The sequence below is a fragment of the Pseudomonas sp. NPDC089530 genome (assembly GCF_050280705.1).
Classification (GTDB): Bacteria; Pseudomonadota; Gammaproteobacteria; order Pseudomonadales; family Pseudomonadaceae; genus Aquipseudomonas.
In genome coordinates this window covers 1-56,091 of record NZ_JBNNVU010000034.1, presented here as the reverse complement: position 1 = coordinate 56,091, position 56,091 = coordinate 1, and the positions used below count along the sequence as shown (strand labels likewise).

At 64.6% G+C, this 56,091-nt stretch carries 56 protein-coding genes (1 of these 56 only partly in view); 18 read left to right on the top strand and 38 right to left on the bottom strand.

What is annotated here, in order from left to right; all coding sequences use genetic code 11:
• The 3 genes from ACQKQA_RS15165 to ACQKQA_RS15155 all read right to left on the bottom strand — a co-directional run.
• Positions 1-1,492, bottom strand: partial view of a cation acetate symporter gene (locus tag ACQKQA_RS15165; RefSeq protein ID WP_427558843.1) — the 5' portion only. The gene continues 167 nt to the left of window position 1, outside the view; 1,492 of the gene's 1,659 nt are visible here — the first part of the coding sequence; it begins with the start codon at positions 1,490-1,492; its stop codon lies beyond the left edge, outside the window.
• Positions 1,489-1,800: a DUF485 domain-containing protein gene (locus ACQKQA_RS15160; protein ID WP_427558840.1), complete on the bottom strand. Its 312-nt coding sequence runs from the start codon at positions 1,798-1,800 to the stop codon at positions 1,489-1,491. The genes ACQKQA_RS15165 and ACQKQA_RS15160 overlap by 4 nt, the downstream gene beginning before the upstream one ends.
• A 191-nt stretch (positions 1,801-1,991) precedes the next feature.
• Positions 1,992-2,843, bottom strand: a complete 852-nt coding sequence (locus tag ACQKQA_RS15155) for a glycine betaine ABC transporter substrate-binding protein (protein WP_427558837.1) — start codon at positions 2,841-2,843, stop codon at positions 1,992-1,994.
• A 297-nt stretch (positions 2,844-3,140) separates the two neighbouring features.
• Here ACQKQA_RS15155 and ACQKQA_RS15150 point away from each other — a divergent pair, with 297 nt between their 5' ends.
• Positions 3,141-4,739: a beta (1-6) glucans synthase gene (locus ACQKQA_RS15150; RefSeq protein ID WP_427558834.1), complete on the top strand. Its 1,599-nt coding sequence runs from the start codon at positions 3,141-3,143 to the stop codon at positions 4,737-4,739.
• A gap of 80 nt (positions 4,740-4,819) precedes the next feature.
• Here ACQKQA_RS15150 and ACQKQA_RS15145 read toward each other — a convergent pair whose 3' ends face one another.
• A complete protein-coding gene (locus ACQKQA_RS15145; RefSeq protein WP_427558831.1) occupies positions 4,820-5,194 on the bottom strand; it encodes a hypothetical protein in 375 nt (124 codons plus the stop codon).
• Between the two features lie 244 nt (positions 5,195-5,438).
• Between ACQKQA_RS15145 and ACQKQA_RS15140 the strand changes: the two genes are divergently transcribed.
• From ACQKQA_RS15140 to ACQKQA_RS15130, 3 genes are all read left to right on the top strand, one after another.
• The gene (locus tag ACQKQA_RS15140) at positions 5,439-6,737 is read left to right on the top strand and encodes a serine/threonine protein kinase (protein WP_427558828.1); all 1,299 of its coding nucleotides are present in this window, start codon (positions 5,439-5,441) and stop codon (positions 6,735-6,737) included.
• Complete coding sequence (locus ACQKQA_RS15135; RefSeq protein ID WP_427558825.1) at positions 6,730-7,518, top strand: MlaA family lipoprotein; 789 nt, start codon at positions 6,730-6,732, stop codon at positions 7,516-7,518. Before ACQKQA_RS15140 ends, ACQKQA_RS15135 begins: the two co-directional genes overlap by 8 nt.
• Positions 7,519-7,683: 165 nt before the next feature.
• On the top strand, positions 7,684-9,717 hold the full coding sequence (locus tag ACQKQA_RS15130; protein WP_427558822.1) for an FUSC family protein: 2,034 nt from the start codon (positions 7,684-7,686) through the stop codon (positions 9,715-9,717).
• A gap of 60 nt (positions 9,718-9,777) precedes the next feature.
• Here the strand turns inward: ACQKQA_RS15130 and ACQKQA_RS15125 are convergent, their stop codons facing one another.
• The 10 genes from ACQKQA_RS15125 to ACQKQA_RS15080 all read right to left on the bottom strand — a co-directional run bounded on the left by ACQKQA_RS15125 (position 9,778) and on the right by ACQKQA_RS15080 (position 20,347).
• Positions 9,778-10,383, bottom strand: coding sequence for a LysE family translocator (locus tag ACQKQA_RS15125; protein WP_007931467.1), 606 nt, complete (start codon positions 10,381-10,383; stop codon positions 9,778-9,780).
• Positions 10,384-10,474: 91 nt separating this feature from the next.
• Positions 10,475-11,104 carry a LysE family translocator gene (locus ACQKQA_RS15120; RefSeq protein ID WP_427558818.1) on the bottom strand — a complete coding sequence of 210 codons (630 nt, stop codon included), beginning with the start codon at positions 11,102-11,104 and terminating at the stop codon, positions 10,475-10,477.
• A gap of 81 nt (positions 11,105-11,185) precedes the next feature.
• Positions 11,186-11,788: a formyltransferase family protein gene (locus ACQKQA_RS15115; protein ID WP_427558815.1), complete on the bottom strand. Its 603-nt coding sequence runs from the start codon at positions 11,786-11,788 to the stop codon at positions 11,186-11,188.
• Between the two features lie 61 nt (positions 11,789-11,849).
• The gene (locus ACQKQA_RS15110) at positions 11,850-13,172 is read right to left on the bottom strand and encodes an aspartate aminotransferase family protein (RefSeq protein WP_427558812.1); all 1,323 of its coding nucleotides are present in this window, start codon (positions 13,170-13,172) and stop codon (positions 11,850-11,852) included.
• 27 nt (positions 13,173-13,199) lie between these two features.
• Positions 13,200-13,343 (bottom strand): hypothetical protein, encoded by a 144-nt coding sequence (locus ACQKQA_RS15105; protein ID WP_427558809.1) that lies wholly within the window; start codon positions 13,341-13,343, stop codon positions 13,200-13,202.
• A 34-nt stretch (positions 13,344-13,377) separates the two neighbouring features.
• Entirely contained in the window at positions 13,378-15,219 is a 1,842-nt protein-coding gene (locus ACQKQA_RS15100) for a carbamoyltransferase family protein (protein WP_427558806.1), read from the bottom strand.
• Between the two features lie 65 nt (positions 15,220-15,284).
• Positions 15,285-15,911 carry a LysE family translocator gene (locus tag ACQKQA_RS15095; RefSeq protein WP_427558803.1) on the bottom strand — a complete coding sequence of 209 codons (627 nt, stop codon included), beginning with the start codon at positions 15,909-15,911 and terminating at the stop codon, positions 15,285-15,287.
• A gap of 14 nt (positions 15,912-15,925) precedes the next feature.
• Complete coding sequence (locus ACQKQA_RS15090) at positions 15,926-16,969, bottom strand: inosamine-phosphate amidinotransferase 1 (RefSeq protein WP_427558801.1); 1,044 nt, start codon at positions 16,967-16,969, stop codon at positions 15,926-15,928.
• A 16-nt stretch (positions 16,970-16,985) separates the two neighbouring features.
• A complete protein-coding gene (locus ACQKQA_RS15085) occupies positions 16,986-19,160 on the bottom strand; it encodes an iron-containing redox enzyme family protein (RefSeq protein ID WP_427558798.1) in 2,175 nt (724 codons plus the stop codon).
• Between the two features lie 185 nt (positions 19,161-19,345).
• Positions 19,346-20,347, bottom strand: a complete 1,002-nt coding sequence (locus ACQKQA_RS15080; protein WP_427558796.1) for an SGNH/GDSL hydrolase family protein — start codon at positions 20,345-20,347, stop codon at positions 19,346-19,348.
• Between the two features lie 276 nt (positions 20,348-20,623).
• On the opposite strand from ACQKQA_RS15080, the gene ACQKQA_RS15075 reads away from it, so the two are divergent.
• Positions 20,624-22,039: a PLP-dependent aminotransferase family protein gene (locus tag ACQKQA_RS15075; RefSeq protein ID WP_427558792.1), complete on the top strand. Its 1,416-nt coding sequence runs from the start codon at positions 20,624-20,626 to the stop codon at positions 22,037-22,039.
• A gap of 35 nt (positions 22,040-22,074) precedes the next feature.
• Here ACQKQA_RS15075 and ACQKQA_RS15070 read toward each other — a convergent pair whose 3' ends face one another.
• Positions 22,075-23,001, bottom strand: coding sequence for a DUF808 domain-containing protein (locus ACQKQA_RS15070; RefSeq protein ID WP_427558789.1), 927 nt, complete (start codon positions 22,999-23,001; stop codon positions 22,075-22,077).
• 138 nt (positions 23,002-23,139) lie between these two features.
• On the opposite strand from ACQKQA_RS15070, the gene ACQKQA_RS15065 reads away from it, so the two are divergent.
• The gene (locus ACQKQA_RS15065) at positions 23,140-23,745 is read left to right on the top strand and encodes a TetR/AcrR family transcriptional regulator (protein ID WP_427558786.1); all 606 of its coding nucleotides are present in this window, start codon (positions 23,140-23,142) and stop codon (positions 23,743-23,745) included.
• Positions 23,746-23,830: 85 nt separating this feature from the next.
• Here ACQKQA_RS15065 and ACQKQA_RS15060 read toward each other — a convergent pair whose 3' ends face one another.
• Both ACQKQA_RS15060 and ACQKQA_RS15055 read right to left on the bottom strand, forming a co-directional pair.
• Entirely contained in the window at positions 23,831-24,901 is a 1,071-nt protein-coding gene (locus tag ACQKQA_RS15060) for an alpha/beta hydrolase-fold protein (protein ID WP_427558783.1), read from the bottom strand.
• Between the two features lie 98 nt (positions 24,902-24,999).
• Positions 25,000-25,440, bottom strand: coding sequence for a GlcG/HbpS family heme-binding protein (locus ACQKQA_RS15055; RefSeq protein WP_427558780.1), 441 nt, complete (start codon positions 25,438-25,440; stop codon positions 25,000-25,002).
• Between the two features lie 264 nt (positions 25,441-25,704).
• Here ACQKQA_RS15055 and gcl point away from each other — a divergent pair, with 264 nt between their 5' ends.
• From gcl to ACQKQA_RS15015, 8 genes are all read left to right on the top strand, one after another.
• Positions 25,705-27,480 (top strand): glyoxylate carboligase, encoded by a 1,776-nt coding sequence (gcl, locus tag ACQKQA_RS15050; RefSeq protein WP_427558777.1) that lies wholly within the window; start codon positions 25,705-25,707, stop codon positions 27,478-27,480.
• Positions 27,481-27,596: 116 nt separating this feature from the next.
• Positions 27,597-28,379: a hydroxypyruvate isomerase gene (hyi, locus tag ACQKQA_RS15045; RefSeq protein ID WP_427558774.1), complete on the top strand. Its 783-nt coding sequence runs from the start codon at positions 27,597-27,599 to the stop codon at positions 28,377-28,379.
• Positions 28,380-28,518: 139 nt separating this feature from the next.
• The gene (locus ACQKQA_RS15040) at positions 28,519-29,409 is read left to right on the top strand and encodes a 2-hydroxy-3-oxopropionate reductase (protein WP_427558771.1); all 891 of its coding nucleotides are present in this window, start codon (positions 28,519-28,521) and stop codon (positions 29,407-29,409) included.
• 133 nt (positions 29,410-29,542) lie between these two features.
• A complete protein-coding gene (locus ACQKQA_RS15035; protein WP_427558768.1) occupies positions 29,543-30,823 on the top strand; it encodes a glycerate kinase type-2 family protein in 1,281 nt (426 codons plus the stop codon).
• The gene (gene pyk, locus ACQKQA_RS15030) at positions 30,813-32,228 is read left to right on the top strand and encodes a pyruvate kinase (protein WP_427558766.1); all 1,416 of its coding nucleotides are present in this window, start codon (positions 30,813-30,815) and stop codon (positions 32,226-32,228) included. Before ACQKQA_RS15035 ends, pyk begins: the two co-directional genes overlap by 11 nt.
• A gap of 45 nt (positions 32,229-32,273) precedes the next feature.
• Complete coding sequence (locus tag ACQKQA_RS15025) at positions 32,274-33,206, top strand: urea transporter (protein ID WP_427558764.1); 933 nt, start codon at positions 32,274-32,276, stop codon at positions 33,204-33,206.
• 33 nt (positions 33,207-33,239) lie between these two features.
• Positions 33,240-34,085: an ion transporter gene (locus tag ACQKQA_RS15020; RefSeq protein ID WP_427558848.1), complete on the top strand. Its 846-nt coding sequence runs from the start codon at positions 33,240-33,242 to the stop codon at positions 34,083-34,085.
• 109 nt (positions 34,086-34,194) lie between these two features.
• Positions 34,195-35,193 carry a sulfate ABC transporter substrate-binding protein gene (locus ACQKQA_RS15015; protein ID WP_427558761.1) on the top strand — a complete coding sequence of 333 codons (999 nt, stop codon included), beginning with the start codon at positions 34,195-34,197 and terminating at the stop codon, positions 35,191-35,193.
• Between the two features lie 50 nt (positions 35,194-35,243).
• On the opposite strand, the gene ACQKQA_RS15010 is transcribed toward ACQKQA_RS15015, so the two are convergent.
• On the bottom strand, positions 35,244-35,693 hold the full coding sequence (locus ACQKQA_RS15010) for a RidA family protein (RefSeq protein ID WP_427558758.1): 450 nt from the start codon (positions 35,691-35,693) through the stop codon (positions 35,244-35,246).
• A gap of 106 nt (positions 35,694-35,799) precedes the next feature.
• Positions 35,800-36,429, bottom strand: coding sequence for a DUF5666 domain-containing protein (locus ACQKQA_RS15005; RefSeq protein WP_427558755.1), 630 nt, complete (start codon positions 36,427-36,429; stop codon positions 35,800-35,802).
• Positions 36,430-36,694: 265 nt separating this feature from the next.
• On the opposite strand from ACQKQA_RS15005, the gene ACQKQA_RS15000 reads away from it, so the two are divergent.
• Both ACQKQA_RS15000 and ACQKQA_RS14995 read left to right on the top strand, forming a co-directional pair.
• Positions 36,695-37,900: an MFS transporter gene (locus ACQKQA_RS15000; protein ID WP_427558752.1), complete on the top strand. Its 1,206-nt coding sequence runs from the start codon at positions 36,695-36,697 to the stop codon at positions 37,898-37,900.
• A gap of 51 nt (positions 37,901-37,951) precedes the next feature.
• Positions 37,952-38,851, top strand: a complete 900-nt coding sequence (locus ACQKQA_RS14995; protein ID WP_427558749.1) for a LysR family transcriptional regulator — start codon at positions 37,952-37,954, stop codon at positions 38,849-38,851.
• 7 nt (positions 38,852-38,858) lie between these two features.
• Here the strand turns inward: ACQKQA_RS14995 and ACQKQA_RS14990 are convergent, their stop codons facing one another.
• From ACQKQA_RS14990 to ccmA, 11 genes are all read right to left on the bottom strand, one after another.
• On the bottom strand, positions 38,859-40,001 hold the full coding sequence (locus ACQKQA_RS14990) for a hypothetical protein (RefSeq protein ID WP_427558746.1): 1,143 nt from the start codon (positions 39,999-40,001) through the stop codon (positions 38,859-38,861).
• A gap of 100 nt (positions 40,002-40,101) precedes the next feature.
• Complete coding sequence (locus ACQKQA_RS14985) at positions 40,102-40,506, bottom strand: hypothetical protein (protein WP_427558743.1); 405 nt, start codon at positions 40,504-40,506, stop codon at positions 40,102-40,104.
• 12 nt (positions 40,507-40,518) lie between these two features.
• The gene (gene ccmI / locus ACQKQA_RS14980; protein ID WP_427558740.1) at positions 40,519-41,721 is read right to left on the bottom strand and encodes a c-type cytochrome biogenesis protein CcmI; all 1,203 of its coding nucleotides are present in this window, start codon (positions 41,719-41,721) and stop codon (positions 40,519-40,521) included.
• Positions 41,718-42,188: a cytochrome c-type biogenesis protein gene (locus tag ACQKQA_RS14975; RefSeq protein WP_427558737.1), complete on the bottom strand. Its 471-nt coding sequence runs from the start codon at positions 42,186-42,188 to the stop codon at positions 41,718-41,720. Before ACQKQA_RS14975 ends, ccmI begins: the two co-directional genes overlap by 4 nt.
• Positions 42,185-42,721 (bottom strand): DsbE family thiol:disulfide interchange protein, encoded by a 537-nt coding sequence (locus ACQKQA_RS14970; RefSeq protein WP_427558734.1) that lies wholly within the window; start codon positions 42,719-42,721, stop codon positions 42,185-42,187. The genes ACQKQA_RS14975 and ACQKQA_RS14970 overlap by 4 nt, the downstream gene beginning before the upstream one ends.
• Positions 42,718-44,706: a heme lyase CcmF/NrfE family subunit gene (locus tag ACQKQA_RS14965; protein ID WP_427558731.1), complete on the bottom strand. Its 1,989-nt coding sequence runs from the start codon at positions 44,704-44,706 to the stop codon at positions 42,718-42,720. Before ACQKQA_RS14965 ends, ACQKQA_RS14970 begins: the two co-directional genes overlap by 4 nt.
• 3 nt (positions 44,707-44,709) lie before the next feature.
• Positions 44,710-45,165, bottom strand: coding sequence for a cytochrome c maturation protein CcmE (gene ccmE / locus ACQKQA_RS14960; RefSeq protein WP_427558728.1), 456 nt, complete (start codon positions 45,163-45,165; stop codon positions 44,710-44,712).
• Positions 45,162-45,338, bottom strand: coding sequence for a heme exporter protein CcmD (gene ccmD, locus ACQKQA_RS14955; protein ID WP_427558725.1), 177 nt, complete (start codon positions 45,336-45,338; stop codon positions 45,162-45,164). The genes ccmE and ccmD overlap by 4 nt, the downstream gene beginning before the upstream one ends.
• Entirely contained in the window at positions 45,335-46,090 is a 756-nt protein-coding gene (locus tag ACQKQA_RS14950; protein WP_427558722.1) for a heme ABC transporter permease, read from the bottom strand. Before ACQKQA_RS14950 ends, ccmD begins: the two co-directional genes overlap by 4 nt.
• Positions 46,091-46,166: 76 nt before the next feature.
• Entirely contained in the window at positions 46,167-46,835 is a 669-nt protein-coding gene (ccmB, locus tag ACQKQA_RS14945) for a heme exporter protein CcmB (RefSeq protein ID WP_427558720.1), read from the bottom strand.
• Positions 46,832-47,467: a cytochrome c biogenesis heme-transporting ATPase CcmA gene (gene ccmA, locus ACQKQA_RS14940; protein WP_427558717.1), complete on the bottom strand. Its 636-nt coding sequence runs from the start codon at positions 47,465-47,467 to the stop codon at positions 46,832-46,834. The genes ccmB and ccmA overlap by 4 nt, the downstream gene beginning before the upstream one ends.
• Before the next feature lie 197 nt (positions 47,468-47,664).
• Here ccmA and ACQKQA_RS14935 point away from each other — a divergent pair, with 197 nt between their 5' ends.
• Positions 47,665-49,236 (top strand): flagellar hook-length control protein FliK, encoded by a 1,572-nt coding sequence (locus tag ACQKQA_RS14935; protein WP_427558714.1) that lies wholly within the window; start codon positions 47,665-47,667, stop codon positions 49,234-49,236.
• Positions 49,233-49,562, top strand: a complete 330-nt coding sequence (locus tag ACQKQA_RS14930; RefSeq protein WP_427558711.1) for an EscU/YscU/HrcU family type III secretion system export apparatus switch protein — start codon at positions 49,233-49,235, stop codon at positions 49,560-49,562. Before ACQKQA_RS14935 ends, ACQKQA_RS14930 begins: the two co-directional genes overlap by 4 nt.
• A gap of 39 nt (positions 49,563-49,601) precedes the next feature.
• Here the strand turns inward: ACQKQA_RS14930 and ACQKQA_RS14925 are convergent, their stop codons facing one another.
• From ACQKQA_RS14925 to ACQKQA_RS14890, 8 genes are all read right to left on the bottom strand, one after another.
• The gene (locus ACQKQA_RS14925) at positions 49,602-49,994 is read right to left on the bottom strand and encodes a DUF2802 domain-containing protein (RefSeq protein WP_427558708.1); all 393 of its coding nucleotides are present in this window, start codon (positions 49,992-49,994) and stop codon (positions 49,602-49,604) included.
• Positions 49,995-50,477: a chemotaxis protein CheW gene (locus ACQKQA_RS14920; RefSeq protein ID WP_011060011.1), complete on the bottom strand. Its 483-nt coding sequence runs from the start codon at positions 50,475-50,477 to the stop codon at positions 49,995-49,997.
• A gap of 78 nt (positions 50,478-50,555) precedes the next feature.
• Positions 50,556-51,482, bottom strand: coding sequence for a CheW domain-containing protein (locus ACQKQA_RS14915; protein ID WP_427558705.1), 927 nt, complete (start codon positions 51,480-51,482; stop codon positions 50,556-50,558).
• A gap of 84 nt (positions 51,483-51,566) precedes the next feature.
• Positions 51,567-52,355 (bottom strand): ParA family protein, encoded by a 789-nt coding sequence (locus tag ACQKQA_RS14910; RefSeq protein WP_007922498.1) that lies wholly within the window; start codon positions 52,353-52,355, stop codon positions 51,567-51,569.
• A gap of 50 nt (positions 52,356-52,405) precedes the next feature.
• The gene (gene motD / locus ACQKQA_RS14905; protein ID WP_427558701.1) at positions 52,406-53,290 is read right to left on the bottom strand and encodes a flagellar motor protein MotD; all 885 of its coding nucleotides are present in this window, start codon (positions 53,288-53,290) and stop codon (positions 52,406-52,408) included.
• Between the two features lie 10 nt (positions 53,291-53,300).
• Positions 53,301-54,041, bottom strand: coding sequence for a flagellar motor protein (locus tag ACQKQA_RS14900; RefSeq protein ID WP_025805217.1), 741 nt, complete (start codon positions 54,039-54,041; stop codon positions 53,301-53,303).
• A complete protein-coding gene (locus ACQKQA_RS14895) occupies positions 54,041-55,168 on the bottom strand; it encodes a protein-glutamate methylesterase/protein-glutamine glutaminase (RefSeq protein WP_427558698.1) in 1,128 nt (375 codons plus the stop codon). The genes ACQKQA_RS14900 and ACQKQA_RS14895 overlap by 1 nt, the downstream gene beginning before the upstream one ends.
• Before the next feature lie 49 nt (positions 55,169-55,217).
• Positions 55,218-56,091 (bottom strand): chemotaxis protein CheA (locus ACQKQA_RS14890; RefSeq protein ID WP_427558695.1); only part of this gene is annotated, 874 nt, incomplete at its 5' end.

Genomic DNA, 56,091 nt, shown 5'->3' with positions numbered 1-56,091 from the left:
GGAAGATCGCCTTTTCATGCCCCATGATCTGCACCCAGATGGTCGGACCGAGGACCATCAGGCCCACGGCACTGACCAACCCCAGCCAGCCGCCGAGCATGGCGCCGCGGGTGGTGAGTCGCTTCCAGTACATGGAAAGCAGCAGTACCGGGAAGTTGCAGCTCGCCGCGATGGAGAACGCCAGGCCGACCATGAACGCGATGTTCTGGCTTTCGAAGAGGATGCCCAGAGCAATCGCCAGCACACCCAGGCACACGGTAGTGATCTTCGAGACGCGGATTTCATCCTTCTCGTTGGCCTTGCCCTTCTTGATCACGCTGGCATACAGGTCGTGGGAAACCGCCGAGGCGCCCGCCAGGGTCAGGCCGGCCACCACCGCCAGGATAGTGGCGAACGCCACCGCCGAGATGAAGCCCAGGAACACACTGCCCCCCACGGCATTGGCCAGGTGCACCGCCGCCATGTTGTTGCCGCCGAGCAGAGCGCCAGCCGCGTCCTTGAAGGTCGGGTTGGTGCTGACCAGCAGGATCGCGCCGAAACCGATGATGAAGGTCAGGATGTAGAAGTAACCGATGAAACCGGTGGCATACAGCACGCTCTTGCGCGCTTCCTTGGCGTCGCTCACGGTGAAGAAGCGCATCAGGATGTGCGGCAGCCCCGCGGTACCGAACATCAGCGCCAGACCTAAGGAGAAGGCCGAGATCGGATCCTTCACCAGGCCGCCCGGGCTCATGATCGCCTCACCTTTGGGGTGAACCTTGACCGCCTCGGAGAACAGCATGTTGAAGTCGAAGTTGACGTGCTTCATGACCATCAGCGCCATGAACGAGGCGCCGGACAGCAGCAGGACCGCCTTGATGATCTGCACCCAGGTGGTCGCTAGCATGCCGCCGAACAGCACGTACAGCACCATCAGGATACCCACCAGGACCACCGCCACATGGTAATCGAGGCCGAACAGCAGCTGGATCAGCTTGCCGGCACCGACCATCTGCGCGATCAGGTAGAACGCCACTACCACCAGCGATCCACAGGCCGACAGTGTGCGGATCTGGGTCTGCCCGAGGCGATAGGAGGCCACATCGGCGAAGGTGTATTTGCCCAGGTTGCGCAGGCGCTCGGCGATCAGGAACAGAATGATCGGCCAGCCCACCAGGAAGCCGATCGAATAGATCAGGCCGTCGTAGCCGGAGGTGAACACCAGGGCGGAAATCCCCAGGAAGGACGCCGCCGACATGTAGTCACCGGCAATCGCCAGGCCGTTCTGGAAACCGGTGATCTTGCCGCCCGCGGCATAGTAGTCGGCCGCCGACTTGTTGCGCTTGGAAGCCCAGTAAGTGATGCACAAGGTCGCGCCGACGAACAGCACGAACATGACGATCGCGGAGACGTTGAGGGGTTGCTTGTGCACTTCGCCGGTCAGGGCGTCCGCCGCCCAGAGGCTTGGCGCGAAGGCCGCGACGCCAAGAGAAGCCAATAGACGCCGGATCATTGCTGAGCCTCCTTGAGAATCGCATGGTTCAGGTCGTCGAATTCGCCGTTGGCGCGTCGCACGTAGATAGCGGTCAGCACAAAGGCCGCGACAATCAGCCCGACACCGATGGGAATGCCCCAGGTGATCGATGATTCAGGACTGAGTTTCGCCCCCAGTACATGGGGTCCGTAGGCGATCAGCAGGATGAAGCCTGCATAGAGCCCGAGCATGATCGCCGAAAGTATCCAGGCGAATCGCTCCCGCTTGCTGACCAGCTCCTTGAAACGCGAGCTGTTTTGAATCGAGAGGTAGATGCTGTCGTTCATTGTTTTTATCCTCGCAGCACAGATTTTGGTTGGAACGTAGTCCACTCTATGCAGCTCGGGAACAGGTGCCAGACGACCTTAGTATTAGAACGACAGTCCCCCCTGATACGCACTTTTCACCGGGCAAAACAAAAGGCCGCCGGGTGAAAACACCCGACGGCCTCGAGACCTGCGAGCCAGACGCTTCGCGATCAGTTAGCGGTCCATTCGGCGACCCGTTCCGGGTGTTTCGCCACCCAGTCCTTGGCGGCCGTTTCCGGCTTGGCGCCCTCTTGGATCGCCAGCATCACCTCGCCGATTTCATCCTTGGACGCCCACTGGAATTTCTTCAGGAAGGCCGAGACCTCGGGTGCCTTCTTCTCCAGGCCTTTGCTGCCGATGCTGTTGACGGTTTCAGCAGCGCCGTAGACCGCTTTCGGGTCTTCCAGGAACCGCAGTTTCCACTTGGCGAACATCCAGTGCGGCACCCAGCCGGTCACCGCGATGGACTCGTTCTTCTCTTCGGCGCGGGTCAGTTCGGCAATCATCGCCGCGCCCGAGCTGGCTTGCAGCTTGTAGTCCAGACCGTAGTCCTTGATCGCCTGGTCGGTCTTGAGCATCACGCCCGAGCCGGCGTCGATACCGACAATCTTGTTCTTGAAGGTGGGGTCGTCCTTCAGGTCGGCAATGCTCTTGGACTTGACGTACTCCGGCACGATCAGGCCGATTTTCGCGTCCTTGAAGTTGGGGCCGTAGTCGACCACCTTGTCCTTGTTCTTGGCCCAGTACTCGCCGTGGGTCACGGGCAGCCAGGCCGACAGCATGGCGTCCAGCTTGCCGGTGGCCACCCCCTGCCACATGATCCCGGTGGCTACCGCCTGCAGCTTCACGTCATAACCGAGTTTCTGCTTGATCACTTCGGAGGCCACGTAGGTGGTCGCCACGCTGTCCGACCAACCGTCGACATAGCCGATGCTCAGGGTCTTGCTGTCGGCGCTGGCCAGGGTGGAGCTGATCGCAAGTACCAGACCGGCACCTGCGCCTAAGAGTCGTCGCATCTTCATCGTTACTTCCCCGAAAGTGCTGCGCCCGGCGGATGCCGCGGCGCTTCAACGTATTGTTATGGCGCACCGCGCCCCTATCTCTTCACCACCCACTCGTTCGAACGTCAGCGCGATTCATGTATGGGAGCCCTGACGCATCGATCATCAACCCGGCGCCAAAGCAGACCTGCTCTGGCTACGACCTCAAGACACTCAGCAACGACATCAGATAGCCAGTAACCAGCGCCGCAAAAAACGCTGCCGGCGCCACCCGAACTTTGCCGGTCGACCGCATGCAGGCCACCTGGGCCGCGGCAAATGCGGGTAAGATGCCCGGCTTCGTTCCCTGACGGCCCGACCATGCCTTCGATTGCCCGCTTCCCGCTCCTGCCCTATCTGTTCGCTTGCCTGCTGGGGCTCTTCGCCCTCTGCGGCTTCTGGTACGGCCTCGGCCAGCCGGTGGTGCTGCCCGATGTCGCCAGCGCCAGCCACAAGCTGCAATGCGCCTCCTACACCCCGTTCGACAAGGACCAGTCGCCCTTCGACCAGCCCTTCCGACTGCGCCCGGAGCGCATGGATGCCGACCTGGCGCTGCTGGCAACACGCTTCGAGTGCATCCGCACCTACTCCATGACCGGCCTCGAAGCCCTGCCGGAGCTGGCACGCAAGCACGGCCTGAAGCTGATGATCGGGGCCTGGGTCAACAGCAACCCGGTGGACACCGAGAAAGAAGTCGACCTGCTGATCGCCTCGGCCAACGCCAACCCGGATGTGGTGAGCTCGGTGATCGTCGGCAACGAAGCCCTGCTGCGCAAGGAAGTCACCGGCCCGCAACTGGCCAGGCTGATCAACAAGGTCAAGACCCACGTCAAGCAGCCGGTCACCTACGCGGATGTCTGGGAGTTCTGGCTCAAGCACCCGGAAATCGCCCCGGCGGTGGACTTCCTGACCATCCACCTGCTGCCTTACTGGGAAGACGATCCGTCCAATATCGACGCCGCGCTGAACCATGTGGCGCAGGTGCGCCAGGTGTTCGGCAACCGATTCGCCCCCAAGGACGTGCTGATCGGCGAAACCGGCTGGCCCAGCGAAGGCCGCCAGCGCGAAACCGCCCTGCCGAGCCGGGTCAACGAGGCCAAGTTCATCCGTGGTTTTGTGGCCATGGCCGAACAGAATGGCTGGCATTACAACCTGATCGAGGCCTTCGACCAGCCCTGGAAACGGGCCAGCGAAGGGGCGGTCGGCGGTTACTGGGGGTTGTTCGATGCCGATCGCCAGGATAAGGGCGTGCTCGCCGGGCCGGTGTCGAACCTGCCTTACTGGCCGGTGTGGTTGGGGGTGGGTGGGGTGATCTTCCTCGCCACCCTGGTGCTCGGTGGGCGGGTGCGCGGTACTCGCGCGGCCTTGCTCCTGCCGCTGCTCGGGGCCCTGGGCGCCTGCGCCATCGGTGCCTGGGGCGAACTGGCGCGGGTCACCAGCCGCTTTGCCGGGGAATGGTTCTGGGCAGGCCTGCTGCTGGTCCTGAACCTGCTGGTGCTGGCGCACGCGGCACTGACCCTGAGCACCAGGAGCGGCTGGCGCGAGCGTGCCTTCAAGACCCTGGAACAACGCGCCGGCTGGCTGCTCGCCACCGCCGGTTTCGCCGCCGCGGTGATGATGCTGGAACTGGTGTTCGAGCCACGTTATCGCAGCTTCCCCAGCGCGGCCCTGATCCTGCCGGCCCTGGTGTACCTGTGCCGTCCGGTCCGGGTGCCGCGCCGCGAAATCGCCCTGCTGACCTTTATCGTCGGCGCCGGCATCGCCCCGCAGCTGTATCGCGAAGGCCTGGAAAACCAGCAGGCCTGGGGCTGGGCCCTGGTCAGCGTGCTGATGGTCGCCGCCCTGTGGCGCAACCTGCGGGCCCGCAAGACCTTGTAGGAGCGAGGCTTGCCCGCGATGGCAACGCCGTGGTGCGACAGCCATACCGCGGCATCGTTCATCGCGAGCAAGCTTCGCTCCTACAGAGCGCGACTAGTTGACGCCCGCACCAGGCGCAAGGCGCCGATCACGATGGCAAACACCGCCAGGCTGGTGTTGTAGAGCGCCAGGGCCGGAAAGCCGAACAGCAGCGCCAGCGCCGCCAGGTTCCAGCCGGCGCGCCCCGGCACCACGAAAGCGACCAGGGCCGCCGCCAGCGCCGCCCAACCCATGACCTTGAAGTGGATCAGCAGCCCCAGGTTGGAGCGCAGCTGGCACTCCCAGCGGCTCGCCTCGTCGACGCAGATGCCGACCCATCGAGCGTCCTCCATGAAGCTATAACGCGCGCCATAACTGGCGGCCAGCCACAGCGGCAGGACAACAAGCAGCAGAATCACGGGAAGACGGCGGGACATGAAGCTCTCCGATAAACCAAAACGGCACCCAGCATAATCGCCCAAGGCCGGTAAGCAAGCCTGTTGCACAGATAACTGTTCAGCCAACAGCGGCAACGTGTATCGTCTGGCGACTATTTATTACCGCCGATCCGGCTTTACCCCGCCCCGAGCGCTTTTTGTGCCGCATCATGGCACTTCGGCGACAACCCGGTGGTCATAGGCTGCGAACTTCACCCGGCACCTTCCTCTAAGGGATCCAGTCATGCTCCGTTCCTTGCGCTTCGCTGCCCTGCTGGGTGGCCTTATCTCAAGTGCGTCCGCGCTGGCGGTCGACATCGACGCCACCAGCTATGGCTATCCCCTGACCAACCCGTTCGAGGCGACCATCGCCACCACCCCGCCGGATCTGCGTCCCAAGCTGCCGAGCGACGACGATATCAGGCAGTCGGACCGCAGCCTGACCTTGCGTCCCGAGCGCGAATTCATCCTGCCGGACAACTTCTGGGCGGTGAAGAAGCTCACCTACCGCATCGCCGAGCAGGACCATGACGCTCCGCTGATCTTCCTGATCGCCGGCACCGGCGCGCGTTACGACAGCAGCCTCAACGAATACCTGAAGAAGCTGTATTACCAGGCCGGCTACCACGTGGTGCAACTGTCCTCGCCCACCAGCTTCGACTTCATCAGCGCCGCCTCGCGCTTCGCCACCCCGGGCGTGACCAAGGACGATGCCGAAGACATGTACCGCGTGATGCAGGCGGTACGCGCACAGAACCCGAAACTGCCGGTCACCGACTTCTACCTCACCGGCTACAGCCTCGGCGCCCTGGACGCCGCTTTCGTCAGCAAGCTGGACGAAACCCGGCGCAGCTTCAACTTCAAGAAAGTCCTGCTGCTCAACCCGCCGGTCAACCTCTACACCTCCGTCACCAACCTCGACAAGCTGGTGCAGACCGAGGTCAAGGGCATCGACAACACCACCACTTTCTATGAGCTGGTGCTGGACAAACTGACCCGCTACTTCCAGCAGAAGGGCTACATCGACCTCAACGACGCCCTGCTCTACGACTTCCAGCAATCCAAGCAGCACCTGAGCAACGAGCAGATGGCAATGCTGATCGGCACCTCGTTCCGCTTCTCCGCCGCCGACATCGCGTTCACCTCGGACCTGATCAACCGCCGCGGCCTGATCACCCCGCCCAAGTACCCGATCAGCGAAGGCACCAACCTCACGCCCTTCCTCAAGCGTGCCATGCAATGCGACTTCGACTGCTACATCACCGAGCAGGTGATCCCGATGTGGCGGGCCCGCACCGACGGCGGCAGCGTGCTGCAACTGATCGACCAGGTGAGCCTGTACGCGCTCAAGGACTACCTGCACGACAGCCCGAAAATCGCCGTGATGCACAACGCCGACGATGTGATCCTCGGCCCGGGCGACCTGGGTTTCCTGCGCAAGACCTTCGGTGACCGCTTGACGGTCTACCCCCATGGCGGCCATTGCGGCAACCTCAACTACCGCGTCAACAGCGACGCCATGCTGGAGTTCTTCCGTGGCTAAACACCTCCTGCCTATCGCTGCGTTGCTCTGCGCAGGTTATGCCCACGCCGACGACAGCAAGCCCCCTGCTCCCCCGGCCGCCGACCCGGACGGCTTCACCCAGCCGCTCAAGCGACTCACCTTCAACCCGGGCCTGGACCAGCGCGAATTCGAGCGTTCGAGCCTCACCGCGCTGAATGTCTACGACCCGCTGGAGTCGTGGAACCGCCGGGTCTACCACTTCAACTACCGATTCGACCAATGGGTGTTCCTGCCGGTGGTCGACGGTTATCGCTACATCACCCCGAGCTTCCTGCGCACCGGCGTGAGCAACTTCTTCAACAACCTGGGCGACGTGCCCAACCTGGTCAACAGCCTCTTGCAGTTCAAGGGCCAGCGCTCCCTGAACACCACCGCCCGACTGCTGCTCAACACCACCATCGGTATCGGGGGTCTCTGGGACCCGGCCACCAGCATGGGCTTGCCGCGCCAGAGCGAAGACTTCGGCCAGACCCTGGGCTTCTACGGCGTGCCGGCCGGCGCCTACTTCGTCCTGCCGATCCTCGGCCCCTCGAACCTGCGTGACACCGCGGGGCTGGCCGTGGACTACACCGCCGAGTCGGCGATCAACTTCCTCAACGTTTCCAAGGTCAGTGAAAACCATCCGGAGATCTGGGTCCTGCGCAGTATCGACAAGCGCTATCAGACCAACTTCCGCTACGGCGAGCTGAACTCACCGTTCGAGTACGAAAAGGTCCGCTACGTCTACACCGAATCCCGCAAGCTGCAGATCGCCGAGTGATCCCTCCGGGGCCCGGCGCACTGGCGCCGGGCCCTTGCCATGGCTTCGCACCAGCGAAAGCCCCCCTGCCCGCCCCCGCACCGAACAGGAAAAAATCCCGATTGGCATTTCCTGGGCGAATAGATACGCTACTAATCATTAGCTAGCTATCAATGTGACTTGCGAATGAAAAGCCCCACCCTGCGCCTCCCCGATTTCTGGCTGGCCGTCCTGGCTCCCGGCCGCCACGACCTGCTGTTCGCCCTGCGGAACATGATCGCCGGCGGCATTGCCTTGTACCTGGCCTTTCGTTTCAACCTCGAACAGCCGCAATGGGCGCTGACCACCGTCTTCATCGTCAGCCAGCCCAGCAGCGGCATGGTCCTGGCCAAGGGCGCCTATCGTCTGCTGGGCACCCTGACCGGGGCCCTGGCCTCGATTGGCCTGATCGCGCTGTGCGGCCAGGCGCCCCTGCTGTTCCTGCTGGCGATGGCACTGTGGCTGGCCTTCTGCACCACCGGCGCCTCGCTGCTGCGCAATCATGCCTCCTACGGCTTTGTCCTCGCCGGCTACACCGCGGCGATCATCGCCCTGCCCGCCACCGCCCATCCGCTGCAGGTCTTTGACCAGGCGCTGGCGCGCTGCTCGGAAATCAGCCTGGGGATCGTCTGCGCGGCGCTCGCCAGCACTGTGCTCTGGCCACGCCGGGTCGAGCAGGCGCTGGCCGCCCAGGGCATGCTGGCCTGGCAGGCCGGCAGGCGCGCCGCCGCCTCCGAGTTGATCGGCAAGGACCAGCGCAAGGGCTTGCTGGAAGCCCTCGGCAAGCTGGTGGCGGTCGATGCCCAGCGCGATCACGCCTGGTTCGAAGGGCCCCAGGGCCGCCGCCGTTCCCGGGCCCTGCGCGTGCTCAGCCGCGACCTGCTGAGCCTGCTGCGGGCGGCTCGCGGCGTGGCTCGCCAGCGCTTGATGCTCGATAGCATCGCCAACGCCATCGTGAGCCCTCTGATCGAGCAACTGGCCACGGCCCTGGAGCACGGCAGCCAGGCACAGATCGTCCAGCTCTCCGTGCGCCTCCAGGAAGCCCTGCAGGATCGCGACCTGTCCCAGGACGCCCATCTGTGCCTGATGCAGCTGGCTCAGGTGCCGGCTCTGCTCGAACGCAGCGCGCGGACGCTACAGGCCGTCGAACAGGGCCAGGTACCCCAGGGGGCGCCGGGCGCCCTGTCCTGGCACCGGGACATTGAACTGGGCCTCCTCGGCGGCCTGCGCAGCGCCCTGGCGTTTCTCGCCGTGGCCGGCTTCTGGGTGCTCTCGGCCTGGCCTTCGGGCCTGGGGGCGGTGTCGATCTGCGGGGTGGTGCTGAGCCTGTTCGCCGGCCGGGAAAACCCCTCCGCCTCCAGCCTCAACTTCCTCAAGGGTATCGCCCTGTCGGTCCCGGTCGCCGGGTTCGTCGGCCTGGTCCTGCTGCCCGGCTGGGACGGTTTCCCGCTGTTGTGGATGGGCCTGGGGATACCACTGTTTTTCGCCTCGCTGTGCATGGGCCGGCCGAAGATGGCGCCCGTGGCCTCGGCGTTCTGCATCTTCTTCGTCAATAACGTCGGCCCCGGCAACCTGATGACCTATGACCTGGCCAATTTTCTCAACAAAGCCATGGCCACCCTGATCGGCGTCGGCATCGCGGTGCTGGTGTTCCGCCTGGTCAGCCTCAACCCCGGCGAACATCACTACCGGCGGATGTTCCGAGCCTCGCTGTTCGACCTGACGCAACTCACCTCGCGCCCGCTGGAACAGGCCGAAAGCTGGTTCGGCGGGCGCATGGCCGATCGCCTGATCCGCCTGGCCCGCCACTCCGAAAGCCTGCCGCAGGAACGCCGCCAGCACTGGGACAACGGTCTGCTCGGGCTCGACCTGGGCGATGAACTGCTGCAGTTGCGCGCCAGCCTGGGCGCCGCGGACGGGACGCTGGGCATGGAGCGCGAGCGCTACCTGCACAGCATCGCCCTGCTGCTCAAGTCAGGCGGGCCGACACCCCAGCGCCACGCTCAGCTGGATGCGCCGACCATCGCCCTGCTCAAGGTCCTGGAACAGGCGCCGCACTGGCCGGAACAGGACCTGGAAATGGCCAGGGCGGCCCTGCTGCAACTGCAATTCACCTGGCACAAGTGGTGCCGCCTGACGCGCCACGAACCCGGGGTGGCGGCTGCGCTCCCGGTGCAATGAATGGGCAAAAAAAACCGCCACTCGCCGGTGGCGGCGGTGGCGGCAGTACACCCAGGCCCGTCAGGCTTGCAGCAGCGGGAACAACGAAATCACCAGCAGCAACGCCATGCCGTAGTTGAACAGGCGCAACCAGCGCGGATCGCGCAAGACATTGCGCAACACGCTGCCAAACCCGGCCCAGACTCCGACGCTCGGTGCGTTGATCAAGGCGAACAGGCTGGCGATCACCACCACGTTGAAGAAGTAACCCTGCAACGGCGTGTAGGTACTGATGGCCCCCAGCGCCATGACCCAGGCCTTGGGGTTGACCCACTGGAACGCCGCGGCGCCCCAGAACCCCAGCGGCCGCCCCTTGCCGTCGACTTCCTGGGACACCGGCCCGGAGCGGGCAATGTTCCATGCCAGGTACAACAGATAGGCCGCGCCAACGTAGCGCAGCACCTTGTACAACACTGGGTAGGCCTCGAACACCGCCCCCAGGCCCAGCCCGACGGCCAGCACCAGCACCAGGAACCCCGAGCTGATCCCCAGGATATGCGGCACCGTGCGCCGGAATCCGAAATTCACTCCCGAGGCCAGCAACATGGCGTTATTCGGTCCGGGGGTCACCGAGGTGACAAAGGCAAACAAGGCGAACGCCAACAACAAGTCGATCGACAACGGCATAACATTCATCCCGCTAAATACATGCCCTGAACAGAGCGCTGATTCATTGTTTTCGCCCCCGGTGAATGCCGCGGGCGAGTCTTACCCACGCTTACAGCAAGGACCCGATGAAACCGGCGGCGACCATCGAGTAGAACGCCCCGCACACCAGGCCGAATGCCTTGCGCGTACGGACGAAAAACGGCTCCGCCGAACGCGCGGAAAAAGCCAGGGCGTAGGCGCAGAAAATCACGAAGCCGGCGACCGCACAGCTGCCCACCAGCACGAAGCTGGCCCAGGACGGTGCCGTGGCACTGAGCCCGACGGTGGTCACGGTGAACCAGGTCAGGGCCGCCTTGGGGTTGGTCAAGTGGATGCCCAGCCCTTGCAGGTAGAAGCCCAGGGTCCGGCTCTGCTTGGCCCGGGCCCGATTGAGGCTAACCGCGTTCGGGCTCAGGGCGCCGCGGATCGATTTGTAGGCCAGCCACAACAGGTAGCAGGCGCCGAGGATTTTCAGCCAGACCAGCACCTGGGCATGGGACATCAGCAGGGCCGAGACGCCCGCCGCTGTCATCGCCCCCCAGCACAACGAACCGGAAATCACCCCGGCCGCCAATGCCAGCCCCGGGGTCCGCCCATAGCTGAGCGAGGTGTTGGCGATCGCCAAATTACCCGGGCCAGGGCTGGCGGTCCCGATGACATACACAGCCATAGCAGCACCAAAGCTCGATAGATCAAACATTTGACGGTCTCTTGTAGAAGTCGCGGGAGCAGGGTTTATCAACCGGGGGATGCCGCCCGCGCGGGCCGGCATCCCGCCTCGCTACTTGAAGCAGCGGTGATCGGGTTCTTCGGCCCGGATCTTTTCCATCCAGGGTTTGAGTTCGGATTGCTTGTACAGCCGATCGCCCCAGCGCTCGGGGGAAACCGGCAGCGGACGGCCTTGCAGGATGTAGTCGGTCAACAGGTGGATGAACTGCTGCAGGCAATAGGCGCCGACATGCAGGCGCAGCGAAGAGGCGGTTTCCGCCGGCGCGACATTGAACCGCGCGACATGGATGATGTCGCCGCTGTCCACCGAGGGCGCCAGGTGATGGCAGGTCGAACCGTAGGTCTCGTCCTGGTAGTAAATCGCGTAATGCTGGCTGCCCAGGCCCCGGTATTTGGGCGGAGCCGGGTGCAGGTTGATCGCGCCCTTGCGGGCCCGCTGATAGATGCTCGCCGGGAAGATGAAGTCGCCGCGATAGGAAATGATCCAGTCGCCTTCCCAGTCTTCCAGGTGATACGGATAGGGATCGCCCGGGTCCCAACAGAACACTTCCAGGTTGGAAAAAACCGTCTTGGCGAATTCGACGCCGTGATCGCACCAGTCCATGGTGCACACCGACAATAGAACTTTGTCCTTGCATGGTTCGATGGTCTGCATTGTCTTTTCCATTAATGGCTGTTGGTAGATTTCCAAAACACCCCCGATCCCGCCCTCCCCGCTACTCGCGCTGGCAAGCCTCGACCACCGATGTGAAGCGTTCGACCATCTCGGCGATTTCCGTCTCGCTGGCAATGAAAGGCGGCGCGAACAGCACGTGATTCCCCTGGACCCCATCGGCGGTCCCCGTGCCCGGATAGATCAGCAGCCCCTGGGCCAGCGCCTGCTCCTTGAGCCGCGCGGCGTAATGGCCGCCGCCCTGGTAAGGCTCGCGGGTCGCCCGGTCCTGGACGAACTCCACGCCGATGAACAGGCCGCGCCCGCGCACATCGCCGACGTGCTCGAAGCGCGCCAGGCACTCGCGCAGGCCATGGCGCATTTGTTCGCCTCGCAGGCGCACAGCCTGCAGCAGGTGTTCCTCCTGGATGATCCGCTGGACCTCCAGCGCAATGGCGCAGGCCAAGGGGTGGTTGACGTGGGTCTGGCCGTTGCCCAGCACCCCGGAGTTGCCCGCCATGGCCTCATGCACCTGTTTGCTGACCAGCAACGCCGAGATCGGCTGGTAGCCGGCGGCCAGACCTTTGCCGACCGCGACCAGGTCCGGCACGATGCCGTCGTCCTCATAGGAAAACAGCCGGCCGGTACGGCCCATGCCGGCCATGACCTCGTCGAGAATCAGCAGCACGTCGTGGCGCTCGCACACCGCCTTGATCTTGCGGAAGTAGCCCGGCACCGGCGGCACCGCGCCGTTGGTGGAACCGACCACGGTCTCGGCGAAAAACGCCGCAACCTTGTTGCTGCCCAGCGCCCGGATCTTTTCGTCCAGCTCCAGCGCCAGGCGATCCCCGTACTGCTCGTCGCTTTCATCGGCACCCTGATGGCGATAGGCATAACAGGGCGAAACGAACTCGGCGGGCCCCAGCAAGGGCTCGAACACCCCGCGCCGCTGGAGGTTGCCGGAAATCGCCAGGGTTCCCAGGGTGCTACCGTGGTAACTCTGGCGCCGCGAGATGAAGAGCGATTTGCCCGGCAGCCCGCGCTCGCACTGATACTGGTAGGCGATTTTCATCGCCAGCTCCATGACCTCGGAGCCGCCGGACAGGAACTGCGCCTTGGCCAAGCCGCCGGAAGCGCCCACCAGCAGGTCCGCCAATTCCTCGGCGGCCTGTGTGGTGAAGCTGCCGGCGTGGGCCCAACTGAGTTTTTTCGCCTGCTGCGCGATAGCCGCAGCGATCCGTGGATGTCCATGTCCCAGGCTGGAAACGGCTACCCCGCCACAGGTGTCGAGATAGCGCTTGCCCGAAGCATCCTCAAGCCAGACCCCGTTGCCATTGACGGCGAGAATCGGTGAGGCATTCAAGTTCTTGTAGATGACCGTTGACATGGATCCGAGCCCTTGCAGTTATGCGGCCTAACGGGTGTTCTCCGGGTGGTCCCACGCCGTCGAGCCTTGATGGAAACGCTGGCTGAAGCGCGACGAGTTGAAAATCCGGCGCACCCAACCGATAGGTACCAACACCACAGCGAACATCAACAACGAAAGCAACCTGAGCATGGCCATATCTCCTGAATAAAAAGTGAGTGAGGGATCAGTCCAGCGGGATCTCGTTACGCCAATCGACCTCTTCGACGAACTCCGGCTGGGTCTTGCGCTCGAGAATGAAGCTCCCCAGCACCAGCACATCCATCTCGGTGCGCATGAAGCAGGCGTAGGCTTCTTCCGGCTTGCACACGATCGGTTCGCCACGCACGTTGAACGAGGTGTTGACCAGCACCGAGCAGCCGGTGCGTTTCTTGAAACTGCGCAACAGATGGGTGAACGGCGCGTTGTTTTCCTCGGTCACCGTCTGTACCCGCGCCGACAGGTCGACGTGGGTGATCGCCGGCAACTGCGAGCGGATCGAATTGATGCTGCCCAGGCCACGCTCGGGGCCGCCGGGCTTGCGCGATTCCTCGGTCTTGATCGAGTCGGTGACCTGGGAAACCATCAGCATGTACGGGCTCTTCTCGCAGATGTCGAAGTAGGACTGGGCGTCCTCGTCCAACACTGCCGGGGCAAAAGGCCGGAAGGATTCGCGGTACTTGATCTTCAGGTTCATGGTGCGCTGCATCTCGGGGTTGCGCGGATCGCCGAGGATCGAGCGCGCGCCCAGGGCCCGCGGACCGAACTCCATGCGCCCCTGGAACCAGCCGACCACGGCACCGTCGGCCAGATGGCGCGCGGTTTCGTCATACAGGTCGGTGTTCTCGAAGCGCCGGTACGGGTACTGGTTGGCATCGAGGAACGCCTGGATCTCCTCGTCACCGAAACCCGGCCCCAGCAGGCTGCCGCTCATGGCATCGAGCTTCTTGCTGCCCAGGTGCGGACGCCCGGTGCGCTTGACCGAATAGTCCATGGCCGCCCCCAGGGCGCAACCGGCGTCGCCGGCCGCGGGCTGGATCCAGATCGAGTCGAAACGTCCGGAGCGACTGAGCACGCCGTTGGCCACGCAGTTGAGCGCCACGCCACCGGCCAGGCACAGGTTGCGATAACCGGTCTGGCGCACGGCCGCGGTGGCCAGCCCCAGCACCACTTCCTCGGTCACCAGTTGCACCGACGCCGCCAGGTCGCATTCGCGCTGGGTGATCGGGCTTTCCGGCTTGCGCACCGGGCCGCCGAACAGTTCCTCGAAGGCTTCGCCGACCATGCGCTCGCCGCGCAGGTATTCGAAGTACTTCATGTTCAGGGTGAACGAGCCGTCGGCGCGGATGTTGATCAGTTCCTTGCGGATCTTGTCGGCATAGATCGGCCGGCCATAGGGCGCCAGGCCCATGAGCTTGTATTCGCCGGAGTCGACCTTGAAGCCGCAGTAATAGGTGAAGGCCGAGTAGAACAGGCCGACCGAGTGCGGGTAGGAAATCGAGTTCATCAGGTCGAGCTTGGAACCGTCGCCCTTCCAGATCGTGGTCGAATGCCATTCGCCGATGCCGTCGATGCACAGCACCGCCGCCTGCTCGAACGGCGACGGGAAAAACGCCGCCGCGGCATGGGAGCGGTGGTGCTGCGAAGCGACGGTGAGCGGCCCGGTGCCCCGCCCCAGTTCCTCGAGTTTCTCGTCGATGAACTTGAGCACATTGAGCTTCCAGCGGATCCATTCCGGCATGGTGCTGATAAAGGTGCGCGCGCCGCTGATGCCGCCACTGGCGAAGGACGAAATCATCCGCGAGAACTTTTCCTGCGGGTCTTCGTAATAGACCACGGCGGTCAGATCATTGAGGCCGATGCCCTCGGCGTCCAGGCAGTACTTGATGGCATTGGCCGGAAACGCCGCGTCGTGCCGCACCCGTGTGAAACGCTCTTCCTGGGCCGCAGCCACTGGCACCCCGTCCTTCACCAGCGCGGCCGCGCTGTCGTGATAGAACGCCGAAATCCCTAATACGTAAGTAGCCATTTAAACGCTCATCCTCATAGCTTCATGCCAATCCATGGAAGTTCCCTGTGTCTGTGCACAGTCAATCATCCGTGCAACCAACTTGAGACCGGCAGGCTTTTCAATGCCGGAATCAACGACACCACCAACAACACACTCATTGAAATATTGAACAGCCGCAGCCGGTTCGGCTCGCTGAGAAAGCGCCGCAAATAGCGCCCGAACAGTACCCAGACCATCGAGCAGGGCGAGCCGAAGAGAAAGAAGATCAGGGCGATCAGCAGGATCTGCGCACTGTAGGAACCCACCGGCGTGGTGTAGGCCAGGACCGCGCCCACCGCCATGATCCAGGCCTTGGGGTTGACCCACTGGAACAGCGCCGCGCCGGTAAAGCCCAGCGGCCGCCCACCCTGGTCATCGAGATCGACCGTGGGCGCCGTGGCGATCCGGTAGGCCAGGTACAGCATGTACAGGGCACCGATGACCTGCAGGATGTCGTGCAGGCTGGGATAGCGATGGAATACCGCGCCGGCGCCGAGCCCCACCGCGATCAGCATCAGCGGGAAGCCGATGTTGATTCCCGCGACGTGGCGCAAGGTACGACTGATGCCGAAGTTGACCCCCGAAGACATCAGCATCACGTTGTTCGGTCCCGGCGTCACGCAGGTGGAAATCGCGAACAGGATGATGGCGTAGTAGTCCAGATTCTGCATGCCCCAGGCTCCGCTCAACGATAGTCTTCGAGGGTGCCGCGGCGACGGATGTCGACCGACACGCAATGGAAGCCGCCACTGAGGCTGCGGGCGTGGCGCATCTTCAGCGGCGCCACGTCGACCCTGTGTTTTTCCAGGGCGCGGATCAGCGGCAGCTGCTGGTCGTTGATCACCGCCAGCCCCGGGTTGACCATGATGAAGTTCATGCCCTGCCAGATCGACGCCCGCGGGTAGGACCAGCAATAGCCGGTGTCGACCATGTCCGGCGCCCAGATGATGTCCCAGTTCTTGAACAGCGCCGGCACCTGGTCCTTGCGGATCCGCTCCGGGCACAGCACCACCAGCCCGGGCCGGACCACGGTGATGGTGGTGTCCAGATGGGTGCCGTCGTACACACCGCTCACCGGGTGCACCCGGTAACGCTCGCCCAGCACCCGCTGCAACCACTGGCAACCCAGCTCGTTGCCGCTGCGCGACACCAGATAGAGGATGTCCTCGCCGACACGGATCACGTTGGCGGCATCGAAGATCGGCTCCTCGTTGGCGATGATCGAACCCTCGCTGGGGTTGATCCGGTAGGTGCTGTCCAGCAATTGCGGCTTGGGCGCGGAAATCCAGTTGGCGCCGCTGGCGAAGTAGTCGGCCAGGTGACGGCGATAGGCGAACGGCTCCAGGTAGCGGCTGCGCAGGGCCATCGGCGCTTCGATGATGGTCTGGCCGATGGGCAGCAGCACGTCCCGCGGGCAGTAGTTGTATTCGCCGTCGGTTTTCCAGGCGGCGGTGCCGAACACCGCGCGATGGTCGCTGACGTCCGGGCGCCGCACGGTGACCCCGTGGGAACGCAGGAAGGCGGCAAAGGCATCCAGGTCCTCGCTGGCCTCTTCGATGACCTGCTCCGGGTAAGGGCCGGACGGGATGTCTTCGATGTAGTCATGCTGCTCGCTGTAGTCCAGGGCGAACAGCCCGCGGTCCGCGCGCGGCACCTGGGCGCCCTGGGCGACGCCGACGATCATTTCTTCCAGCGGATCCCACTCGTTGTGCACATTGACCAGAGACATTGACGCTCCTTGAAGTTCAGGCCGTTACGCCAACCGCTGCGGCCGGGACAATAGCTTCGTGATGGAACAGTGCCTGGTCCTCGCCCTGCGCCTGGCGCTTGGGCAAGACCGTGCCCGCGGAGCCGATGCCCAGGCGTCGCAGCCAGGAAGTCATGCGGTCCGGCATGGGCGCCAGGGATTCGTAACCGACGCGGACCCGCTGCCAGTGCGCTTCCAGCTCCGCCGGTTTAGCGGCGGCGATCTGGCGCATGTAGGCGTCGATGGCATCCACCGCCCAGGCCGAATGCCCGGTGGTGACGTTGTCGATGGTGTTGTGCAGGTCGACGAAGGCGGTGCTGAACCCGTAGTGCCGCAGGAACCGTCGGGCCGAACGGTAGCTGCCGCCAACGCCCGAGAGTTCCATCGCCAGGTTCATGCCGAGGATCTCCGGCATGAAGGTGACCGGCATCTTGCCCAGGCACAGCCAGTAGACCGGCAGGCGGAACGACGCTTCGTCCAGCCGCGTGTCTTCGGCGAATTCGCGGGCACCGGTAGGCGCCAGCTCCAGGCCCATCTGGCGCAGGCCGTCGCGGTAGATCTTCGGATGGTTGAGGGCGTAGGAGCCATTGCCCAGCTCATCCCAGTAAGTCTGGAACAGTGCGTAGCCGACATGGGAGGACGCCAGGGTCAGGTCGGTGAAACCCTGCAGCCAGGCGCCGTCGATCAGGGTCAGCGGCGCCAGTTGCAGGGTGGAGTCGACGATCTCCTCCCGCGACGGCATGGCGGCCGGGTCGCTTTCTTCGAACTCCTGGCCGTGGCGGTCGTGTTTGTCCAGCAACCACTCACGCAACACGCCCACATTCCAGGACTCGGGCAAGGTGCGCTCGGAGTTGCGCAATGAGCGCCGCGACTGCTCGAGCCAGCGCTTCACATAAGCCTCGGCGAAAGCCTGGGTGCTTGGCCCCAGCGCCCTGCCCTGCAGGACGAAGTAGGCATCGCGCAGGTTCTTCGGCCACTGGCCCTGCTCCTGCATGTCCTGGCCCAGCGCCTGGGGCACCAAGCCGGCAGGCTGGATCGATGCAGGAGCGGCGGCCGCTTCCACGTGTTGAATCGGCCCGGACAGGCCATCGATCCATTTGCGGATGACGCTCAGGTCGGCCTCGCTGAAAATCCGGAACATGCGTCCGTTGGGCGCCACCAGCGTGTTGACCAGCAAGCTCTTAGCAGCATTGCCAGGCACGATCAGGCGGCTGCGGGAGAGCATTTCCAGCAGCGGCACAGGGTCGACCTGAGCTTCGCGCAGCCACTGCGCCAGGCTGCGGCCTTCCATCTTGTAATCCTGGTGGTAGACCGCGCCGGCCCGGGCCATGCGCTGGATCATCTTGCCCATCAGGCGCTCGGGCGACACCGCGGCCCGGCAGTGCACCAGCAACCGCTCGTTGAAGGTCTTCAGGGCGGCGAATGCCCATTGGGCGCCCGCCTCCAGTTGCAGGCGGCGAAGGCTGCCCAGGCCCGCGACCTGCTCGCAGACCCACTGGGAGATCTCCAGCGCCGAGCCGCTCGCGGTTTCATCCAGTTGGTTCAGGTCGAGCCGGCGGGTTTCCAGCTGCTGTACGTCCAGCACCGCCCACCAGGGGCTCAGCCCGAGGACGCGCCAGGCATAGTCGATCCCGCACAGGGTGTCGCCGAAGGCATCGCTGCGGCGGCTGACCGCCTGCAGCAAGGCCGGCAATTCGAAGAGTTCGTCGGGCAGGTCGGGGAGCGTGGACAGCTCGAACGGCGGCACCGCATAGGCCGTCAGCCCTGCCTGCACCAATAGTGCCTTGAAGTGATCCGCGCGCGAGGCCAGGGGCCGCCCGACGCCCACGTCGTGGGCCAGCAACTCCATCAGCTTGAGTTGCGCGCTGTCCTCGAAGACCCCGGGAGCGCTCATGCCTTGCAGCCAGCAGCCCAGGACCGAGGCCAGGGGCGCCGAGTGCACCAGCAGCGCCTCGGCGAATTCCCGTTGGTTGCCCAGTTCCGCGGCCTGGCTGGCCAGCTCGCGATAGACCTGGGTCTGTTCGTCGCGCCAGTGCTCGATCTGTACCCGTAACCCGGGCAGGCCGCCCACACCGGACTCGCCCGGCGCGGCCAGGCCCATCAGGCGCCGGACACTGACATCCCCCAGGAAACTCTCGGGGTTGCTGACTGATCGATAAAACTGGCGCCACATACTGTTTACTTCCCTTCCAGGTTGGAGACCGAGGCAATCCATTGCCGGCCCTCAGTCATCGGCAGGCAATGACCGAGGGCGTCGAGATCAGAACATCGGGTAGATCGAAGAGTCCGGCTTCTTCTTTTTCTTCTTGCCGAAGAGGCGTTGGAACAAGTTCTTGATGTAACTCATGGCAGACTCCTTTAAAGAACGTCGAGGATGATTTTCGAGACGAAATCGTTCCCCTGGTCGGTGAAGTGAATACGGTCGACGAACAGCCACTGTTCAGGCCGCAGGGCCTCGGACAGCAGCGGTGTAATGTTCACGAAACGCACGCCCATCTTCTGCGCGCCCTCACGCAGGCGGGCGGCATAGGCCTCGCAGACACTGGGTTGCAGGATGTCGCCATAGACCTCGCTGAAACTGCCGGCGCGATCCAGCTCGGCGAACAGCTGTTCTTCCTCGTCGCAACCCTTCTCCCGGACCCAGCCGGCCAGCGGCTGCAGGATGAAGGTCAGCTTGGCGCCCATGTCGGCCGCCAGCGCGCGCCAGGTATCCAGGTGACGCAGGGTCAGGTCGGCGGCGTATTCGATCTGCTCTTCCATGCTCGGCGGCGGCTCGGGCGTCGGCTCTTCTTCCTTGCCGAGCAGCGCACGGAACATGCCGCGCTTGGGTGCCTGGGACTCCGGACGCATGGCGTCGAAGAACTGGTTGCAGTTGAAGAACGCGCCATGTTCGCCACGGCTGCTCTGCGGCTGGCGGGCCAGCCCCAGGTTGTTGAACCCGGAAAACAGCACGATCTCATCGACCTTGGGCAGCAGATGACGGTAAAGGGTGAAGAGGGTCAGTTCCTGGGTCGAGTTGAAGCTGCGACCGCCGAAGTTGATCCAGGGGCGGCTGTCGGGGTCGTTCTCGGCCAGTCGCGACGGCAGCGTCCAGGCATCCGAGCTGGCGCCGATGCCAAATACCGTCGAGCTGCCGGCCAGCACCCGCACGCTCTTGGCGTGGCGGCTGTTGACCACCGAATACTGTATGCCCAGCAACTCCGAATAGCGGAAGCCCGAAGCATCTGTATTGACCACCTCCGAACTGTGGTCGGTCGGGTGGAAATACATCAAGTAAGGAAGCCAGCGAACTTCACCGCCGTCGGTGAACTTCTGTTCGTACTCAGCCATCTGCGGAGTCAGTTTGATCCTTGCCGTCATTACCCTGCTCTTCCTTGAGAAATCATCGTCTTAAAGTAGCTTGAGGGGGAGAAGCCCGTTGCATGCTGCCTGGGAGATTCTGAATTGCGCCGCAGCTGTATTAAAGAACAACCAGTACAGCGCAGTGCGGGCCATCTTCCCAAAGGCATTGACTGTCTTATAGGTACACGCCGGATGATTTTTCTCAGTACAGATCGCTTTTTTGCCCTGAAAAAATTTCAAAAAAAGTGAAATCTGTAACTTTTTATACGACAGATGAGTCGCTACAGTCCCCGCATGACTCGATACCTGAATCTCGCCGAATACATCAGCAGCCGCATTGAGCAAGGCTTGTATGGACCAGGGGAACGTTTACCCTCGGTTCGGGCCTTGAGCCTCGAACACGGCGTCAGCCTCACCACCGTGCAGCAGGCCTACCGGGTTCTGGAGAGCTCGGGACTGGCTATCCCCAAACCCAAGTCGGGCTATTTCGTCCCCGCCGGTCGACGCTTGCCGGAACTACCGAAGATGGGACGGCCATCGTTGCGGCCCGTGGATATTTCGCAGTGGGACCTGGTGCAGGACCTGATGCGCCAGGAACAGACCGCCAACGCGATCCAGCTGGGTTGCGGCATGCCCGACACTACGGCACCGACCCTCAAGCCGCTGTTGACCGCCCTGGCGCGGATCAGCCGGCGCAGCGACAACCCGAGCCTGCAATACAACCACCTGCAAGGGGTGCTGACCCTGCGCGAGCAGATCGCCCGCCTGGGCGTCGATTCCGGCTGTCGCCTGACACCGGCGGAAATCGTCGTCACCAGCGGTTGCCAGGAAGCCCTGTCCATCGCCATCCGGGCCCTGTGCGAACCCGGCGATATCGTGGCCATCGCGTCCCCCTGCTTCCACGGCATCATCCAGCTGCTCAAGGCCGCCGGCCTCAAGGCCCTGGAGATTCCCACCGACCCGGTCACCGGCATCAGCCTGGAAGCCATGGAAATGGCCCTGGAGCAGTGGCCGGTCAAGGCCATCCAGCTCACGCCCAACTGCAACAACCCGCTGGGCTACATCATGCCGGACGATCGCAAGCGCGCGATGATCCGCCTGGCCCAGCGCTATGACGTGCCGATCATCGAAGACGATATCTATGGCGACCTGGCGTTCCGCTATCCGCGGCCACGGACCCTGAAATCCTTCGATGAAGACGGGCGCGTGCTGCTGTGCAGTTCGTTCTCCAAGACCCTGGCGCCGGGCCTGCGAATCGGCTGGATCGCCCCGGGGCGCTACCTGCCGCAAGTGCTGCACATGAAATACGTCGGCTCCGGCACCACCGCGACCCAGCCGCAACTGGCGGTCGCCGAATTCATTGCCAAAGGGCATTACATGCCGCACCTGCGGCGGATGCGCAAGCAGTACCAGCGCCATCGCGACCTGATGACCGAGTGGGTCAGCCGCTACCTGCCGGAAGGCACCCGGGTCAGCAAACCCCAGGGCGGGTTCACCTTGTGGGTGGAGCTGCCGGACGAGTTCGACACCTACACCCTGAACCGGCTGCTGGAAGCCGAGGACATCCAGATCGCCAACGGCAATATCTTTTCCGCGGCCGGCAAGTACCGCAATTGCCTGCGGCTGAACTTCGCCGGCGTCCCCAACCGCAAGATCGAACAGGCGATCAACAAGATCGGCCTGGCGGTGGCGCAACTGCTTCCAGCCTGACCCTCGCCCCCATAGTGGCGAGGGTCAGATCCCGATCAGGCCTTGACCGAACGCCACAGCTTGCCAGCCAGCGACACCACGACCAGTACCACGGCGCCAGCGACGATGCCGGCCACGGCATTGAGCAGCGTCGGCATGAGCAGCGACACCCCGCCAATCGCCTCGGCCGTCCGTGCCGTGATCGTCTCGATCCCGTGATGCAGCGCTGGCACGCCATGGGTCAGGATGCCGCCGCCGACCATGAACATGGCGGCGGTGCCGATCACCGAGAGGCTTTTCATCATGTAGGGCGCCGCGCGCAGGATGGCGCCGCCGATGCTCTTCGCCATCTGCCCCGGTTTCTGCGTCAGCCACAGGCCCAGGTCGTCGAGCTTGACGATGCCACCGACCAGGCCATAGACGCCGATGGTCATGACGATGGCGATCCCCGACAGCACCACCACCTGCTGCATCAACGGCGCATCGGCGACGGTGCCCAGGGTAATGGCGATGATCTCGGCCGAGAGGATGAAGTCGGTGCGAATCGCGCCCTTGATCTTGCTCTTCTCGAAGGCCACCAGGTCGGTCGCCGGGTCCGCCACGGCTTCGACCAGTTGCTGGTGCTCGGCCTGGTCTTCGGCCTTGCTGTGGAGAAATTTGTGGGCGAGCTTTTCAAAGCCCTCGAAACACAGGTAGGCCCCGCCAAGCATCAGCAGCGGCGTCACCAGCCAGGGGGCGAAGGCGCTGATGGCCAGCGCCGCGGGCACCAGGATCAGTTTGTTCAGGAACGAGCCCTTGGCCACTGCCCAGACCACCGGCAATTCGCGCTCGGCGCGCACCCCGGAAACCTGCTGGGCATTGAGCGCGAGGTCGTCCCCCAGCACCCCGGCGGTCTTCTTCGCCGCCATCTTGGTCATCAGCGCCACATCGTCGAGTACCGCGGCAATATCGTCGATCAGCACCAGCAAACTGCTTCCAGCCATGGATCATGGGTTCCTTGAGGTTATGAATGCGGCGCAGCATAACGTGCAACGAGGGCTTGCGGGAGGCATTCTTGAGCCTCGCGCAAAGCCGGTGCTACCATGCGCAACCGCCCGAACAGGTAAGGAATCACCTGGTTTATGAGCACCATCCGCGAGCGCAACAAAGAACTGATCCTGCGTGCAGCCAGTGAAGAGTTTGCCGACAAAGGCTTCGCTGCGACCAAAACCAGCGATATCGCGGCCAAGGCGGGACTGCCCAAACCCAACGTCTACTACTACTTCAAGTCCAAGGAAAACCTCTACCGCGAGGTCCTGGAAAGCATCATCGAGCCGATCCTCCAGGCCTCGACCCCGTTCAACGCCGATGGCGTGCCCAGCGAAGTGCTGAGCGGCTACATCCGTTCGAAGATCCGCATCTCCCGCGACCTGCCCTTCGCCTCCAAGGTGTTCGCCAGCGAAATCATGCACGGCGCGCCGCACCTGAGCCCGGACCAGGTGGAACAGCTCAACGCCCAGGCCAAGCACAACATCGATTGCATCCAGACCTGGATCGATCGCGGCCAGATCGCGCCCCTCGATCCCCATCACCTGATGTTCAGCATCTGGGCGGCGACCCAGACCTATGCCGACTTCGACTGGCAGATCTCGGTGGTGACCGGCAAGGCCAAACTGGACGAGTCCGATTACGAAGCCGCCGCCCAGACCATCATCCGCCTGGTGCTCAAGGGCTGTCAGGCAGACTGACAGACCGGCTCAAGATCAGAAAAAAGATCGCAGGCATTCGCCAAACGCATCCGCAGTGATTGGCCCAACCTGCGATCTTTTGATTTCAGGCTTCGCTACCCATCAACCAGCGCAGCGCCTGCGGAAACGATGTGCTCCAGTCATCGGGAAAGGAATGTCCACCCTCATGGGTGCGGGACTTGACCTCATTGCCGTTACTGAACAGCTTACGGAAATCAGCACTCATCTGCTGATTGCGCGGTCCTTCCAGCTTGCCGTTGATCACAAATACGCGCTTGCCGCGGGCCTTGCTGACAGTCGGTGTCGCTTGCTGGCCGCCGGGAGACAGCAGCAACGCTCCGGCGTAATCGTCCGGATGCTGCGCCAACAACGCGCCAGCATGTTGTGAACCCTGGGAGAAGCCCATCAGGTATACACGCTTGCGGTCGATGCATTGCTGCGCTGCCAACTCTTTAAGACCGTTCTGCACCACTTGATGGGTGCCTTCAAAACCCGGACCGATCCAGCGAAAGCTGTTGACCCTGTCGATCATCTCAGTGCCGTTGATGCCCAGAATGATTGCCCCGGTGTCCGCCAGCGGCTGATAGCTCTCATCGAGTTCACCGTTGATGCCATAACCGTGCAACCAGACCACCACTGGCCGACAGGCCGCTGGCGCAGGAATGCCGGAGGAAGGATTGAGTACGTATACAGCGCCAATCTTGCCTGGTGCGATTTTCTTGTATCGCTGCTGGGCGTTGGCCAGCACGGTTTTGAAAGTGGCGGTCTGGCGCAGATCGGCAAAGTCTTCGTCGCCTGCCAACAACGGGCCAAACCACATGCCGCGAGCATCAGCCTCCTGTAGAAAGCGTTCAGCCAGCGTGTCATCGCCACGACGAGCAAACAGCGCGGCGACCCGATAAGGCGCAAGCATCTGCTTGGGATCTTCACGATTGGCCGCCAAGTAAAGTGCAATGGCCTGCAAGGTATCGGTGGCTTCGAGCGTATCGGCCCTGGCCATCAACTCTTCGGCATCGCTGGCATTGATCAGCGCGGTGACCACCGGTTTGAGCGCCTGGAATGCAATGTCTTCGGCGTCCTGGCTTTCGCCAGCGTGGAGAAAAGCAGTACAGAGGGTCATGGCCGTAGCCAGAGTGATGCCAAGCAGCGTCTTCACACAGATCTTCCTTGATACAAAAACGAGAGGGCGGCAGTCTATCGACGCCACCCTGCTTCGTCACCACGGCTCCGGTCGCGGTGTGGACTTGTTTCAGATCACGCCGTCACCCCGGCATCCGCCCGCAAATCCAGCGCTTCCACTGCTTGGATCGCCACCTGCTCGTCGACGTCCGACAAATCGCCGCTGATGCCGATCGCACCGATCACCACCCCCTCCTGATCCCGAATCAATACCCCGCCCGGGGCCGGCACCACGCTGCCCTGCCCCAAACCGTTGAGCGCGGCGATGAACGCCGGCCGCTGCTGCGCGTCCAGCGCCAGCAGGCGCGAGCCCTTGCCCAGGGCAATCGCGCCCCAGGCCTTGCCGGTGGCGATCTGCGGCCGTAGCAGGCTGGCCCCGTCCTCGCGCTGCAGCGTCACCAGATGCCCGCCGGCATCGAGCACCGCGATGGTCAAGGGTGCCGCACTGATCTCGCGGCCGAAGGCGATGGCCCTGCTGGCCAGGTTGACTGCGACTTTCAAGGTTAAAGCGCTCATGGGTGCCGTCCTTATTTTGTTATGGGGAAAGCTTTTGGGTGTTCCGATAAGAAGACCTATACGACAAATAGAGCACAACAAAATATATTTTTGTATACAATAATTCTCGCAAACCCTGAATCCGACGAAAAACCCTTGATTTATCGGCATCGGACGAACGCATTCAAGCGCCAGAGAAAATGGATTGACCTGCGGCGCTCGCCGTGAATACACTCTGCGCAAAGCCACTTGTATACAATTACAAAACGTAAGAGGCACAAAACCATGAGCAAAATGAGAGCAATCGAAGCCGCCGTTCTGGTGATGCGCCGTGAAGGGGTCGATACCGCTTTCGGCATCCCCGGTGCCGCCATCAACCCGCTGTACTCCGCCCTGCAAAAGGTCGGCGGCATCGATCACGTCCTCGCTCGCCACGTTGAAGGCGCCTCGCACATGGCCGAGGGCTACACCCGCACCAAGGCCGGCAACATCGGCGTGTGCATCGGCACCTCCGGCCCCGCCGGCACCGACATGGTCACCGGCCTGTACAGCGCCTCGGCCGACTCGATCCCGATCCTCTGCATCACCGGCCAGGCCCCCCGCGCCCGCCTGCACAAGGAAGACTTCCAGGCCGTCGACATCACCAACATCGTCAAGCCGGTGACCAAGTGGGCCACCACCGTCCTGGAACCGGGCCAGGTGCCTTACGCCTTCCAGAAAGCCTTTTATGAAATGCGTTCCGGACGCCCCGGCCCGGTGCTGATCGACCTGCCGTTCGACGTGCAGATGGCCGAGATCGAATTCGATATCGACGCCTACCAGCCGCTGCCGCTTGCCAAGCCTTCGGCGACCCGGGTCCAGGTGGAAAAGGCCCTGGCCCTGCTGGACCAGGCCGAGCGCCCGTTGCTGGTGGCCGGCGGCGGCATCATCAATGCCGACGCCAGTGAGCTGCTGGTGGAGTTCGCCGAACTGACCGGTATCCCGGTCATCCCGACCCTGATGGGCTGGGGCAGCATCCCCGACGACCACCCACAGATGGTCGGCATGGTCGGCCTGCAGACCTCCCATCGCTACGGCAACGCCACCCTGCTCAAGTCGGACCTGGTGCTGGGCATCGGCAACCGCTGGGCCAACCGCCACACCGGTTCGGTGGACGTCTACACCGAGGGTCGCACCTTCATCCACGTGGACATCGAGCCGACCCAGATCGGCCGGGTGTTCACCCCGGACCTGGGCATCGTCTCCGACGCCGGCGCGGCGCTGACCGTGTTCATCGAGGTCGCTCGCGAATGGCAGGCCGCCGGCAAGCTGAAGAACCGCAGCGCCTGGCTGCAGGATTGCCGGCAGCGCAAGTCGAGCCTGCAACGCAAGACCCACTTCGACAACGTGCCGGTCAAGCCGCAGCGGGTGTACGAAGAGATGAACCAGGTGTTCGGCAAGGACACCTGCTATGTCAGCACCATCGGCCTGTCGCAGATTGCCGGCGCGCAGTTCCTGCATGTGTACAAGCCGCGGCACTGGATCAACTGCGGCCAGGCCGGTCCGCTGGGCTGGACCATTCCGGCGGCGCTGGGGGTGGTCAAGGCCGATCCCTCGCGCTCGGTCGTGGCGCTGTCCGGCGACTATGACTTCCAGTTCATGATCGAAGAGCTGGCGGTGGGCGCGCAGTTCAACCTGCCGTACATCCACGTGGTGGTGAACAACTCCTACCTGGGCCTGATCCGCCAGGCGCAACGCGGTTTCGACATGGACTACTGCGTGCAGCTGTCCTTCGACAACCTCAACGCACCGGAACTCAACGGCTACGGCGTGGACCACGTGGCGGTCGCCGAAGGCCTGGGTTGCAAGGCCCTGCGGGTGTTCGAACCTTCGGCCATCCAGCCGGCCCTGCGCCAGGCCCAGGAAATGCTCAAGCAGTTCAAGGTGCCGGTGGTGGTCGAGATCATCCTGGAGCGAGTCACCAACATCTCCATGGGCACCGAGATCAACGCGGTCAACGAATTCGAAGACCTGGCGCTGGTCGGCAACGATGCCCCCACCGCGATTTCCCTGCTCGACTGACACCACTGTGTAACCGCTGCCCAAGGCTGCGCGAGATCTCTGGATCGGCGCAGGCCTTCGGCCTTGTCGCAGCCTGCGGCGGCGGCTACAGAGCACCATTCTCACAGGAGACCACCATGCCGCGTTTTGCCGCCAACCTGTCCATGCTGTTCACCGAACAGGACTTCCTCGCCCGCTTCAAGGCCGCCGCCGAGGCCGGTTTCAGTGGTGTCGAATACCTGTTCCCCTACGACTTCAGTTCCGCCGAAATCAAGGCGCAGCTCGACACCCATGGCCTGACCCAGGTGCTGTTCAACCTGCCTGCGGGCGATTGGGGGAAAGGCGAGCGCGGTATCGCCTGCCTGCCGGACCGGGTCGAAGAGTTCCGCGCCGGGGTCGACCTGGCCATTGCCTACGCCCAGGTGCTGGGCAATACCCAGATCAACTGCCTGGCCGGTATCCGCCCCCAGGGCGTCGACGATGCCACGGTGGAAAAGACCCTGGTCGCCAACCTCAAATACGCCGCCGAAAAACTCCAGGCCGCGGGCATCCGGTTGGTGATGGAAGCGATCAACACCCGCGACATCCCGGGCTTCTACCTGAACAACACGGCCCAGGCCCTGTCGATTCGCGAGCAGGTCGGAAGCAGAAACCTGTACCTGCAATACGACATCTACCACATGCAGATCATGGAGGGTGACCTGGCCCGGACCCTGGCCGGCCACCTGGACGCGATCAACCACGTGCAGCTGGCGGACAACCCGGGGCGCAACGAACCGGGAACCGGCGAGATCAACTACCGCTTCCTGTTCGAGCACCTGGACCGGATCGGCTACCAGGGCTGGGTCGGCTGCGAATACAAGCCGCTGACCACCACCGAAGCGGGCCTGGGCTGGCTCAAGAGCCACAACGCAATCTGATCGGCAACCGCGTCATCGTTCATCGCGGGCAAGTCGGATCGCCGACCGCTCGCTCTTACAGTAGGAGCGAGGCTTGCCCGCGAGACGGATGCCTTGGCACCCCGCAACCTTATAGAGCAATAAAAAAGAGGATTTTCTCATGGCTAAAATCGGATTCATCGGCACCGGCATCATGGGCCACCCAATGGCTAGCAACCTGCAGAAGGCCGGCCACAGCCTGTTCCTGTCCCAGCACCATGACGTCGCCCCGGCCGATCTGGTCGCCGCCGGCGCCATCGCCCTGGCCAGCCCCAAGGAAGTGGCCCAGGAAGCCGAGTTCATCATCGTCATGGTCCCGGATACCCCCCAGGTCGATGACGTGCTGTTTCGCGCCGACGGCGTGGCGGCAGGCGTCGGCCCGGGCAAGGTGGTGATCGACATGAGCTCGATCTCGCCCACCGCGACCAAGGCGTTCGCCGCGAAGATCAACGAGAAAGGCGCGCAGTACCTGGACGCCCCGGTGTCCGGCGGTGAAGTCGGCGCCAAGGCCGCGACCCTGAGCATCATGGTCGGCGGCGACAGCCAGGCGTTTGACCGCGCCCTGCCGCTGTTCCAGGCCATGGGCAAGAACATCACCCTGGTCGGCGGCAACGGCGACGGCCAGACCGCCAAGGTGGCGAACCAGATCATCGTCGCCCTGAACATCCAGGCGGTGGCCGAGGCCCTGCTGTTCGCCGCGAAGAACGGCGCCGATCCGGCCAAGGTGCGCGAAGCGCTGATGGGCGGCTTCGCGTCCTCGAAGATCCTCGAAGTGCACGGCGAACGCATGATCAAGGGCACCTTCGATCCAGGCTTCCGCATCAGCCTGCACCAGAAGGACCTGAACCTGGCCCTGCAAGGCGCCAAGGAGCTGTCGATCAACCTGCCGAACACCGCCAACGCCCAGCAAGTGTTCAGCACCTGCGCGGCCATCGGCGGCAGCAACTGGGACCACTCGGCGCTGATCAAGGGCCTGGAGCACATGGCCAATTTCTCGATCCGCGACCAGTAAGAAAACGCGAGGAAATCCCCTGTAGCCGCTGCCGCAGGCTGCGATCGCCTGCGAAGCGGGCGTGCTCTTCAGCAGCGGCTACAGGCTGAGTTACCGCAACACCCCCCAATAACAAGAATCCCGGGAGCCCGCCATGCCGGTCGATCCGCAACAATTGCTCCGTGAGCTGTTCGCCACAGCCATCGACGCCGCCCATCCGCAGCATGTCCTCGAAGCCCACTTGCCCAGCGACCGCAGCGGTCGGGTGATCGTCATCGGCGCCGGCAAGGCGGCCGCGGCCATGGCCCAGGTGGTCGAACGCTGCTGGCAGGGCGAAGTCAGCGGGCTGGTGGTCACCCGCTACGGCCATGGCGCCCCCTGCGAAAAAATCGAAGTGGTCGAAGCCGCGCATCCGGTGCCCGATGCCGCCGGCCTGGCGGTGGCCAAGCGTGTGCTGGAACTGGTCAGCGACCTCTCGGAACAGGACCGGGTGATCTTCCTCCTGTCCGGCGGCGGCTCCGCCCTGCTGGCCCTGCCCGCCGCGGGCATCACCCTGGCGGACAAGCAGCGGATCAACAAGGCCCTGCTCAAATCCGGCGCCACCATCGGCGAGATGAACTGCGTGCGCAAACATCTCTCGGCGATCAAGGGCGGCCGCCTGGCCAAGGCCTGCTGGCCGGCCACTGTCTACACCTACGCGATTTCCGATGTACCCGGCGACCTGGCCACGGTCATCGCCTCCGGCCCCACCGTGGCCGACCCCAGCACCTCGGCCGAAGCCCTGGCGATCCTCAAGCGCTATGCCATCGAGGTGCCGGCCGCGGTGCGCAGTTGGTTGCAGAGCCCGGAGTCGGAAACCGTCAAGCCCGGCGACCCGAGCCTGGCCCGCAGCCACTTCCAACTGATCGCCCGGCCGCAGCAATCGCTGGAGGCCGCCGCGGTGAAAGCCCGCCGCGCCGGCTTCAGCCCGCTGATCCTCGGCGACCTGGAAGGCGAGGCTCGCGAGGTGGCCAAGGTCCACGCCGGCATCGCCCGCCAGGTGGTGCTGCACGGTCAACCGCTGGCGGCACCCTGCGTGATCCTCTCCGGCGGCGAAACCACGGTCACCGTGCGCGGCAACGGCCGTGGCGGGCGCAATGCCGAGTTCCTCCTGAGCCTCACCGACAGCCTCAAGGGCCTGCCCGGGGTCTATGCCCTGGCCGGCGACACCGACGGCATCGACGGCTCCGAAGACAACGCCGGCGCCATCATGACCCCGGACAGCTACGCCCGCGCCGCCGCCCTGGGCCTGAGCGCCAGCGACGAGCTGGACGACAACAACGGCTATGGCTACTTCGCCGCCCTGGACGGGCTGATCGTCACCGAACCGACCCGCACCAATGTCAACGACTTCCGCGCCATCCTGATCCTCGAGAGCCCCAAACATGACGCCTGACAAAAAGGTCAAGATCCTCGCCACCCTCGGCCCGGCCATCGACGGCCTCGAAGACATCCGCGAACTGGTGCAGGCCGGGGTGAATATCTTTCGCCTCAACTTCAGCCACGGCGACCACGCCGATCACGCCCAGCGCTACCAGTGGATCCGCGAGCTGGAACAACAGCTGAACTACCCGCTGGGCATCCTGATGGACCTGCAGGGCCCGAAACTGCGGGTCGGCACCTTCGCCGAAGGCAAGGTGCAATTGCATCGCGGCCAGACCCTGCGCCTGGACCTGGACCGCACCCCGGGCGACCAGCGCCGGGTCAACCTGCCCCACCCGGAAATCATCGCGGCCCTGGAGCCGGGCATGGACCTGCTGCTGGATGACGGCAAGCTGCGCCTGCGGGTGACCGCCAAGCACGCCGACGCCATCGACACCACGGTGCTCAACGGCGGCGAGCTGTCGGACCGCAAGGGCGTGAACGTGCCCCAGGCGGTGCTCGACCTCAGCCCGCTGACCGCCAAGGACCGCCGCGACCTGGAGTTCGGCCTGGAGCTGGGGGTGGATTGGGTCGCCCTGTCATTCGTACAGCGCCCCGAGGACATCCGCGAAGCCCGCGCCCTGATCGGCAACCGGGCGTTCCTGATGGCCAAGATCGAGAAGCCTTCGGCGGTCGCCCAGTTGCGCGAGATCGCCGAGCTGAGCGACGCGATCATGGTGGCCCGGGGCGACCTGGGGGTGGAGGTGCCCGCCGAAAGCGTGCCGCAGATCCAGAAGGACATCATCGGCACCTGCCGCCAGCTGGGTAAGCCGGTGGTGGTGGCCACGCAGATGCTCGAATCCATGCGCTTCTCCCCCGCCCCGACCCGGGCCGAGGTCACGGACGTGGCCAACGCGGTGGCCGAAGGCGCCGACGCAGTGATGCTGTCGGCGGAAACCGCGTCCGGCGAATACCCCCTGGAAGCGGTGCAGATGATGAGCAAGATCATCCGCCAGGTGGAAAGCGGCCCGGACTACCAGGCCCAGCTCGACGTCAGCCGGCCCCAGGCCGAAGCCACCGTATCCGATGCCATCAGCTGCGCGATCCGGCGCATCAGCAGCATCCTGCCGGTGGCGGTGCTGGTGAACTACAGCGAGTCCGGCAGCTCCAGCCTGCGCGCGGCCCGGGAACGGCCGCGGGTGCCGATCCTCAACCTGACGCCGAACCTGTCCACGGCACGGCGCCTGACCGTGGCCTGGGGCGTGCACTCAGTGGTCAACGATCGCCTGCGCCAGGTCGACGAGGTCTGCTCCACCGCCCTGGAGATTGCCCAGGCCCAAGGCATGGCCCGACGGGGCGACACGCTGTTGATCACCGCGGGCGTGCCGTTCGGCCAGCCGGGGTCGACCAACTCGTTGCGCATCGAAACCCTGATCTGAGCCCGTAGCCGCTGCGCTCGGCAGCGGCTACAAGAACCGATTCTTATGCCTGCAGAACACTTCAACGGGCACTGCCCCGACTGGGCCAGCGCCCTGCTCAACGGCTTCAGCCAGATCTTCCTGCAACGCCACCCGCTGTGCGGCCTGCTGTGCATGCTGGCGATCCTGCTCAGTGCCCCGGCGCTGCTCGGCGGCGCGCTGCTGGGAGGCGTGGCCGGGCTGCTCACCGCGCAATGCCGGGGCTATGCCAAGGCCGACCGCCAGGCCGGCCTGTTCAGCTACAACGGGGTCCTGCTCGGCCTGCTGCTGAGCCTGCGGTTCGACTGGTCGGTGCTGCTGCCGCCGCTGATCATCGCCTGCGGTGGCCTCAGCGCGATCCTCACCCAGCAATGGCTCAGGCGCACCCGCGAGCGGCATGGCCTGCCGGCCTACACCGCGCCCTTCGTCGGCCTCGCCTGGCTGCTGCTGAGCCTGGCCGCGCCGCTGCCGAGCGGTGCCACGCCCGTGCCCGAACCCTGGGTCGAGCCCGATGCCGTGGCGTTGTTGCCCGCACTGTTCCAGGGGCTCGGCCAGGTGATGTTCCTCGAACATCCGCTGGCCGGGGTGCTGATCGCCCTGGGGCTGCTGCTGGCCGAACGGCGGGCGGCGGCCTGGGCCTTGATCGGCTCGGCGGCGGGCCTGGGTTTCGCCCTGCTGCAACAGGACAGCGCCGGCGCCCTGCAGGGCCTTGGCAGCTACAACAGCGCCCTGGTGGCCCTGGCGCTGAGCCAGGAACGCCGCCGCTCCTGGCTGGCGCTGCCGGGCATGTGCCTCGCGCTGCTGCTGACCCCGGGCTTCGCCGCCTTGGGCCTGCCCGCCCTCACCGCGCCCTTTATCCTCGCCTGCTGGCTGGTCCGTGCCGCGACGCGGGTGCTGCATCAGGCCGCCGTGGACAGCACGCCTTGCGCTACCGGGGCCAATCCCCCTAGGCTTCGCTGAATTTCGATTCAGGCAACAGGCATGAGCAACGGCATGGACAACAGCGTGGCCAGCAACAGGCATTGGCGTGAGCGTCTCTACGTCATGATTTTCCAGACCGACACCGTGGCCGGGCGGCGCTTCGACAGCATCCTGCTGTTGATCATCCTCGCCAGCCTGGTGATCGTGATCCTCGACAGCATCGACGAGGTGCACCAGAACTACGCCAATGTGCTGGCGTACATCGAATGGGGTTTCACCCTGATCTTCCTGGTCGAGTACGGCCTGCGCCTGTATTGCTCGCCCAAGCCGCTGCGCTACGCCTTCAGCTTCTACGGGCTGGTGGACCTGCTGGCCATCGTGCCGGGGATCCTCGCCCTGTATTACAGCGACGCCCAGTACCTGCTGATCATCCGGGTGATCCGCATGCTGCGCATCTTTCGCGTGCTCAAGCTCGGCCCCTACCTCAAGCAGGCCCACTACCTGCTCGACGCCTTGCAGGGCAGCAAGCAGAAGATCCTGGTGTTCCTGCTCAGCGTCTGCACCCTGGTGACGGTGTTCGGCACCCTGATGTATGTGGTCGAGGGCCCGGAGCACGGCTTCACCAGCATTCCCAAGGGCATCTACTGGGCTATCGTCACCCTGACCACCGTCGGCTACGGCGACATAGTGCCCAAGACCGTGCTCGGGCAGATCATTTCTTCGATGGTGATGATCACCGGTTACTCGATCATCGCCGTGCCCACCGGGATCTTCACCGCGGAGCTGGCCAACGCGCTGCGCGGCGAACAGCTCAAGCACGACTGCCCGGTGTGCAGCAAGAACCACCATGAGCACGGCGCCGCGTTCTGCTCGCGCTGCGGCAATGCGCTGTTCCCGAAGGTGGTGCGGGAAAACTGAATAAGCAAAGCATTTTTCAGTCTTTAAAGAGATATGCCGCCCCGACTATAGTCGGCGGCAAATTGCCTTCACTCTCGAATACTTCACTCTCGACAAAAAGGAATGTGCAGTGAAAAAACTTGTTAGCGCCTCTCTCCTGGCCGCCGGCCTGGCACTGGCTAGCGCCGCCCAGGCCGCCCCGACCCTGCTCAACGTTTCCTACGACGTGATGCGAGACTTCTACAAGGACTACAACAGCGCCTTCCAGAAACACTGGCAGGCCGAGCACAACGAGAACATCACCCTGCAGATGTCCTTCGGCGGCTCCAGCAAACAGGCACGCTCGGTGATCGACGGCCTGCCGGCGGATGTCATCACCATGAACATGGCCACCGACATCAACGCCCTGGCCGACAACGGCAAGCTGGTGCCGGACAACTGGGTGACCCGCCTGCCGGACAACAGCGCACCCTTCACCTCGGCCACGGTGTTCATCGTGCGCAAGGGCAACCCCAAGGCCCTGAAAGACTGGCCGGACCTGCTCAAGGACGGTGTACAAGTGATAGTGCCGAACCCCAAGACCTCGGGTAACGGCCGCTACACCTACCTGTCGGCCTGGGGTTATGTGCTGAAGAACGGCGGCGACGAGAACAAGGCAAAGGACTTCGTCGGCAAGCTGTTCAAGCAGGCGCCGGTCCTCGACACCGGCGGCCGCGCGGCGACCACCACCTTCATGACCAACCAGATCGGCGACGTGCTGGTGACCTTCGAGAACGAAGCGGAAATGATCGCCCGGGAATTCGGCCGCGATCAGTTCGAAGTCATCTACCCGAGCGTGTCCGCCGAAGCCGAGCCGCCGGTGTCGGTGGTGGACAAGGTGGTCGACAAGAAAGGCTCCCGCGCCGCGGCCGAGGAATACCTGAAGTACCTGTGGTCGCCCGAAGGCCAGGAAATCGCCGCCAACAACTACCTGCGTCCACGGGACCCGAAAGTGCTGGCCAAGTACACCGACCGCTTCCCGAAAGTCGACTTCCTGTCGGTGGAAAAAACCTTCGGCGACTGGCGCACCGTGCAGAAGACCCACTTCAACGACGGCGGGATCTTCGATCAGATCTACGGCGGGAAATAATCACCCGGCCATCAAAAAAGCGACCTTCGGGTCGCTTTTTTTATGCGGGTCTAAAGCCCGGCGGCAGCCTCGAACAACACCGCCTTCCCCGCCTGATGCAGCTCCGGCAGCATCGCCTCGGCCTCCACCTCGATCAGCCACTCGGGCAAGGACAGGCCACTGACGATGATCCACGAGGACGCCGGCGGCTGCTGGGGAAAATGCTGCAACAGCACCTGGCTGATCTGCTCCTGCTGCTCACGGGCCGCTTCGGCGATGTAGATCCGCAGCATCACCACATGGCTCAGGTCGCCGCCCGCCGCGGCCAGGACCCGGGCGATATTGTCGAAACTCTGCTCGGTCTGCTCCCGCAGCCCGGGGCCGACGCAGACCTCGCGCTCATCGACACCCACCTGGCCGGACAGCAGCAGGCGCCGCCCTCCGTGCACCTCGACGGCCTGGCTGAAACCGTACTGCAGGGAATTGAAGACACTGGGCGGATTGAAGACTGACTTGTGCATGGGGGACCTCCACAACAATGGACGACCGCCAACCCTAAACCAGCCCCCTGCCCCAGGCCACCGAAAGCAGCTCATTGAAACAACTGGCAACCTAATGGCCCGCCAGCTACATCGGCGGCGTCACCCCATCCTTGCCGGCGGAGATCGACTGCGCCGTGAGGGCGCCGTCCTCGCCCTGGGACACGAACATCACCACCTTGACCCCGACCTTGAGCAGGCTGCGGTCCCCCGGGGCCAGATTGACGATGGGCACGTCGTCCGGCACCAGGATCGTCTGCTGGCCGCCCTTGTAGTTGACGGTCAGGGTCCGGCCGTTGCTCACCACCAGGTCGCCGACGCTGCCATTGGTCATGCTGCTGCCCTTGACCAGGTCGAAGGGCCGATGACCCTCGCCGGTGCCGGCCATCTGCGGCGGGAACACATGCACCTCCAGCGCCTTGAGGCTGCCGTCGGCCTGGGGCACGGCGGCCGAACCTATGTAGCTGCCGGGCTTGATGTCCTCGATATTGGCCAGGGTCACGGCACGCACCTGGGTCTGCGGCGTGAGATTGACGGTGACGTTCTCGCCAGTGTTGACCTGCACCCGCACGGCGTCGCCGGCGATGCTGGTGATTTCCCCGCGCACGCCGATGCGCATGCCGGGCGCGTCCTCGCCCTGGGCCGCACCGGCCAGCAGCAACGCACCGAGGGCGATCGCTTGAACACCGCCGAGCAGGCGGCGAAAACGCTGATTCATGGGTCGGGCTTCCTGTGATGAAGGTGGCGCAGACGTCGAGACCAGAGCGCTCCAGCGTCTGCGGAGAAAACAAGCGCGCTATCGAACTGAATGTAAGTAAATGTATCATCGGCGCGGGATGCCGGTCGCCCTCCGCCGTCTTGGGGCAGCCCTGCCCGGCAGTTATTCCTGTACGGCATGAATGCTATCGCCTGTCAGCTTCTACCGCGCCACAGGCCAACCCCTTAGCCTCGTCCGCATCCCTTTCGCTGCCACGAGAATCGCCATGACCTCCACACCCCAGGCACTGCCTGCCACCAAAACCATGACCCGCGGCATGGTGCTGCTGTTCGCCTTCTGCTGCGGCGCCATCGTCGCCAATATCTACTACGCCCAGCCGATCATCGAGCTGATCGCCCCGGACATCGGCCTGAGCAGCGCCATGGCCAGCCTGATCGTGTCCCTGACCCAGATCGGCTACGCCCTGGGCCTGTTCTTCCTGGTGCCCTTGGGCGACCTGCTGGAAAACCGCCGGCTGATGATCCTCACCAGCCTGGTGTCCATCGCCAGCCTGCTGGGGGCCGCGCTCACCCAGCAACCCAATGCCTTCCTCCTGGTTTCGCTGCTGATCGGCTTCAGCTCGGTGTCGGTGCAGATCCTGATTCCCCTGGCCGCGCACCTGACACCGGAGGAGTCCCGCGGCCGGGTGGTCGGCGGCATCATGGGCGGCCTGCTGCTGGGGATCCTCCTGGCGCGCCCGGTGTCCAGCGTGGTGGCCGATCTCTTCGGCTGGCGCGCGATGTTCATCGCCGCGGCCGTACTGATGGCCGCCATCACCGTGGTCCTGCTGCTGACCGTGCCCAAACGCCAGCCCGCCCACAGCGCCAGCTACGGCCAGTTGCTGCGCTCGCTGGGCAGCCTGCTGCGCCAGCAACCGGTACTGCGCCAGCGGGCGTTCTACCAGGCCTGCCTGTTCGCCACCTTCAGCCTGTTCTGGACCGCGGTGCCCCTGGAGCTGGCGCGCAACCACGGCCTGTCGCAAAGCCAGATCGCCCTGTTCGCCCTGGTCGGGGCCATCGGCGCTATCGCCGCGCCCATCAGCGGACGCCTGGCGGACGCCGGCCACACCCGCGTCGCGTCGTTGCTGGCCATCCTGTTCGCCGCCCTGAGCTTCCTGCCGGCCTTTTTCCATCCCGCCTACAGCGTCATCGGCCTGGCGGTGACCGGGGTGGTCCTGGACTTCTGCGTGCAGATGAACATGGTGCTCGGCCAGCGCGCGGTCTACGCCCTCGACGCCCACAGCCGCGGCCGCCTGAACGCGCTGTACATGACCAGCATCTTTATCGGCGGCGCCGTCGGCTCGTCGATTGCCAGCGCGGTGTACGAACATGCCGGCTGGCTGGGTATAGTCGCCATCGGCAGCGCCCTGCCGTTGCTGGCCCTGCTGCGCTTCCTGGGCACCGCGCAGAAGCCGCTGCCCGTCACCGCCTGAAAACGCCGCCCCCCTGAAGGGGGGCAATCGTCCCGCCCACAAGGAGTCTCGATGGACCGTCTGGCAGCCATGCAAACCTTTGTCCACGTGGTGGAAAGCGGTTCTTTCTCGGCCGCCGCCCGGCGCCTGCAGGTCGGCCAGCCGGCCGTCTCGAAAACCATCGCCCAGCTGGAGGCGCGGCTGGCGGTGCGGCTGTTGCTGCGCTCGACCCGCGGCCTGACCCCCACCGAGGCCGGCATGGCCTTCTTCGAACGGGCCAAGCGCGCCATCGACGAGGCCGACGAAGCCGACCTCGCGGCCCGCGGCGCCGGCACGGAGCTCAGGGGCACGTTGCGGATCTGTGCCGCAGTGACCTTCGCCCGGCTGCATATCGTTCCGCACCTGGGGACCTTTCTCGACCGGCATCCCGAGCTCGACATCGACGTAGTGCTGGATGACCGCAACATCAATCTGGTGGAGGCCGGCATCGACGTTTCCCTGCGCATGGGCCCCCTGAGCGACTCCGGGCTGACCGCGCGCAAGATCAGCGAATGCCGGCGCGTGGTGCTGGCCACCCCGGCCTACTTCGAACGCTACGGCGAACCCCGCGCGCCCGCCGACCTGAGCCGGCACCAGGCGATCATCTACAGCCTCGGCGGCGGCAGCCATTGGCGCTTCGAGCGCGGTGAAGAACAGCAGTCGGTGACGGTCCACGGGCGGATTCGCGTCAGCGCCGGAGAAGGTGTGCGGGCCTCGGTGCTGGCCCATCGGGGCCTGACCATGGCCTCACAATGGATGTTCGCGCCCGAGCTGGAAAGCGGCGCGGTGCGCGAGACCCTGGCGGACTGGGACCTGCCCCGCCAGGAGCTGTGGGCGGTGTTTCCCACCGGGCGCCTGAGCAGCGCCAAGGCCCGGGCCTTCGTCGACTTCGTCCAGCAGTTGCTGGCCGGGCCGGACAGTGCTCAAGGCTGAAGCGGCATCAGATCCGCGCGCGCACCAGCACTTCGACCTTGGCCGCCTCGCCCCAGCGCTGCACCCGTTCGATCAGCCCAGGGTCGGTCTCCCCCACCAGATACAGGGTTTCGACCGACTGGCGAGCCGCCCACTCGACAAACCCGCACTGCTCGAAGGCGCCGATGACCGCCAGCTGGAATTCGTTTTCATAGAAACCCGGCACCACAGGAACCTGGGTGTCGATGGCGCTGACCTCGGGCAGGAACGGACACTCCAGGTGCACCACCTCCCACTTCGCCTGGCGCCAGTTACGCAGCGCCTCGTCGAATCGGCTGCGGGCGCCCCTGACAAAGCCCTGGCCATCGATGACCATGCGCCGGTTGACGATCATCCACGCCTTGCGCTTGCGCGGCGCCTTGAGCAGCACTTCGCCGGTGACCTTCGAGGCCCGCAGCGCCAGGGCGAACACCAGCAATACCGGAACGAAGTAGCGGTAGACCGTTTCCGTCCCGGTGGCGCGGGTCAACTGGTACAGCCTGTGCACCTCGTTGCGCGCCCGTGTCAGCTCGCCAAGGCTATTCCCCAACCGGTCGAGCCAGGCCAGCACGGGCGGCGCCGAATACCCGGCGCGAAGTTCATCCAACGCCTGGATCACGGTGCCCACCGAAAGCGCTGTCAGCTTGCCGTCCGCCGTTCTCTCGAGCACCGCGAAACGCCGGCAGAGCTCATTCACCTGGGCCGCATCAGCGGCGTCCTGGAGGGTCAAGGCGGCGCGGCAGGGTTCCGGGCCCAGCAGGTCGTCGATCTCGGCCTTGAGGCGCTGGCGGGTCGAGGCCTCATGGGACTGGGCCAGTCGATAGTCGCTCTGGAACCACTCGGTCCTGACGTTCTGGGTCTCGCTGATCAGTGCCAGGGAGGCCAGCAGCAGCCAGCCGTAGTCCACGCGCTTCCAGCCGATCTCGCCCAGGCGGAAGACCGAGATCAGGCTCCAGCAGCAGAAGTAGTAGAGAAAGACGAACAGCACCAGCAGGTACACCGGCGCCAGGGAGAAGTAGATCAGTTGCGGGACTTCGACATCCACGAAGCCATGCAGGGAAAGCAGAACCGCGAGAACACCGAGCCAGAAGGCCATGGGCGCGAAATAGGGTTTGTTCAGGTCTTTCTTCATCGGGCGCTCGGATGGCGATACTCAGGAACACCCCCGTGTATCGGCCATCCACCCTGCTGCTTGAACCTGCACCGCTCGCGTCCCGCCCAGCGGCAAGCGCTTACTGGAACTGCCGCCCCAGGCCCGAAGGCACGCCGTGGACATCGGTCTCTTCCCAGGGGCCGTTGGGGCTGATGGAACGGCTCCAGCCGTTGTTCCAGCGGTAGTAGGTGCGCTGGCGGTAGAAGGTGTTGGTCTGGTCATCCAGCACATAGACCCCCAGGCGCGCGTCCCAGTGGCTGTTGCCCCCCGGTGGCGGAGCGAAGCTGGCGGAGGTGCGCGGTGGCGCCTTGGCCGGCTTGCTCGGCGTAACGGGCTTGCCCGGCTTGGTGCTCGGCGCCGTATGGGCGCCGGGTTGCCCCGACGGGATCGGCGGCGGCGCCTCGGATGGCATCGGCTCCTGGACCGCACAGGCGCTCAGCCCCAGGGCCAGGGTTAACAGGGTGATACGAGCGATGGCGCTCATGATGGGTTCTCTTTATTGATCCGGACTGTCGATGGTCAGTTGTTGCGGCGCGGTGGTGCTGCTGGCCAGAGGCTGGCTGCGACCGACCCACTCGCCAGCCGTCGGCTGGCCGGCGCGGGAAACGCGCGCCACCAGTTGGACTTGCGGAAAGTTCGACAGTTTCAATTGCGGCATCATCGCATCGGCATCCCCCAGCTCGACGGTCGCCGGCAGCTCGGCCACGGTCAGGCGCTTGGCCGCCAGCGGCGCCGGCGGACCGGAAACGGCGCGGGCAAAGATGAAGACGCTGTCGCCCGGCTGCACCTTGGCCTTCAGCTCGGCGGCCAGGTCGACCCGCACCTTGAGCAGCGCGGCGGCCTTGGCCGCGGGCGCCTGGACTACCTTGCCACCGCTGGCCAGCAGCTTCTCGGTCGCCCGGTCGATGCCGCCTTGCAGCGCGGCGCGGGAATTGTCGTCCGCCGGCAGTTGCGCCAGCAGGCGGTTCCAGTAGTCGATGGCCTGCTGATAACGCTCGCCTTCGAAGGCGGCGATGCCCAAGAGGCCCAGGCTGGTGACTTCCTTCGGATCGGCCTTCAACGCTTCGTCGGTCAGGGCCTGGACCTTGTCCGACCATTGCTTGCCGTCGGCGAAGTACTGGGCCTGCGCCCACTGGCCGAGCAGTTCCGGCTGGCGCCCGGCCAGGGCTACGGTGCGTTCGAAGATCTTCGCCGCGTCCGCCGGACGGTCCTGGGCCATGTAGGTGCGCCCGAGGAAGTACAGGCCTTCGGCGGAATCCGGCTGGGCGGCGACCGCGCGCTCCAGGCGCCGGGTCATCTCTTCCATGGATTGCGGGGCCTGGGCGAACTCACGGGTCAGCTCGACCTTGTCGCTGGCGCCGAAATGCAGGTACAGCGCCACGCCCAGCACCGGCACCAGCAGCGCCGCCAACAATGGCAGCGGCTTGCCCAGGCGCGATGCCCGGGCCGGTTCCCCGCCCTCGGTGTCGGCCAGCAGCTCGCGCGCGGCTTCGGCGCGGCCGCTGTCCATCTGCTCGGCGCTGAGCACGCCTTCGGCCTGCTGGCCTTGCAGCTCGGCCAGCCGTTCTTGATAAAGCGCCACGTTCAGCGCGGTACGATCCTCTTCCCGTTGGGCACGGCGGCCGCGCAGGATCGGGATCAGCAGAAAACTCAGGGCTACCAGGAGCAGCAGGCCTGCGGCGAGCCAGAAATCAATCATTCGTGGTCTTTATCCAACAGTTGGTCGAGGCGCTTGCGCTCATCGAGGGAAAGCGTGTTCGGGCTGTCGCTGCGCGGTACGCGCCGACGCCGGACGATCACGGCGATGATCACCAGCCCACCCAGCAGCAGGCCGGCGGGGCCGAACCAGAGCAAGGCGGTCTTGCCGGTCAGGGCCGGCTTGTAGCGCACGAAGTCGCCATAGCGGTCGACCATGAAGTCGATGATCTGCTGGTTGTCCTTGCCTTCGCCGAGCATGCGGAAGATCTCTTTGCGCAGGTCCGCGGCGATTGGCGCATTGGAGTCGGCGATGTCCTGGTTCTGGCACTTGGGGCAGCGCAGTTCCTTGGTCAACTCGTGAAAACGCTCACGCTCGGCGTCGTTGGCGAACTCGTAGGTATCGATCGCCGCGTGGGCCACGCCGGCGATGCACAGGCCCAGGACGGCCGCGGCCAGCCAGCGCTTCATGGCGTGGCCTCATCGGCCAGGGCCTGGTACTTGGCGGCCAGTTTCTCGCGCCAGACGGTTTCGTCGATTACCCCGACGTACTTGTCGCGAATGATGCCCTTGGCGTCGATGAAGAAGGTTTCCGGCGCACCGTACACGCCGAGGTTCAGGCCCAGGGTGCCCTCCTCGTCGCGGATATCCAGCAAGTAGGGGTTGTGGAATTCGGCCAGCCACTTCAGGGCGTCGGCATTGACGTCCTTGTAGTTGACGCCGTAGATGGTCACGCCCTGCTGCGCCAGCTTGTTCAGCACCGGGTGCTCGACCCGGCAGGAAATGCACCAGGTGCCCCAGACGTTGACCAGCGCCGGCTTGCCCAGCAGGTCAGCGCGGGTCAGGGTCTTGTCGCCCTGCACCGACGGCAGGGAGAACTCCGGGAACGGCTTGCCGATCATCGCCGACGGCAGCTCGGCCGGGTTCAGGAACAACCCGCGGTAGAGGAACACCGCCACCAGCAGGAACAGCGCCAGCGGCAACAACATTATCCAGCGTCTCATGCAGCGACTCCTGTCATGCCCAGGGCTTCGCGCACCCGGGTCTTCACCTTGACCCGATAGCGCCGGTCGAGGGCCGCCAGCAGGCCGCCAAGCCCGGTGAGCAGGCCGCCGAACCAGATCCAGCGGACGAACGGCTTGACGTGTACCCGCACGGCCCAGGCGCCATTGCCCAGGGGCTCGCCGAGGGCCACGTAGAGGTCACGGGTGAAACCGGCGTCGATCCCGGCTTCGGTCATCATCGAGCTCTGCACGGTGTACAGGCGTTTTTCCGGATGCAGCACCGCCACCTCCTTGCCGTCGCGGACCACCCGGACGGTGCCCTTGTCGGACGTGAAGTTCGGCCCTTCGAAGTGCTTGGCGCCGTCGAAGATGAAGTGATAGCCGGCCAGGTCCATGGATTCGCCCGGCTCCAGGCGCAGGTCGCGCTCGGCGCTGTTCTGGCTCGACAGCACCACGCCCAGGGCGCAGACCGCGATGCCCACGTGCGCCAGGTGCATGCCCCAGTAACTGCGGGTCAGGCCCGGCAGGCCCTTGAGCAGGCCTTTGTGGCGGGTCTTGTCGAGGATGTCGCGCACCCCGGCGAGCAGCACCCAGGCCGCCAGCAGGAAGGTCGCCAGCACCGCCCAGTTGAAGTCGCCGTAGGCGACACCGGCCACCACCGCCAGTGCCACGCTGCCCAGCAGTACCGGGGTCAGCATGCTCGCCAGCCACTTGAGCGGCGTGTCTTTCCAGCGCACCACCACGCCGACCGCCATCACCACCATCAGCAGCGCCATCAGCGGAATGAACAGCGCGTTGAAGTAGGGCGGACCGACCGACAGCTTGGCCCCGGTCAGGGCATCCAGCACCAGCGGGTACAGGGTGCCCAGCAGAATCATCGAGGCCGCCACCACCAGCACCAGGTTGTTGCCCAGCAGCAGGGTTTCCCGCGACCACAGGTTGAAGCCGACCTGGCTCTTGACCACCGGCGCGCGCAGGGCGAACAGGGTCAGCGACCCCCCCACCACGAACAGCAGGAAGATCAGGATGAACACCCCGCGCTCGGGGTCCGAGGCGAAAGCGTGCACCGAGGTCAGCACCCCGGAACGCACCAGGAAGGTGCCCAAGAGGCTCAGGGAGAACGCAGCGATGGCCAGCAGCACGGTCCAGCTCTTGAACACCCCGCGCTTCTCGGTGACCGCCAGCGAGTGGATCAGCGCGGTGCCCACCAGCCAGGGCATGAACGAGGCGTTTTCCACCGGGTCCCAGAACCACCAGCCGCCCCAGCCGAGTTCGTAGTAGGCCCACCAGGAGCCGAGGGTGATGCCGATGCCGAGGAACGCCCAGGCGACAATGGTCCAGGGCCGCGACCAACGTGCCCAGGCCGCGTCCAGGCGCCCGCCGAGCAAGGCGGCGATGGCGAAGGCGAAGGCCACGGAGAAACCGACATAGCCCATGTAGAGCATCGGCGGATGCACGATCAGGCCGATGTCCTGCAGCAGCGGGTTGAGGTCGCGGCCGTCACCGGGAACCTGGGGCAGGATCCGCGTGAAGGGGTTGGAGGTCACGATCAGGAACAGCAGGAAGCCGCTGCTGATCATGCCCATCACCGCCAGCACCCGCGCCAGCATCACCTGGGGCAACTGCCGGGAGAACACCGACACGGCGAAGGTCCAGCCGCCGAGGATCAGCGCCCAGAGCAGCAGCGAGCCTTCGTGGGCGCCCCACACCGCGCTGAACTTGTAGTACCAGGGCAAGGCGCTGTTGGAGTTGCTGGCGACATAGGCCACCGAGAAATCGTCGGTCATGAAGGCGTAGGTCAGGCAACCGAAGGCGAAGACGAGGAAGGCGAACTGCCCCCAGGCCGCAGGTTGCGCCAGGCCCATCCACAAGCGGTCGCCGCGCCAGGCGCCGAGCAGCGGCACCACGGCCTGGACCAGGGCCAGGCACAGGGCCAGGATCATCGCCAGGTGGCCCAGTTCGGGAATGAAGATAGCGGACGTCATCGATCAACCCTCCTTGGCCGGAACCGGCGCCGGTTGGCCACTGTCTTTCAGGGCCTTGGTCACTTCCGGTGGCATGTACTTCTCGTCGTGCTTGGCCAGCACTTCGTCGGCCACCACCACGCCGTCGGCGTTGAGCTTGCCCAGGGCGACGATGCCCTGCCCTTCGCGGAACAGGTCCGGGAGGATGCCGCGGTAGGTGATGGTCACGGCCTTGTTGAAGTCGGTGACCACGAAGCGCACGTCCAGCGAATCCGCGGAACGTTGCAGCGAGCCCATCTCGACCATGCCGCCGGCACGGATCCGCGTGTCATGGGGGGCTTCGCCGTTGGCGATCTGGGTCGGGGTGTAGAACAGGTTGATGTTCTGTTGCAGGGCGCTCAGGGCCAGGCCGACGGCGATACCCACGCCCGCCAGCACGCCAAGGATGATCAACAGACGCTTTTTACGCAGCGGATTCACTGATTGTTCTCCCGGCGCAGACGACGCGCCTCTTGTTGCAGGTAGCGCTTGCGGGCCAGCACTGGCGCCGCCACGTTGAGGACCAGCACCGCCAGGCAGATGCCGTAGGCCGACCACACATACAGGCCGTGATGGCCCATGGCGAGAAAGTCGGCGAAGGAAGCGAAACTCATCGCGCGCCCTCCAGGCTGTTTTGCACTTCGGCCTTGACCCAGCTGGCGCGGGCTTCGCGCTTGAGCACTTCCAGGCGCATGCGCAGCAGCAGCACCGCGCCGAAGAAACAATAGAAACCCAGTGCCGTCAGCAGCAGCGGCAGCCACATTTCGACGGGCATCGCCGGTTTTTCGGTGAGGGTGAAGGTCGAGCCCTGGTGCAGGGTGTTCCACCACTCCACCGAGTATTTGATGATCGGGATGTTGATCACGCCGACGATCGCCAGCACCGCGCAGGCCTTGGCCGCGCTATCGCGATTGCTGATGGCGTTGCCCAGGGCGATCACCCCGAAATACAGGAACAGCAGGATCAGCATCGAGGTCAGGCGCGCGTCCCAGACCCACCACGAACCCCAGGTCGGCTTGCCCCAGATGGCCCCGGTGACCAGCGCCACGGCAGTCATCCAGGCACCGATGGGCGCTGCGCATTGCAGGGCGACGTCGGCCAGTTTCATCTTCCACACCAGGCCGACCACCCCGCACACCGCCAGCATCACGTAGATGGACTGGGCCAGCATGGCGGTGGGCACGTGGATGTAGATGATGCGAAAGCTGTTGCCTTGCTGATAGTCCGGCGGCGCGAAGGCCAGGCCCCAGACGACGCCAATGGTGATCAGCAGCAAGGCTGCGATGCTCAGCCAGGGCAACAGCTTGCTGCTGATGCCGTAAAACCACTTGGGCGAGCCGAGCTTATGAAACCAGGTCCAGTTCATACTGTTTCCATCACGGGTGCCGGGCGTTGTCACGCACGGCCAGGGTCTTTACTGATCAAAATTTGATCAGACCTCATTATTCGCCGACGCTGATCTTCAGGCCAGCTGCTATTGCAAAGGGTGTCAGGGTTACTGCCAGGGCGGTCAGGCTGCCAAGCCACAGCAGATAACCGGTCGCCGGCATGCCTTGCAGGGCCGCCTGCAAGGCGCCACTACCGAGAATCAATACCGGGATGTACAGGGGCAGGATCAGCAGCGCCAGCAGCAAGCCGCCGCGCTTGAGCCCTACCGTCAACGCCGCGCCCACCGCCCCCAGCAGGCTCAGCACCGGAGTGCCCAGCAGCAGGGACGCCAACAGCACCGGCAGGCAGGCCGCAGGCAGGCCGAGCATCAGGGCCAACAGGGGCGCAAGCAATACCAGTGCCAGGCCGGAGAAGGCCCAGTGTGCCAGTACCTTGGCCAGAACCAGAAGAGGCAGGGGGTGCGACGAAAGGACCCACTGTTCCAGGGATCCGTCCTCGAAATCGCTGCGGAAAAGCCCGTCCAGCGAGAGCAAAACCGATAAAAGGGCCGCTACCCAGACCAGCCCCGGAGACAAGGTTTGCAACAATTGTGTCTCAGGTCCCACCGCCAACGGGAACAGTGCGACAACGATGGCGAAGAACACCAGCGGGTTGGCCAGCTCGGCGGGACGGCGGAACAGCAGCCGGGATTCGCGGGCGACCAGCAGTCCGAACACTCTCATACGGCCCAATGCCCCAGGTCGATGTTGCGATAACCGGACGGCATGCGGCAGAGGCTGTGGTGGGTGGTGAGGACCACCATGCCGCCACGCTCGCAGTGGCCGGCCAGGTGTTCTTCCAGTTGCGCCACACCCTGTTTGTCCAGGGCGGTGAAGGGTTCGTCGAGGATCCACAGCGGCGGGCTGTCGAGGTACAGACGGGCCAGCGCCACCCGGCGCTGCTGGCCGGCGGACAGGGTGTGGCAGGGCACATCCTCGAAACCGCGCAAGCCGACCGCCGCCAGGGCCCGCCAGATCGCGTCGTGTTCGGCAGGCTGATGCAGGGCGCAGAGCCAGCTGAGGTTTTCCTCGGGGGTCAGCAGGTCCTTGATCCCCGCCGCATGGCCGATCCACAACAGGTTGCGCGCCAGCTCCGTACGCTGGGCGTTGAGCGGCTGGCCGTTGAGCAGCACCTGGCCGCTGGTCGGCTGCATCAACCCGGCCAGCAGGCGCAACAGGCTGGTCTTGCCGCTGCCGTTGGGGCCGCTGATCTGCAACATGTCGCCGCTGGCCAGACGCAGTTCGAGCTTTTCGAAGAGCAGCCGCAGGTCTCGCTCACAGGCGAGCGCTACGGCTTCTAGAAGGGGACTGGTCAAATGATCGCGGGCCTTTACGGTTCAAGTCGGCAGTGAAGCAGCCGTTAAAGAGATGCAGAATAAACGCATCGGCGGCCTGTTCCAGAGAGCTGCGTCAAACTTTTGCGATGTTTTCGCCACGCCCCCCGAAGACGGGCGGCATTATACATGCGATGCCCTACTCTCAAGAGGGCTATTTCTCCACAGGTTGTGTCCAGATGACAGGCGAAATCACCCTCCCCCCGCTGCCGCAGCTGATGCCGGGAACCGTGCGCGCGCTGCCGGTCAGCGGCGAGCTGCTCAAACTGTTGCAGCCGCTGGAAGGGTTGATCGCCACGGGTCAGTCGGCCAAGGCCGAGGTGCTGTCGCTCAAGCAGGCGGACCAGACATTCCAGCTGCTGCTCAAGGTCACCCTCGACAGCGGCCGGCAGACCACGCTCCAGGCCACCAGCAGCCAGCCGCTGCCCCAGGGCACCAGCCTGCTGGTGACCCAACCCTCGGCCAGCAGCCTGGTCATCACCGTGCAGCAGGCCCTCGCCGCCAGCGTCGCCACCCTGACCCGGATCGACACCGCGCAACTGCCGGTCGGCACCCTGCTGCAAGGCAAGGTGCTGACCACCCAGTTGCAACCTCAGGCAGCCGGACAACCAGCGGTCTATCGCTCGCTGGTGAGCCTGCTCAACACCGCCCTGAGCGGCAGCACCCTGAGCATCGACAGCCTGCAACCCTTGCGCATCGGCAGCCTGTTGAGCGCCCTGGTGCAGGGCTCGCAAACCTTGAACTTCGTACCGCTGAGCGGGCGCCAGGAACAGCTGGCGGTCGCCCAGCAACTGGCCGCCCAGCAAAGCCGCCAGGCCTCGCTGAGCGGCCTGATCAACGCGCTGCAGAACCTGCCGCCGTCCGACGCCACGTCCAGCGAACTGCGCGTCGCGGTGGACAAGCTGCTGGTCGGCTTGCCCGACCTCCAGCAACTGAGCAACCCCAAGGCGCTGGCCCAGGCCCTGGGCAACAGCGGCGCCTTTCTCGAATCGCGGCTGCTGGCCGGCGACGGCCCGGCCCCGAGCGGTGACCTGAAGGGCAACCTGCTGCGCCTGATCGCCCAACTGACCCCTAGCCTGCCGGCCAGCACCAACCTCAACGCCATCGTTGCCGCCAATACCCTGGCCCAGGTGCTGCCGAGTTTTGTCCGCAGCGCCCTGGGCACCCTTGGCCAGGTCAGCGCCAAGCCCCAGCCCGGCGGCTTCCCCCTGCCCTCGCGACTGCTGCAAAGCCTGGAAGCGGAAGGCGATCTGGAACACCTGCTGCGCCTGGCGGCGGCGGCCGTCTCACGCCTGCAGAGCCATCAGCTGGCGAGCCTGGAACAGAGCGGCCTGACCGACGACGGACGGCTGCTGACCACCTGGCAGCTGGAGATTCCCATGCGCACGATGCAGGACGTCGTGCCCTTGCAGGTCAAGCTCCAGCGCGAGGACCCGGCGGAGCAGGCGCCCGAGGAAAAGCGCGAGGAACGCGAACCGAAACAGCAGCTGTGGCGCGTCGAACTGGCGTTCGACCTCGAGCCGCTGGGCCCGCTGCAAGTGCAGGCGCAGTTGCTCAAGGGCCGCCTGTCCAGCCAGCTCTGGGCGCAGCGACCATTTACCGCCAACCTGATCGAAAACCACCTGGGCAGCCTGCGTGAACGGCTGCTCTCCTGCGGCCTGGATGTCGGCGACCTGGATTGCCATCTCGGCACCCCGCCGCAAGGCCCGAAAACCCGACTGGAACAACGCTGGGTCGACGAAACCGCATGAACCATTCCAACCCGCCACGCCAGGCCATCGCCCTCAAGTACGACGGCCAGCACGCCCCTACGTTGACCGCCAAGGGCGACGACGAACTGGCCGAAGCCATCCTGAAAATCGCCCGGGACAGTGAAGTACCGATCTATGAAAACGCCGAGCTGGTGAAGCTGCTGGCGCGCCTGGAACTGGGCGACAGCATTCCCGAAGCGTTGTACCTGACCATCGCCGAAATCATCGCCTTCGCCTGGAACCTGAAGGGCAAGTTCCCGGCCGGGCATGAACCGCAGGCAGCGGTGCTGGAGAAGGATGTGACGCTAAGCGGGGATGATTACTGATCTGTAGCCGCTGCCACAGGCCGCGGCTACAGGGGGACTTCAGCTTTTGTGCAACTTGCTCATCAACTCGGCCTCGGCCTGGGTCAGGCCGCAGGACTGAGTGAGTTCGTCGACGCTGGCGCCCATGCCCACCAGGCGCGCGGCCTGGGCGAAGGACAGGCTCGACGGATCGCGCTGTTCCAGCTGGGCCAGCTTGTCCGGCAGCGGGCCGACCACCGAGCGCAGCTCGTGCAGGTCTTCGCCCATGCGCACCGTACCGTTCTGGTAGTCATCGACGCGCTTGGCCAGGTCCTTGATGCGCTGATCGCGCAACGCATCGTTCCGGGCCTGCTGCTCGGCAACCTGCCGCTGCTTACGGGTGTACGACAAAAACAGCGCCAGAGTGGCTACCCAGAGGATAGCCAGGACAATTACCGCAACCTCGAGAATCAATCAGATACTCTCCAGTTCCGACCACTCTTCCTCGCTCATCATCTTGTCCAGCTCAACCAGAATCAGCAGCTCGCCGTTCTTGTTGCAGACGCCCTGGATGAACTTGGCCGATTCTTCGTTGCCGACGTTCGGCGCGGTCTCGACTTCCGACTGACGCAGGTAAACCACTTCCGCCACGCTGTCGACCATGATCCCGACCACTTGCTTGTCGGCTTCGATGATCACGATACGGGTGTTGTCGTTGACCTCGGTCGGCACCAGGCCGAAACGCTGGCGGGTGTCGATCACGGTCACCACGTTGCCGCGCAGGTTGATGATGCCCAGCACATAGCTCGGGGCACCCGGCACCGGTGCGATCTCGGTGTAACGCAACACTTCCTGCACGCGCATCACGTTGATACCGTAGGACTCGTTATCCAGCTTGAACGTTACCCATTGCAGGATCGGATCTTCAGAACCCTGTGCAGACGACGACTTATTCATACCCCTGACCCCTCAAAAAACCGTTGCTGACGGTGTGTGTTCTATCGGATCGCGCCCGCGGCGCGACCTGTTGTTGGTCTATACCGGCTTGGGCGCCGGCTTGCTGATCGCCATGTGTTTCGCCCCGCCGCTGGCGATCAGCTCGGCCAGTTCGGAAACGTCCAGCAGCGCGCACATGTGTTCGATCACCGTGCCCGCCAGCCATGGCCGCTGGCCACGGTGGCTGCGCCATTTGATTTCGTTCGGGTCCAGGCGCAACGAGCGGCTGACCTGATGCACTGCCAGCCCCCACTCGTAGCCCTGGACCGAGATCACGTATTGCAGCCCCTGGCGGAAATCGTCGCGATAGCGGTCCGGCATCACCCAGCGCGCGGTATCCAGCACTTTCAGGTTGCCGGCCTGGCTCGGCAGGATCCCGAGGAACCATTCCGGCTGGCCGAACAGCGGTGTCAATTCCTGCCCCGCCAGGGAGTAGATCGAGCCCAGGCAGACCAGCGGCACCGCCAGGGTCAACCCGGCGACATCGAACAGCAGGCACTCGAAAGGCTCCGCAGCCCAGCTCGGCCGGTCGTCCCCCACCACTGGCGGTGGCGTGCTGCTCGGTGGCCGATGCACTTCGACCACCGGCTCGACCAGGCCTTGCAGCAAGGGCGCAACGGTCGACAGCGTAGACGGCAACGGTGCGGGCGCCTCCAGCACAGGAGCGACCACAGGTTCTTCGGCGCGGGCCGGTGACGCGACAACCGCCGGTTCAGGCGCGGGTCGCTGGGCCTGGGCATCGCGCGCCTGCTCTTCGAGCACCGCGGCCTGGAACTCATCCAGGACCTCGGTCGCGGCGACGACCTCGGCCACCACGGCCTGAGCTTCAGCCTGAATCTGGAGCTGAATGTCCGGCTGCGCCTCGGCAACCGCATATTCTTCTTCGGTGGCATCCTGCAGCAACGCGTCCAGGTAGGACTGCAGCGCCAGCTGCGGCCGGGACTTGATGTCGAGAGGACGGTTCATGAGGATGCCCACGGATAAAACCCAGCACAGTGACCTGTAGGGTTTATCGGCCAGATCGACGACAGACTTGAATGATCCGGCACGTCAAGCCACCTGCGGAACAAGTTGCTGGGCCAGCAAATGCTTGAGCAAGGCGCGATAGGCCAGTACGCCGCGGCTCTTGCCATCGAACTGCGAAGGCGTCAGCCCCGCCCGGCTGGCGTCGCGCAAGCGCGTGTCGACCGGGATATAACCCTGCCAGATCTCATCCGGGAACTTGTCCCGCAGCACCCGCAAGGTGCCCAGGGAGGCCTGGGTGCGGCGGTCGAACAGGGTCGGCACGATGCTGAACGGCAACGCCTGTTTGCGCGAGCGGTTGATCATCGCCAAGGTATTGACCATGCGCTCCAGGCCTTTGACCGCCAGGTGCTCGGTCTGCACCGGGATCACCAGTTGCTGGCTCGCCGCCAGGGCATTGACCATCAGCACGCCGAGCAAGGGCGGGCTGTCGATCACCGCATAGTCGAAATCCTGCCACAACTGCGCCAGGCTCTTGGCGATCACCAGGCCCAGGCCGCTCTGGCCCGGCGACTGGCGTTCCAGGGTCGCCAGCGCGGTGCTCGATGGCAGCAGGGAAATACGTTCGTCGCTGGTCGACAGCAGCAACTGCCCGGGCAAGCCCTCGGGCACGCTGCCCTTGTGCAGGAACAGGTCGTAGTTGCTGTGTTCCAGGCTGTCGGGGTCATAGCCGAAATAGCTGGTCATGGAGCCGTGGGGGTCGAGATCGACCACGACCACGCGCTTGCCCGCCTCGGCCAGCAAACCGGCCAAAGCGATGGAACTGGTGGTCTTACCGACACCACCCTTTTGATTGGCAACTGCCCAGACTCTCATTCAGATCGTTCCTCCCGGCCGGCAGGGGCCGACCGAGACATAGCACCCAGTTATAAAGTCGGTGACGGAGAATTGACGGCACTCTCGCGTCCCGGCGTCTTGAGGGGGGTTGGTGCAGTTTGTGTGCCAGCCCGCTTCAAGGCCGCATCCGGCGTCGCGTGGGCGCTGCCGGTGCCCGTCAGGCTGCGGCGTACATCGAGATTGCGCGATACCACCAGCACTACCCGACGATTGCGGGCACGACCGTCGGCCGTCGCGTTATTGGCTACCGGCTGGAACTCGCCGTAGCCGACCGACGCCATGCGCGCCGGGTTGACCCCCTGCATCGCCATCATCCGCACGATGCTCGCCGAGCGGGCCGACGACAGCTCCCAGTTGGTCGGGTACTGCGCGGTCTGGATCGGCTGGTTATCGGTGAAGCCTTCGACGTGAATCGGGTTGTCGAAGGGCTTGAGGATCCCCGCCACCTTGTCGATGATGTTGAACGCCAGGTCGCTGGGCATGGCATCGCCGCTGCCGAACAGCAGGCTGGAGTTGAGTTCGATCTCGACCCACAGCTCGTTGCCGCGCACCGTCATCTGGTTGGAACTGATCAGGTCGCCGAAGGCGGCGCTGATGTCGTCGGCGATGCTTTTCAGCGGGTCGCTGGCGCCGGCGATGCCGGCATCGGTCTGCTCGCTGTCCTTGACCAGCGGCTTGGCCGGGGTCACGGTCTTGGGGCGCTCTTCGCCGATGGGAATCGGCTTGAGGGCGCGGTCCGAGTCGGTGAACACACCGATCAGCGCTTCGGAAATGACCTTGTACTTGCCCTCGTTGATCGAGGAGATCGAGTACATGACCACGAAAAACGCGAACAGCAAGGTGATGAAATCCGCGTAGGACACCAGCCAACGCTCATGGTTGACGTGTTCTTCGTGCTGGCGACGACGTGCCATGGCTATTCCCTTAGTCCATGAAGCCTTGCAGCTTCAACTCGATGGAGCGAGGGTTTTCACCTTCGGCAATCGACAGGATTCCTTCAAGCAACATTTCGCGATAACGCGACTGCCGCAAGGCTATGGACTTGAGCTTGGCGGCGATCGGCAGCAGCACCAGGTTGGCGCTGGCCACACCGTAGATGGTCGCCACGAAGGCCACGGCGATACCGCTGCCCAATTGCGACGGGTCGGCCAGGTTACCCATCACGTGGATCAGGCCCATGACCGCACCGATGATCCCGATGGTCGGCGCATAGCCGCCCATGCTTTCAAAGACTTTCGCCGCTTCGATGTCACGGCTTTCCTGGGTGTAGAAATCCACTTCCAGGATGCTGCGGATGGACTCCGGCTCAGCGCCGTCCACCAGCAGTTGCAGGCCCTTGCGCGAGTAGGTGTCCGGCTCGGCATCCGCCACGCCTTCCAGGCCCAGCAGACCTTCCTTGCGGGCGGTCAGGCTCCAGTTGACGACGCGGTCGATGCCGCCGGCCAGGTCGACCCGCGGCGGAAACAGGATCCAGCCGAGAATCTGCATGGCGCGCTTGAAGGCGCTCAACGGCGACTGCAGCAGCGCCGCACCGATGGTCCCGCCCAGCACGATCAGCGCCGCCGGGCCATTGGCCAGGGCCGACAGATGACCGCCTTCCAGGTAGTTGCCACCGATGATGGCGACGAACGCCATGATGATGCCGATGAGGCTTAGAACATCCATCAGAGACACGCCTCGACCAGATGCTTGCCGATGTCGTCCAGGCTGTACACCGCATCCGCCAGCTCCGCCTTGACGATCGCCATCGGCATGCCGTAGATCACGCAGCTCGCCTCGTCCTGGGCCCAGACCGCGCTACCGCCCTGTTTGAGCAGGCGCGCGCCCTCGCGGCCGTCGGCGCCCATGCCGGTGAGGACCACCGCCAGAACTTTGTCGCCGTAGGACTTGGCCGCCGAACCGAAGGTGATGTCCACGCACGGCTTGTAGTTGAGACGCTCGTCGCCCGGCAGGATTTTCACCGCGCCACGGCCGTCGATCATCATCTGCTTGCCGCCCGGTGCCAGCAACGCCAGGCCAGGACGCAGGATGTCGCCATCCTCGGCTTCCTTGACGCTGATCCGGCAGAGCTTGTCCAGACGCTCGGCAAAGGCCTTGGTGAAGGCCGCCGGCATGTGCTGGATCAGCACGATCGGCGCCGGGAAGTTGGCCGGCAGTTGGGTCAGTACCCGCTGCAGCGCCACCGGACCACCGGTGGAAGTACCGATGGCCACCAGCTTGTAGGCCTTGCGCTTGGGCGCCGCCGACGAGCTGGCGGCCGAGGTGCGCGCAGGCGCTGGCGCCGGGGCCGGACGGGCCGGAACCGGGCTGCTGAAACTGCTGGTGCTCGACGGCGCAGGCGCAGGCGCCGCCGCCGGTTGTGGCGCCGGGGCGCTGTAGCTGCTGAAGCGACGGTTGCTGCGCGAGATGCTGTGGACCTTCTCGCACAGCAGTTGCTTGACCTTCTCGGGATTGCGCGAGATGTCTTCGAAATTCTTCGGCAGGAAATCCACCGCGCCGGCGTCCAGCGCATCCAGGGTCACCCGGGCGCCTTCATGGGTCAGCGAGGAGAACATCAATACCGGCGTCGGACAGCGCTGCATGATGTGCCGCACAGCCGTGATGCCATCCATCATCGGCATCTCGTAGTCCATGGTGATCACGTCCGGCTTGAGCGCCAGGGCCTGATCGATCGCCTCTTTACCGTTGGTCGCGGTACCGACGACCTGGATATTGATATCCGCTGAAAGAATTTCCGAGACGCGGCGGCGGAAAAAACCCGAATCGTCCACCACCAGGACTTTGACTGCCATAAACACTCCGTTAGGCGGGGCAAGGCAAATGGCCCCGCCCCTCCGGTATTCAAATACGCCGTGCGGCGTAACGCTTGAGCATGCTCGGGACATCGAGAATCAGGGCGATGCGGCCGTCACCGGTAATGGTGGCGCCGGACATGCCAGGAGTCCCCTGGAGCATCTTGCCCAATGGCTTGATGACGACTTCTTCCTGGCCGACCAGTTGATCGACGACGAAGCCGATCCGCTGGGTGCCCACCGAAAGGATCACCACGTGGCCTTCACGCTGCTCTTCGTGAGCGGCGGAACTGACCAGCCAGCGCTTGAGGTAGAACAGTGGCAGCGCCTTGTCGCGCACGATCACCACTTCCTGGCCGTCGACCACGTTGGTGCGCGACAGGTCCAGGTGGAAGATCTCGTTGACGTTGACCAGCGGGAAGGCGAACGCCTGGTTACCCAGCATCACCATCAGGGTCGGCATGATCGCCAGGGTCAACGGCACCTTGATGACGATCTTCGAGCCCTGGCCCTTGGTCGAGTAGATGTTGATCGAACCGTTGAGCTGGGAAATCTTGGTCTTCACCACGTCCATGCCCACGCCGCGGCCGGACACGTCGGAGATCTCGGTCTTGGTCGAGAAGCCCGGGGCGAAGATCAGGTTGTAGCACTCGGTGTCGCTCAGGCGATCGGCGGCATCCTTGTCCATCACCCCGCGCTTGACCGCGATGGCGCGCAGGACGTTCGGGTCCATGCCCTTGCCGTCGTCGGAGATCGACAACAGGATGTGGTCGCCCTCCTGCTCGGCCGCCAGCACCACCTTGCCACTACGGGCCTTGCCCGACTCTTCGCGCTCTTCCGGCGACTCGATACCGTGGTCGACAGCGTTGCGCACCAAGTGCACCAGCGGGTCGGCCAGGGCCTCGACGAGGTTCTTGTCGAGG

Bases quoted from the DNA above. Each gene is read 5' to 3' on its own strand.
- ACQKQA_RS15160 (WP_427558840.1), bottom strand. From the start codon at position 1,800: ATGAACGACAGCATCTACCTCTCGATTCAAAACAGCTCGCGTTTCAAG.
- ACQKQA_RS15155 (WP_427558837.1), bottom strand. From the start codon at position 2,843: ATGAAGATGCGACGACTCTTAGGCGCAGGTGCCGGTCTGGTACTTGCG.
- ACQKQA_RS15150 (WP_427558834.1), top strand. From the start codon at position 3,141: ATGCGGGTAAGATGCCCGGCTTCGTTCCCTGACGGCCCGACCATGCCT.
- ACQKQA_RS15145 (WP_427558831.1), bottom strand. From the start codon at position 5,194: ATGTCCCGCCGTCTTCCCGTGATTCTGCTGCTTGTTGTCCTGCCGCTG.
- ACQKQA_RS15140 (WP_427558828.1), top strand. From the start codon at position 5,439: ATGCTCCGTTCCTTGCGCTTCGCTGCCCTGCTGGGTGGCCTTATCTCA.
- ACQKQA_RS15130 (WP_427558822.1), top strand. From the start codon at position 7,684: ATGAAAAGCCCCACCCTGCGCCTCCCCGATTTCTGGCTGGCCGTCCTG.
- ACQKQA_RS15125 (WP_007931467.1), bottom strand. From the start codon at position 10,383: ATGCCGTTGTCGATCGACTTGTTGTTGGCGTTCGCCTTGTTTGCCTTT.
- ACQKQA_RS15120 (WP_427558818.1), bottom strand. From the start codon at position 11,104: ATGTTTGATCTATCGAGCTTTGGTGCTGCTATGGCTGTGTATGTCATC.
- ACQKQA_RS15115 (WP_427558815.1), bottom strand. From the start codon at position 11,788: ATGCAGACCATCGAACCATGCAAGGACAAAGTTCTATTGTCGGTGTGC.
- ACQKQA_RS15110 (WP_427558812.1), bottom strand. From the start codon at position 13,172: ATGTCAACGGTCATCTACAAGAACTTGAATGCCTCACCGATTCTCGCC.
- ACQKQA_RS15105 (WP_427558809.1), bottom strand. From the start codon at position 13,343: ATGCTCAGGTTGCTTTCGTTGTTGATGTTCGCTGTGGTGTTGGTACCT.
- ACQKQA_RS15100 (WP_427558806.1), bottom strand. From the start codon at position 15,219: ATGGCTACTTACGTATTAGGGATTTCGGCGTTCTATCACGACAGCGCG.
- ACQKQA_RS15095 (WP_427558803.1), bottom strand. From the start codon at position 15,911: ATGCAGAATCTGGACTACTACGCCATCATCCTGTTCGCGATTTCCACC.
- ACQKQA_RS15090 (WP_427558801.1), bottom strand. From the start codon at position 16,969: ATGTCTCTGGTCAATGTGCACAACGAGTGGGATCCGCTGGAAGAAATG.
- ACQKQA_RS15085 (WP_427558798.1), bottom strand. From the start codon at position 19,160: ATGTGGCGCCAGTTTTATCGATCAGTCAGCAACCCCGAGAGTTTCCTG.
- ACQKQA_RS15080 (WP_427558796.1), bottom strand. From the start codon at position 20,347: ATGACGGCAAGGATCAAACTGACTCCGCAGATGGCTGAGTACGAACAG.
- ACQKQA_RS15075 (WP_427558792.1), top strand. From the start codon at position 20,624: ATGACTCGATACCTGAATCTCGCCGAATACATCAGCAGCCGCATTGAG.
- ACQKQA_RS15070 (WP_427558789.1), bottom strand. From the start codon at position 23,001: ATGGCTGGAAGCAGTTTGCTGGTGCTGATCGACGATATTGCCGCGGTA.
- ACQKQA_RS15065 (WP_427558786.1), top strand. From the start codon at position 23,140: ATGAGCACCATCCGCGAGCGCAACAAAGAACTGATCCTGCGTGCAGCC.
- ACQKQA_RS15055 (WP_427558780.1), bottom strand. From the start codon at position 25,440: ATGAGCGCTTTAACCTTGAAAGTCGCAGTCAACCTGGCCAGCAGGGCC.
- gcl (WP_427558777.1), top strand. From the start codon at position 25,705: ATGAGCAAAATGAGAGCAATCGAAGCCGCCGTTCTGGTGATGCGCCGT.
- hyi (WP_427558774.1), top strand. From the start codon at position 27,597: ATGCCGCGTTTTGCCGCCAACCTGTCCATGCTGTTCACCGAACAGGAC.
- ACQKQA_RS15040 (WP_427558771.1), top strand. From the start codon at position 28,519: ATGGCTAAAATCGGATTCATCGGCACCGGCATCATGGGCCACCCAATG.
- ACQKQA_RS15035 (WP_427558768.1), top strand. From the start codon at position 29,543: ATGCCGGTCGATCCGCAACAATTGCTCCGTGAGCTGTTCGCCACAGCC.
- pyk (WP_427558766.1), top strand. From the start codon at position 30,813: ATGACGCCTGACAAAAAGGTCAAGATCCTCGCCACCCTCGGCCCGGCC.
- ACQKQA_RS15025 (WP_427558764.1), top strand. From the start codon at position 32,274: ATGCCTGCAGAACACTTCAACGGGCACTGCCCCGACTGGGCCAGCGCC.
- ACQKQA_RS15020 (WP_427558848.1), top strand. From the start codon at position 33,240: ATGGACAACAGCGTGGCCAGCAACAGGCATTGGCGTGAGCGTCTCTAC.
- ACQKQA_RS15010 (WP_427558758.1), bottom strand. From the start codon at position 35,693: ATGCACAAGTCAGTCTTCAATCCGCCCAGTGTCTTCAATTCCCTGCAG.
- ACQKQA_RS15005 (WP_427558755.1), bottom strand. From the start codon at position 36,429: ATGAATCAGCGTTTTCGCCGCCTGCTCGGCGGTGTTCAAGCGATCGCC.
- ACQKQA_RS15000 (WP_427558752.1), top strand. From the start codon at position 36,695: ATGACCTCCACACCCCAGGCACTGCCTGCCACCAAAACCATGACCCGC.
- ACQKQA_RS14995 (WP_427558749.1), top strand. From the start codon at position 37,952: ATGGACCGTCTGGCAGCCATGCAAACCTTTGTCCACGTGGTGGAAAGC.
- ACQKQA_RS14990 (WP_427558746.1), bottom strand. From the start codon at position 40,001: ATGAAGAAAGACCTGAACAAACCCTATTTCGCGCCCATGGCCTTCTGG.
- ACQKQA_RS14985 (WP_427558743.1), bottom strand. From the start codon at position 40,506: ATGAGCGCCATCGCTCGTATCACCCTGTTAACCCTGGCCCTGGGGCTG.
- ccmI (WP_427558740.1), bottom strand. From the start codon at position 41,721: ATGATTGATTTCTGGCTCGCCGCAGGCCTGCTGCTCCTGGTAGCCCTG.
- ACQKQA_RS14975 (WP_427558737.1), bottom strand. From the start codon at position 42,188: ATGAAGCGCTGGCTGGCCGCGGCCGTCCTGGGCCTGTGCATCGCCGGC.
- ACQKQA_RS14970 (WP_427558734.1), bottom strand. From the start codon at position 42,721: ATGAGACGCTGGATAATGTTGTTGCCGCTGGCGCTGTTCCTGCTGGTG.
- ACQKQA_RS14965 (WP_427558731.1), bottom strand. From the start codon at position 44,706: ATGACGTCCGCTATCTTCATTCCCGAACTGGGCCACCTGGCGATGATC.
- ccmD (WP_427558725.1), bottom strand. From the start codon at position 45,338: ATGAGTTTCGCTTCCTTCGCCGACTTTCTCGCCATGGGCCATCACGGC.
- ACQKQA_RS14950 (WP_427558722.1), bottom strand. From the start codon at position 46,090: ATGAACTGGACCTGGTTTCATAAGCTCGGCTCGCCCAAGTGGTTTTAC.
- ccmB (WP_427558720.1), bottom strand. From the start codon at position 46,835: ATGAGAGTGTTCGGACTGCTGGTCGCCCGCGAATCCCGGCTGCTGTTC.
- ACQKQA_RS14935 (WP_427558714.1), top strand. From the start codon at position 47,665: ATGACAGGCGAAATCACCCTCCCCCCGCTGCCGCAGCTGATGCCGGGA.
- ACQKQA_RS14930 (WP_427558711.1), top strand. From the start codon at position 49,233: ATGAACCATTCCAACCCGCCACGCCAGGCCATCGCCCTCAAGTACGAC.
- ACQKQA_RS14920 (WP_011060011.1), bottom strand. From the start codon at position 50,477: ATGAATAAGTCGTCGTCTGCACAGGGTTCTGAAGATCCGATCCTGCAA.
- ACQKQA_RS14915 (WP_427558705.1), bottom strand. From the start codon at position 51,482: ATGAACCGTCCTCTCGACATCAAGTCCCGGCCGCAGCTGGCGCTGCAG.
- ACQKQA_RS14910 (WP_007922498.1), bottom strand. From the start codon at position 52,355: ATGAGAGTCTGGGCAGTTGCCAATCAAAAGGGTGGTGTCGGTAAGACC.
- motD (WP_427558701.1), bottom strand. From the start codon at position 53,290: ATGGCACGTCGTCGCCAGCACGAAGAACACGTCAACCATGAGCGTTGG.
- ACQKQA_RS14900 (WP_025805217.1), bottom strand. From the start codon at position 54,041: ATGGATGTTCTAAGCCTCATCGGCATCATCATGGCGTTCGTCGCCATC.
- ACQKQA_RS14895 (WP_427558698.1), bottom strand. From the start codon at position 55,168: ATGGCAGTCAAAGTCCTGGTGGTGGACGATTCGGGTTTTTTCCGCCGC.